General features: G+C 43.4%; 56 protein-coding genes (2 of these 56 cut by a window edge). 29 read left to right on the top strand and 27 right to left on the bottom strand.

The window, feature by feature from the left end; translation table 11 throughout:
* From EXT48_RS21520 to EXT48_RS21490, 6 genes are all read left to right on the top strand, one after another.
* On the top strand, positions 1 to 1,692 hold the 3' portion of the coding sequence (locus EXT48_RS21520) for a glycoside hydrolase family 3 protein (RefSeq protein WP_130127574.1). It extends 105 nt beyond the left edge of the window; only the last 1,692 of its 1,797 coding nucleotides appear in the window; its start codon lies beyond the left edge, outside the window; it ends in the stop codon at positions 1,690 to 1,692.
* Positions 1,693 to 1,704: 12 nt separating this feature from the next.
* Complete coding sequence (locus EXT48_RS21515) at positions 1,705 to 2,505, top strand: DUF1445 domain-containing protein (protein ID WP_039496315.1); 801 nt, start codon at positions 1,705 to 1,707, stop codon at positions 2,503 to 2,505.
* A gap of 9 nt (positions 2,506 to 2,514) precedes the next feature.
* The gene (locus EXT48_RS21510; protein ID WP_130165730.1) at positions 2,515 to 3,243 is read left to right on the top strand and encodes a 5-oxoprolinase subunit PxpA; all 729 of its coding nucleotides are present in this window, start codon (positions 2,515 to 2,517) and stop codon (positions 3,241 to 3,243) included.
* A 62-nt stretch (positions 3,244 to 3,305) separates the two neighbouring features.
* Positions 3,306 to 3,839, top strand: a complete 534-nt coding sequence (locus tag EXT48_RS21505; RefSeq protein ID WP_130165729.1) for a GNAT family N-acetyltransferase — start codon at positions 3,306 to 3,308, stop codon at positions 3,837 to 3,839.
* On the top strand, positions 3,836 to 4,372 hold the full coding sequence (locus tag EXT48_RS21500) for a GNAT family N-acetyltransferase (protein ID WP_130165728.1): 537 nt from the start codon (positions 3,836 to 3,838) through the stop codon (positions 4,370 to 4,372). The genes EXT48_RS21505 and EXT48_RS21500 overlap by 4 nt, the downstream gene beginning before the upstream one ends.
* A gap of 108 nt (positions 4,373 to 4,480) precedes the next feature.
* Positions 4,481 to 7,192: an Ig-like domain-containing protein gene (locus EXT48_RS21490; protein ID WP_165384130.1), complete on the top strand. Its 2,712-nt coding sequence runs from the start codon at positions 4,481 to 4,483 to the stop codon at positions 7,190 to 7,192.
* 43 nt (positions 7,193 to 7,235) lie between these two features.
* On the opposite strand, the gene EXT48_RS21485 is transcribed toward EXT48_RS21490, so the two are convergent.
* Positions 7,236 to 7,649: a VOC family protein gene (locus tag EXT48_RS21485; protein ID WP_130165727.1), complete on the bottom strand. Its 414-nt coding sequence runs from the start codon at positions 7,647 to 7,649 to the stop codon at positions 7,236 to 7,238.
* A 166-nt stretch (positions 7,650 to 7,815) separates the two neighbouring features.
* On the opposite strand from EXT48_RS21485, the gene EXT48_RS21480 reads away from it, so the two are divergent.
* The 3 genes from EXT48_RS21480 to katG all read left to right on the top strand — a co-directional run bounded on the left by EXT48_RS21480 (position 7,816) and on the right by katG (position 13,249).
* Entirely contained in the window at positions 7,816 to 9,834 is a 2,019-nt protein-coding gene (locus EXT48_RS21480; protein ID WP_130165726.1) for a S9 family peptidase, read from the top strand.
* An 88-nt stretch (positions 9,835 to 9,922) separates the two neighbouring features.
* The gene (locus EXT48_RS21475; protein WP_045990738.1) at positions 9,923 to 10,696 is read left to right on the top strand and encodes a class I SAM-dependent methyltransferase; all 774 of its coding nucleotides are present in this window, start codon (positions 9,923 to 9,925) and stop codon (positions 10,694 to 10,696) included.
* A gap of 330 nt (positions 10,697 to 11,026) precedes the next feature.
* Complete coding sequence (gene katG, locus EXT48_RS21470) at positions 11,027 to 13,249, top strand: catalase/peroxidase HPI (protein ID WP_165384129.1); 2,223 nt, start codon at positions 11,027 to 11,029, stop codon at positions 13,247 to 13,249.
* Positions 13,250 to 13,539: 290 nt separating this feature from the next.
* Here katG and EXT48_RS21465 read toward each other — a convergent pair whose 3' ends face one another.
* Positions 13,540 to 14,652 carry a VarG family subclass B1-like metallo-beta-lactamase gene (locus tag EXT48_RS21465; RefSeq protein WP_130165725.1) on the bottom strand — a complete coding sequence of 371 codons (1,113 nt, stop codon included), beginning with the start codon at positions 14,650 to 14,652 and terminating at the stop codon, positions 13,540 to 13,542.
* A gap of 111 nt (positions 14,653 to 14,763) precedes the next feature.
* Between EXT48_RS21465 and EXT48_RS21460 the strand changes: the two genes are divergently transcribed.
* Positions 14,764 to 15,696: a LysR family transcriptional regulator gene (locus EXT48_RS21460; protein WP_130165724.1), complete on the top strand. Its 933-nt coding sequence runs from the start codon at positions 14,764 to 14,766 to the stop codon at positions 15,694 to 15,696.
* Between the two features lie 78 nt (positions 15,697 to 15,774).
* Here the strand turns inward: EXT48_RS21460 and EXT48_RS21455 are convergent, their stop codons facing one another.
* The 5 genes from EXT48_RS21455 to EXT48_RS21435 form a co-directional block, all read right to left on the bottom strand.
* Positions 15,775 to 16,230 carry a hypothetical protein gene (locus EXT48_RS21455; protein ID WP_130165723.1) on the bottom strand — a complete coding sequence of 152 codons (456 nt, stop codon included), beginning with the start codon at positions 16,228 to 16,230 and terminating at the stop codon, positions 15,775 to 15,777.
* 111 nt (positions 16,231 to 16,341) lie between these two features.
* Positions 16,342 to 17,190 carry a lipase secretion chaperone gene (locus EXT48_RS21450; RefSeq protein ID WP_130165722.1) on the bottom strand — a complete coding sequence of 283 codons (849 nt, stop codon included), beginning with the start codon at positions 17,188 to 17,190 and terminating at the stop codon, positions 16,342 to 16,344.
* Positions 17,187 to 18,104 carry a triacylglycerol lipase gene (locus tag EXT48_RS21445; protein ID WP_130165721.1) on the bottom strand — a complete coding sequence of 306 codons (918 nt, stop codon included), beginning with the start codon at positions 18,102 to 18,104 and terminating at the stop codon, positions 17,187 to 17,189. The genes EXT48_RS21450 and EXT48_RS21445 overlap by 4 nt, the downstream gene beginning before the upstream one ends.
* Positions 18,105 to 18,345: 241 nt before the next feature.
* Positions 18,346 to 19,308, bottom strand: a complete 963-nt coding sequence (locus tag EXT48_RS21440; RefSeq protein ID WP_130165720.1) for a phosphatidylinositol transfer protein — start codon at positions 19,306 to 19,308, stop codon at positions 18,346 to 18,348.
* A gap of 157 nt (positions 19,309 to 19,465) precedes the next feature.
* On the bottom strand, positions 19,466 to 20,497 hold the full coding sequence (locus tag EXT48_RS21435) for a nitronate monooxygenase family protein (protein ID WP_130165719.1): 1,032 nt from the start codon (positions 20,495 to 20,497) through the stop codon (positions 19,466 to 19,468).
* Between the two features lie 165 nt (positions 20,498 to 20,662).
* Between EXT48_RS21435 and EXT48_RS21430 the strand changes: the two genes are divergently transcribed.
* The gene (locus EXT48_RS21430) at positions 20,663 to 21,106 is read left to right on the top strand and encodes a GNAT family N-acetyltransferase (RefSeq protein ID WP_130165718.1); all 444 of its coding nucleotides are present in this window, start codon (positions 20,663 to 20,665) and stop codon (positions 21,104 to 21,106) included.
* A gap of 93 nt (positions 21,107 to 21,199) precedes the next feature.
* Positions 21,200 to 21,715 carry a hypothetical protein gene (locus EXT48_RS21425; RefSeq protein ID WP_130165717.1) on the top strand — a complete coding sequence of 172 codons (516 nt, stop codon included), beginning with the start codon at positions 21,200 to 21,202 and terminating at the stop codon, positions 21,713 to 21,715.
* A gap of 104 nt (positions 21,716 to 21,819) precedes the next feature.
* On the opposite strand, the gene EXT48_RS21420 is transcribed toward EXT48_RS21425, so the two are convergent.
* From EXT48_RS21420 to EXT48_RS21375, 10 genes are all read right to left on the bottom strand, one after another.
* Positions 21,820 to 22,026: an EF-hand domain-containing protein gene (locus EXT48_RS21420; RefSeq protein ID WP_010375685.1), complete on the bottom strand. Its 207-nt coding sequence runs from the start codon at positions 22,024 to 22,026 to the stop codon at positions 21,820 to 21,822.
* A gap of 9 nt (positions 22,027 to 22,035) precedes the next feature.
* Complete coding sequence (locus EXT48_RS21415) at positions 22,036 to 22,257, bottom strand: crotonobetainyl-CoA--carnitine CoA-transferase (RefSeq protein ID WP_010375684.1); 222 nt, start codon at positions 22,255 to 22,257, stop codon at positions 22,036 to 22,038.
* 49 nt (positions 22,258 to 22,306) lie between these two features.
* A complete protein-coding gene (locus EXT48_RS21410) occupies positions 22,307 to 22,528 on the bottom strand; it encodes an EF-hand domain-containing protein (protein ID WP_010375683.1) in 222 nt (73 codons plus the stop codon).
* 50 nt (positions 22,529 to 22,578) lie between these two features.
* A complete protein-coding gene (locus tag EXT48_RS21405) occupies positions 22,579 to 22,800 on the bottom strand; it encodes a calmodulin (protein ID WP_017218753.1) in 222 nt (73 codons plus the stop codon).
* 68 nt (positions 22,801 to 22,868) lie between these two features.
* Positions 22,869 to 23,090, bottom strand: a complete 222-nt coding sequence (locus EXT48_RS21400) for an EF-hand domain-containing protein (protein ID WP_017218754.1) — start codon at positions 23,088 to 23,090, stop codon at positions 22,869 to 22,871.
* A gap of 87 nt (positions 23,091 to 23,177) precedes the next feature.
* Positions 23,178 to 23,399, bottom strand: coding sequence for a calmodulin (locus tag EXT48_RS21395; RefSeq protein ID WP_010375680.1), 222 nt, complete (start codon positions 23,397 to 23,399; stop codon positions 23,178 to 23,180).
* 59 nt (positions 23,400 to 23,458) lie between these two features.
* Entirely contained in the window at positions 23,459 to 23,680 is a 222-nt protein-coding gene (locus tag EXT48_RS21390; RefSeq protein WP_010375679.1) for a calmodulin, read from the bottom strand.
* 571 nt (positions 23,681 to 24,251) lie between these two features.
* Complete coding sequence (locus tag EXT48_RS21385; protein WP_069021588.1) at positions 24,252 to 24,623, bottom strand: SH3 domain-containing protein; 372 nt, start codon at positions 24,621 to 24,623, stop codon at positions 24,252 to 24,254.
* Positions 24,613 to 25,074: a GNAT family N-acetyltransferase gene (locus EXT48_RS21380; RefSeq protein WP_130165716.1), complete on the bottom strand. Its 462-nt coding sequence runs from the start codon at positions 25,072 to 25,074 to the stop codon at positions 24,613 to 24,615. The genes EXT48_RS21385 and EXT48_RS21380 overlap by 11 nt, the downstream gene beginning before the upstream one ends.
* Positions 25,075 to 25,206: 132 nt before the next feature.
* The gene (locus EXT48_RS21375) at positions 25,207 to 26,133 is read right to left on the bottom strand and encodes a hypothetical protein (protein WP_130165715.1); all 927 of its coding nucleotides are present in this window, start codon (positions 26,131 to 26,133) and stop codon (positions 25,207 to 25,209) included.
* Positions 26,134 to 26,310: 177 nt separating this feature from the next.
* On the opposite strand from EXT48_RS21375, the gene EXT48_RS21370 reads away from it, so the two are divergent.
* A complete protein-coding gene (locus EXT48_RS21370; RefSeq protein WP_130165714.1) occupies positions 26,311 to 27,123 on the top strand; it encodes a hypothetical protein in 813 nt (270 codons plus the stop codon).
* Positions 27,124 to 27,183: 60 nt separating this feature from the next.
* On the opposite strand, the gene EXT48_RS21365 is transcribed toward EXT48_RS21370, so the two are convergent.
* The gene (locus EXT48_RS21365; RefSeq protein WP_010375669.1) at positions 27,184 to 27,909 is read right to left on the bottom strand and encodes a YebC/PmpR family DNA-binding transcriptional regulator; all 726 of its coding nucleotides are present in this window, start codon (positions 27,907 to 27,909) and stop codon (positions 27,184 to 27,186) included.
* 197 nt (positions 27,910 to 28,106) lie between these two features.
* Here EXT48_RS21365 and EXT48_RS21360 point away from each other — a divergent pair, with 197 nt between their 5' ends.
* The 5 genes from EXT48_RS21360 (at position 28,107) to EXT48_RS21340 (ending at position 33,057) form a co-directional block, all read left to right on the top strand.
* On the top strand, positions 28,107 to 30,851 hold the full coding sequence (locus tag EXT48_RS21360; RefSeq protein ID WP_069021580.1) for a methyl-accepting chemotaxis protein: 2,745 nt from the start codon (positions 28,107 to 28,109) through the stop codon (positions 30,849 to 30,851).
* Positions 30,852 to 31,013: 162 nt separating this feature from the next.
* Entirely contained in the window at positions 31,014 to 31,454 is a 441-nt protein-coding gene (locus tag EXT48_RS21355; RefSeq protein ID WP_130165910.1) for a GNAT family N-acetyltransferase, read from the top strand.
* Positions 31,455 to 31,762: 308 nt separating this feature from the next.
* Positions 31,763 to 32,173 carry a hypothetical protein gene (locus EXT48_RS21350; RefSeq protein WP_130165713.1) on the top strand — a complete coding sequence of 137 codons (411 nt, stop codon included), beginning with the start codon at positions 31,763 to 31,765 and terminating at the stop codon, positions 32,171 to 32,173.
* Positions 32,174 to 32,220: 47 nt separating this feature from the next.
* Positions 32,221 to 32,637, top strand: a complete 417-nt coding sequence (locus EXT48_RS21345; RefSeq protein ID WP_130165712.1) for a hypothetical protein — start codon at positions 32,221 to 32,223, stop codon at positions 32,635 to 32,637.
* A 12-nt stretch (positions 32,638 to 32,649) separates the two neighbouring features.
* A complete protein-coding gene (locus EXT48_RS21340) occupies positions 32,650 to 33,057 on the top strand; it encodes a hypothetical protein (protein WP_130165711.1) in 408 nt (135 codons plus the stop codon).
* Between the two features lie 58 nt (positions 33,058 to 33,115).
* Here EXT48_RS21340 and EXT48_RS21335 read toward each other — a convergent pair whose 3' ends face one another.
* From EXT48_RS21335 to EXT48_RS21325, 3 genes are all read right to left on the bottom strand, one after another.
* Complete coding sequence (locus EXT48_RS21335; protein ID WP_240703431.1) at positions 33,116 to 33,862, bottom strand: phytanoyl-CoA dioxygenase family protein; 747 nt, start codon at positions 33,860 to 33,862, stop codon at positions 33,116 to 33,118.
* A gap of 236 nt (positions 33,863 to 34,098) precedes the next feature.
* A complete protein-coding gene (locus EXT48_RS21330) occupies positions 34,099 to 34,572 on the bottom strand; it encodes a peroxiredoxin (protein ID WP_130165710.1) in 474 nt (157 codons plus the stop codon).
* A 119-nt stretch (positions 34,573 to 34,691) separates the two neighbouring features.
* A complete protein-coding gene (locus EXT48_RS21325; RefSeq protein ID WP_130165709.1) occupies positions 34,692 to 36,761 on the bottom strand; it encodes a winged helix-turn-helix domain-containing protein in 2,070 nt (689 codons plus the stop codon).
* 339 nt (positions 36,762 to 37,100) lie between these two features.
* Here EXT48_RS21325 and EXT48_RS21320 point away from each other — a divergent pair, with 339 nt between their 5' ends.
* A complete protein-coding gene (locus EXT48_RS21320) occupies positions 37,101 to 40,136 on the top strand; it encodes a TonB-dependent receptor (RefSeq protein ID WP_130165708.1) in 3,036 nt (1,011 codons plus the stop codon).
* A gap of 46 nt (positions 40,137 to 40,182) precedes the next feature.
* Here EXT48_RS21320 and EXT48_RS21315 read toward each other — a convergent pair whose 3' ends face one another.
* Entirely contained in the window at positions 40,183 to 41,340 is a 1,158-nt protein-coding gene (locus EXT48_RS21315) for a serine hydrolase (protein WP_130165707.1), read from the bottom strand.
* A gap of 250 nt (positions 41,341 to 41,590) precedes the next feature.
* Here EXT48_RS21315 and EXT48_RS21310 point away from each other — a divergent pair, with 250 nt between their 5' ends.
* Genes EXT48_RS21310 through EXT48_RS21295 form a run of 4 tightly spaced genes read left to right on the top strand, consistent with a single transcriptional unit; the run spans position 41,591 to position 44,718 of the window.
* Positions 41,591 to 42,382 carry a MipA/OmpV family protein gene (locus tag EXT48_RS21310; protein ID WP_130165706.1) on the top strand — a complete coding sequence of 264 codons (792 nt, stop codon included), beginning with the start codon at positions 41,591 to 41,593 and terminating at the stop codon, positions 42,380 to 42,382.
* Positions 42,383 to 42,392: 10 nt separating this feature from the next.
* Positions 42,393 to 42,764 carry a DUF3019 domain-containing protein gene (locus EXT48_RS21305; protein WP_039496252.1) on the top strand — a complete coding sequence of 124 codons (372 nt, stop codon included), beginning with the start codon at positions 42,393 to 42,395 and terminating at the stop codon, positions 42,762 to 42,764.
* Positions 42,765 to 42,772: 8 nt separating this feature from the next.
* Positions 42,773 to 43,465, top strand: coding sequence for a response regulator transcription factor (locus tag EXT48_RS21300; RefSeq protein ID WP_130165705.1), 693 nt, complete (start codon positions 42,773 to 42,775; stop codon positions 43,463 to 43,465).
* On the top strand, positions 43,465 to 44,718 hold the full coding sequence (locus EXT48_RS21295) for a HAMP domain-containing sensor histidine kinase (protein ID WP_130165704.1): 1,254 nt from the start codon (positions 43,465 to 43,467) through the stop codon (positions 44,716 to 44,718). The genes EXT48_RS21300 and EXT48_RS21295 overlap by 1 nt, the downstream gene beginning before the upstream one ends.
* Before the next feature lie 91 nt (positions 44,719 to 44,809).
* On the opposite strand, the gene EXT48_RS21290 is transcribed toward EXT48_RS21295, so the two are convergent.
* Positions 44,810 to 46,813 (bottom strand): beta-propeller domain-containing protein, encoded by a 2,004-nt coding sequence (locus tag EXT48_RS21290; RefSeq protein WP_130165703.1) that lies wholly within the window; start codon positions 46,811 to 46,813, stop codon positions 44,810 to 44,812.
* Between the two features lie 210 nt (positions 46,814 to 47,023).
* Here EXT48_RS21290 and EXT48_RS21285 point away from each other — a divergent pair, with 210 nt between their 5' ends.
* The 6 genes from EXT48_RS21285 to EXT48_RS21260 all read left to right on the top strand — a co-directional run bounded on the left by EXT48_RS21285 (position 47,024) and on the right by EXT48_RS21260 (position 52,482).
* Positions 47,024 to 47,899 carry a MipA/OmpV family protein gene (locus tag EXT48_RS21285; protein ID WP_226899030.1) on the top strand — a complete coding sequence of 292 codons (876 nt, stop codon included), beginning with the start codon at positions 47,024 to 47,026 and terminating at the stop codon, positions 47,897 to 47,899.
* Entirely contained in the window at positions 47,889 to 48,278 is a 390-nt protein-coding gene (locus EXT48_RS21280) for a DUF3019 domain-containing protein (protein ID WP_010375649.1), read from the top strand. Before EXT48_RS21285 ends, EXT48_RS21280 begins: the two co-directional genes overlap by 11 nt.
* A complete protein-coding gene (locus EXT48_RS21275) occupies positions 48,278 to 48,967 on the top strand; it encodes a response regulator (protein WP_010375648.1) in 690 nt (229 codons plus the stop codon). Before EXT48_RS21280 ends, EXT48_RS21275 begins: the two co-directional genes overlap by 1 nt.
* 7 nt (positions 48,968 to 48,974) lie before the next feature.
* Positions 48,975 to 50,210, top strand: coding sequence for an ATP-binding protein (locus tag EXT48_RS21270; RefSeq protein WP_130165702.1), 1,236 nt, complete (start codon positions 48,975 to 48,977; stop codon positions 50,208 to 50,210).
* 119 nt (positions 50,211 to 50,329) lie between these two features.
* Positions 50,330 to 51,289: a DUF3137 domain-containing protein gene (locus tag EXT48_RS21265; RefSeq protein ID WP_130165701.1), complete on the top strand. Its 960-nt coding sequence runs from the start codon at positions 50,330 to 50,332 to the stop codon at positions 51,287 to 51,289.
* A 251-nt stretch (positions 51,290 to 51,540) separates the two neighbouring features.
* Entirely contained in the window at positions 51,541 to 52,482 is a 942-nt protein-coding gene (locus EXT48_RS21260; RefSeq protein ID WP_130165700.1) for a PD40 domain-containing protein, read from the top strand.
* 83 nt (positions 52,483 to 52,565) lie between these two features.
* Here the strand turns inward: EXT48_RS21260 and EXT48_RS21255 are convergent, their stop codons facing one another.
* The 4 genes in view from EXT48_RS21255 to EXT48_RS21240 are tightly spaced (at most 7 nt apart) and all read right to left on the bottom strand, a layout consistent with a single transcriptional unit that may run on beyond the window.
* Positions 52,566 to 53,465: an SMP-30/gluconolactonase/LRE family protein gene (locus EXT48_RS21255; protein ID WP_130165699.1), complete on the bottom strand. Its 900-nt coding sequence runs from the start codon at positions 53,463 to 53,465 to the stop codon at positions 52,566 to 52,568.
* 7 nt (positions 53,466 to 53,472) lie between these two features.
* Positions 53,473 to 55,842: a family 20 glycosylhydrolase gene (locus EXT48_RS21250; protein WP_240703419.1), complete on the bottom strand. Its 2,370-nt coding sequence runs from the start codon at positions 55,840 to 55,842 to the stop codon at positions 53,473 to 53,475.
* 4 nt (positions 55,843 to 55,846) lie between these two features.
* Entirely contained in the window at positions 55,847 to 56,800 is a 954-nt protein-coding gene (locus tag EXT48_RS21245) for a sugar kinase (RefSeq protein ID WP_130165698.1), read from the bottom strand.
* Positions 56,797 to 57,671, bottom strand: partial view of a sodium:solute symporter family protein gene (locus tag EXT48_RS21240; RefSeq protein ID WP_130165697.1) — the 3' portion only. Its footprint extends 556 nt past the window's final position; 875 of the gene's 1,431 nt are visible here — the last part of the coding sequence; the start codon falls outside the window, past its right edge; it ends in the stop codon at positions 56,797 to 56,799. The genes EXT48_RS21245 and EXT48_RS21240 overlap by 4 nt, the downstream gene beginning before the upstream one ends.

Genomic DNA, 57,671 nt, shown 5'->3' with positions numbered 1-57,671 from the left:
GAAAGCAAAAAGCCAAGTGGAGATTGCAGAGCAGCGATGACAACTTTACCGCCTGAGTTGTACGAATTAATAAGCAAATACGACATCGGCGGCGCTATTTTGTTCGCCGAAAATGTGCAAAACACCGCGCAAATCGTCAGCCTAACCAATGCTTTGCAAAGTGCGGCACAACAAAGTAAAAGTCAACTTCCTTTATTTATTGCCATCGATCAAGAAGGTGGCCGTGTTGCGCGAATAAATCGTGAACAAGCAACGTCGTTTACCGGCAATATGAGCATTGGAGCAACCTATCCAAAACAGGATGATACTTACGCAACCAAAGTGGCAAGCGCAATTGGAAAAGAGCTAAATAGCTTAGGGATCAACGTAAACTTCGCCCCAACGGTAGATGTGAACAGCAACCCGAACAATCCGGTGATCAATGTGCGCTCATTCTCGGAAAATCCGGAAGTGGTCGCCAAATTAGGTCTTGCGCAGGTAAAAGCATTTGAGGCCGCAGGCGTTCTCTCTGCGCTAAAGCATTTTCCTGGCCACGGTGATACACATGTTGATAGCCACACAGGACTACCTCGTGTTGATCACGACCGCGACAAAATTAACCAGCAAGATTTATTGCCCTTTGCCGAGATAATCAAAGCATCACCTCCTGGCATGATAATGACAGCCCATATTCAATATCCGGCGCTCGACAACAGTAAAGTCGTCAACTCTCAAGGTGAGAGCATGATAAGGCCCGCGACTATGTCTTATCAGATCATGACACAACTTCTAAGACACGAGTTGGGATACCAAGGCGTGACCGTCACCGATGCGCTAGATATGGCTGGGATCAGCGACTTTTTTAATCCAATCGATGCGACAATTGAAACGTTTAATGCCGGCGTGGATATCGCGCTAATGCCTATTGCAATTCGCAATCGTGCAGACATCAAACGCTTTGAGCAATATATGGCTCAGCTAGCTAAAGCGCTTGATACCAATAAACTAAACCAAGAACAACTTAGCAGTTCTATGGCGCGTATCGCTAAGCTCAAGACAAAGCTGCCGCAATCGAGCGCTTCTTTGGCCATTGCCAATTCAACACTGGGTAATCCAAGCCATCGTCGCTTAGAAGCAGAGCTTGCACTAGCGGCTATCACCGAAGTAAAAAACGATGGTGTATTACCGCTCAGAGGTAACGCTCAAGTTGTTCACCTTATCATGCCTGATAGGCAAAAATGTTTTGCACTCGAGCAAGCATTACAAACATACAGCAAAACCTCGCTCACGCTTTCTTGTACAAGCCTACAAGCCTACGACCCAAACATTGCACATGATGCAATTAAACAGGCCGACGTGATAATCGCCGCACATGCATCACCACCACAAAGTGCGGTAGAGATTGGTGGCATGGACGATGTGAAAAAGTTACGAGAGCATGGGGTGGCGCGTAATGTACAACCTGAAGCGCTGAAAGCATTACTGCAATACGGTCAGGAACTGGGTAAAAAGCAGCTATTTATCAGCCTAAGAGCACCATACGAAATTAGTACCTTTGGCCCGCTTAGTAACGCAGTATTAGCAAGTTATGCTTATAATGTAGACGTAAATCATGATAAAAAAGTAACTGGGCCTGCCTACACGGCGCTGGCCAAAGTGATTTTAGGAATAGCGAAAGCGGAAGGTTCACTGCCTGTAACAGTAAACCACTAATTGGAGGAATCTATGGATCCCAGTGCTTCTTTAAGTGCACCACATGCAATAAGAAAAATGATCAAGGATGGTGATTATACGGGCCCTACTAAAGGGTTCGTGCCTGGGTTCACACAATGTAATGTGATTATTTTGCCGCAAAGCGAAGCATATTCATTCTTTCGCTTTTGTGAGAGTAATCAATCTGTTTGCAAGCTAATTATTCCGCCCAGCGAGCCGGGTAATTTTAACTTTGACACTTTGGGGAAAGATATAGACATTCGCTACCACCTCCCCAAGTATCAGATTTTAAAGCATGGCCAGCTCGCCCAAGAGTGCCATAATATAGAAGAGCACTGGCGCGACGATTTAGTTACCTTTGCTTTTGCCAGTTATCTTTCTTTTGATAACTTACTCGCGCAGTATGGAATAAACCCGCCATCAGCGAATCCAACCACGCCTTTACCACTTTACATCAGTAACTTGCCTTGCAACTCAGTAGATAAGTACGAGGCGAATCAAATATTGGCGATGCGCCCATTAACCAAGCAAAATCTTATTAGTGCCATTCAAGCGGCAACATTGAGCCGACTTCCCTATGCGTTGCCACTTCATTTTGGTGAGCCAAATGAGGTTGGGATCAAAGATCTTAGCAAGCCCAATTTTGGCGAGCCATTGACTTGTAAAGAGGGGCAGCTTCCGGTTTTTTGGGGTTCCAGCCTGACAGCCCAGTTAGCCATAGCAAAAGCGGCACCTGAGTTTTGTATTATGAATAGTCCGCACCATTTATTGGTGACAGATAGACAAGATTTAGAGCTTGCAGTAACGAAGTAGGAAATAAGCATGTTATTAAATTGCGACTTGGGTGAAAGCTTTGGCGCTTGGAAAATGGGGTTAGACGAACACGTAATGCCACATATCGACATGGCCAATGTCGCTTGTGGTTTTCACGCAGGAGATCCTGATGTACTCGCGCAAACACTAAAGCTGGTCAACACGCATCAAGTGACGCTTGGCGCACATCCAAGCTATCCAGACCGCCAAGGGTTTGGCCGCCGCTCAATGCAGCTCTCTGAGCAAGAGATAATCAACGCCTTACATTACCAAATTGCCGCAATTGAAGGGATGGCAAAGGTGCAAGGCTTAACACTAAATTATGTAAAACCACACGGCGCACTTTATAACGATATGATGAAGTCACAAAGGATATTAAGCTGTGTTATCAAGGCCATTTCACACTATCCAAGTGAGCTTAAGTTGATGGTGCTAACCACTGCGCAACAAGCAAGTCACCAACAACTCGCCGACGACTATAATGTATCACTGATTTTTGAAGCCTTTGCCGATAGGCTGTACACCGATGAAGGCTTACTGACTCCCCGCTCTGAAGCGGGTGCAGTGCATGACAAATCAGCGCTACTTGCGCAAGTTAAGCAATTACACCAGCAAGGCAGTGTTACGACTGCAAGCGGGAAGTCACTTTCCTTACGCGCCGATACCTTATGTGTTCACGGTGACAATGAGGCGAGCATTGCCTTAATTGAAGAAATAAGAAACGTGATAAATCAATAATTTGTGATAGTCTGGCCGTATATGTTTAATAAGTGAAAGTTAACTCAGCGAAAGGACTTTACATGCAGCTCACCACAGAAAGACTTACCTTAAGGCCTATACTTAATACAGATTGGCCGCTTTGGTTAGAACTTCATCAACAACCAGATGTCATGCGTTTTGTCGGTGAGATCACCGATGAAGCTACGCTGCGTGAAAAGTTTAACCGTGGTTTAAGCGCCGGACTTGGTCAGTGGCACAAAGAAGATAACACTTGGCTCACCTTAGTGATTGAAGAAACGGCCACAGCGACCCCTATCGGGCTACACGGATTTTTAAGTATGTGGACACCATTTCAACAGGCTGAGTTAGGTTTTATGCTCTCTCCCAAATTTCAAGGAAAGGGTTACGCCCTTGAAGCTTCTAGAGCCGTTATTGATTTTGCCTTGCACGAATGTAATTACCACAAGCTCATCGCCACCGTTACCCAAGGAAATCATGCCTCTCACCATTTACTCAAAAAACTAGGATTTGAGCTTGAAGGCACGCTAAAACATAACTTCCAAATTAACGGCGAGTGGGTAAATGACGAGAAATTTGGGTTATTGAGGATATGATCCGTACAGCAAGAACAAAACTTGTTGCACTCACTTCAGAGTATGCAGAGAAGCTTGCCACTTATCACCTAGAGAACCGTGATTACTTTGCACCATGGGAGCCGTCTCGACCAGAAAGCTACTACTCAATGGAGTATTGGTTGGCACACACAGAGCAAGCCGAATATGCCGCACAATCCGATACCGCTTATCACTTTATTGCGTTATTGCCAGAACGGCCTCAGATAGCTGGGCTATGTAGCTTCACCCAAATTGCACGAGGTCCGTTTCAAGCTTGTTATTTAGGCTACTCCATAGCATCACAATTTGCGGGTCAAGGCTATATGACCGAGATCTTAGAAGCTGCAATCTCACATATGTTCGATCAGCGAAACATGCATAGGATCATGGCAAATTATATGCCCAGCAACGTGGCAAGCGCGCGAGTGTTGCAAAAACTAGGCTTTGAACAAGAAGGCTATGCTAAGCAATATCTACGCATTGCTGGAAAATGGGAAGATCATGTTTTAACAGCCAAGCTGAGAGCAGAATAAACCCCGCGTTGACTATTTTTACATTCATTAACATCAACCTCTGTACTTAAAGACCCTAAAAAGGGTAAGTTTTTAGTAAGTATATTGTAACAATCAGAGAAAATAATAATGAATAAAAAAATATTTCAACTCTCTTTAATCAGCTTAGGATTAGTACACCTAAGTGCTTGTGACCTTTTTGGCGGTGATGATAAGAACACTCCACCAGAAATCGTAACCGCAATCGAAGCAAGCATTGGGGAGCGGAGCTTCCTAAGTGGTGGGGTTACAATTTCAGACAGTGATGGATCAATTTCGTCTCGCACAATAAAACAAACCTCAGGACCAGACGTCATCGATCTTACCTTGGGCGATTCTAGTCTTTCTTTTACTGCACCAGAAGTCACTGAAGATACCAAAGTAGCCTTCTTGATAACTGCTACAGATGATGACGGTGATAAGGCAGAAAAAGAAGTTTCTGTCACCATCAAACAAATAAATAGAGCCCCTCTAATTACAGGGTCAGAACACAGCCTTGAATATAACAACACCTTAGAATTTACTCTGGATGTAAAAGATGAAGATGGCGATGCACTGGAGGTCACTTTCGAGCCGGCACTTTCGGGTGTTGTTGAATTAATTAATGCAACAACGCAGACATACAGCTATACCCCAACTCATAACAACATAACTAAAGAGATTTTGCACTTCGGCGTGAGCGATGGCGACCTCACAAACTCTGCAGAAGTTCAGATAGAAATTATCGATACAACAGCACCACGACTAATGACAAGTTTGCCAGAGTCCTCAGCGACTCGGGTTAGCTTAACAGGTGAGATCCAGCTGCACTTTGACGACAATATGTCCGCGTCTTGGTCAAGTGAAATTGGTACTTCAGAGTGTAATGGCGCAATTCATATAAGAGAATCTGGTAATCAAACTTGCGTAGAATTTTCAGTAGGACAAACACAGCAAGAAGATGGATACGCTTTTTCTTTAACACCAATGGAGCCCCTTAAAGCAGGCACTGAATATGAATTAACCATCTCAGAAACGGTGACCAACTTTTATGGGACTGCCATCGCCCAAGCTGAAAAGCTTACTTTTGTTACTGGACAGAAAGATTTACTTATCACCGAGATTTCATCGTCTAGGTATATCGATGATAACCGCTGGGTAGAAATCTACAACGGTACAGACGAAACTATCGATTTGAGTAATTATCAACTCGTTGCCGAAAGCATCGAGTTGGAAAACTACAATGATGGCGGCACTAAAGTCTTTCCGTTGAAGTCACAGCTACTTGAACCGGGCGAATATATCGTAGTGCAAAATGAACATGGACCTCAAACATGGCAGCGCAGCGTTACAAGCTCTAATCAGTTGATGCTAGTCGGCGATGGACAGTTTGCGCCAGCATGGTATATATCTGGGTATGTAGAATTACAAAACAAGCAAGGTGAAACGGTTGATTTTGTCCGTTTTGGCGAAAGTGATAAAGCACCAGCAACGCCTTCAGAATGGCAAGAAAGTGCCGAGTTATTACCAGTTTCAAATCAACTAGGTCAAAGCCTTGTTAGAACAAACCTATTAACAGATACCAATTCGATTAGCGACTGGCAATCTACCGCCTTTTTTACACCTGGCGGCAATAATGATGTGCTCTGTGATAAAGATGAGGACTTAGATGGAATCCCTGATTGTTCAGAGCAGCCTGGTGGCACATTCGCAGGCTTACCTTTATACGAATGGGGTGCAAGAGCTGGCGTCAGAGATATTTTCATAGAAGTTGACTATATGGAAAGTAATGATGCAGGTATTACGCCTCACAAACCCGCACTAGACAAAGTAAAAGCGGCGTTTGCAGCTCAAGATATAGCAGTGCACTTTGACGTAGGTAACTTGTATCACCAGACAGAAGGCTTATCACCTGAACAACATGATTTGGGTGGCGGCGAACAAATCCCCTTTGTACAAACCACAACCTTTGCAAGTTCAGAGCAAGCGCCGAGTATTCTTGATCACAAAGCCAAGCATTTTGATCTTAAACGCCGGCCAATTTTTCACTATATGCTGATGGCAAACAGTCAAGAAGCAGACGGCAGTGGCGGATCTTCTGGCTTAGCTGAGTTATTTGGCAACGACCTTATTATCTCGCTGGGGAATTGGGGACTGAACTTAGAGTCAGAGCTCATGACCAATGTGACCTACAACTACCAAGCAGGAACGATTATGCACGAATTGGGGCATAATCTCGGTTTGTATCACGGCGGCAATGAAAATACTAACTTTAAGCCAAATCACTTTAGTGTGATGAATTATTTGTATCAACTCAGTGGCTTATCAACCATTGGCAATAACGAAGGCGATCGATACTTACGTCGCTGGTTCCGTAATAACGAAAACTGCTTTCCGGAAGGCACGGCAATTTTAAACGGCCCGACAGATGATATTACGAACTTTGTTATTGACTACTCTCATGGTAAAAACCTGCCATTAGACGAAGCCAAGTTGGACGAATCAAAAGGCCTTAATAATCCCAACTCAGAAGCCATTGATTTCAACTGTAATGGCAGCACTTCTGATATTTTAGTGGACTTTAACCTTAATGATGACAGCGAAAACGCATCCATTTTGACTGACTACGATGAATGGTCAAGTTTAATACTGAATTTTACACACTTCTGGAGTGGTGCGAACAGCGGTCACTCGCATCAAACGACTGAAATGCGTCCTAAACGGTCCATCATGCATACCGACATTCAATTAGTGCATGAGGAAACGGCACCACCGAAAGCGGTATTTGAACAAATTAAACATTGGTCAAACTATCAACAATAGATATAACGCACGAATAGGCCCTAGTTTGGGCCTATTTTTTACATTAATCACTATTACGCTCAGAAGGCAGGTCACTCATATATTCCACAAACTCAATTTCGTATCCGGCTGGATCAATAAAGTAAACGTTTTTTCGGTGTGGATGCTGCGCTCCGACTTTATCGACTACATAACCTGCTTCGGTTAGCCTATTAACGACACGCTCGACACTTTGAACCACATAGGCAAAATGTGCCAAGCCGACTTGGTGACTTTCGAGTGCTCTGTTTTGACCCTCACCGTGATCGCTAAACGCTATATAATGATAGTCATCACCAAAATGCAGCCATGTTCGTGCTTTGCCGTACCACTCGCCTTGCCCTTTGCTTCTAACTTTCCAGTGAGGAAATGCGGCGCGATAGAAGTGAAGCACCTCTTCTAGGTTGCTAACTACCAAATTTACGTGTTCTAAGTACATATCATCCTCTTCATTATAAATTTCGCTAACTGGTAGCAACGATAAAACCGCAAGCTAAGTTGAGGTAAAGCACTTTTTTATAGATTTTTAATTTGTTCACCGCAAAGAGTTGATTAAGCTGCAATATGGCGCATAGTGGAAATGATAATTAGAAACAGGATGAGTCATGAAATACTTTCTAGCAGGCGTCGCGATTGCAAGCTCAGCTTGCGCTGTGCAAGCCGCATCGCTTGAGCCAACCGATATATTTAATCTTGAATATGCTAATCAAATTGACATCACCAATGACGGTGACAAAGTCTTCTTCGTGCGAAACCGCATGGATATCAAAAGTGATAGAAAAGTCGGTAATATTTGGTCTGTAGACCTTGCTACCAATGCAATGCAGCCAGTTACCTCTGGATTGCACATGGATTATTCTCCTGTGCTGTCGCCCAGTAATGATCGCATCGCTTTTGTTTCTACTCGCGACGGTAGCAGCCAAATTTATGTGAAATGGTTAGCAACCGGTGCCATTGCCAAGATCAGCAATTTAGCCCATGGACCATCAGGACTACATTGGTCACCAGATGGTAAAAGCCTGTACTTTAGCCAGTTTGTTCCCAGCCAAAAGGCACCACCGGTATCTGTTGCAGGGAAACCCAAAGGAGCAGAATGGGCAAAACCACCCGTATTTATCGATGAGGTATATTATCGCGCCGACGGTGCTGGTTATACCGAACCGGGCTTTAATCATATTTTTAAAATTGACGCCAACGGTGGCAACGCAAAACAGTTAACCTCTGGCAACTTTGATCATGGCGGCGAACTGAGTTTTGCTGATGACGCAAAGACACTGTATTTTTCGGCTAATCGCCACAAGGATAACCAATTAAACCCAACCAACAGCGAAGTCTATAAGCTAGACCTAAACTCGCTTGAAATCACCGCGGTAACTGACCGAGTTGGCCCAGATAATCACCCAGAGGTGTCACCTAATGGCCGCTATCTGGCTTACCTTGGTTATGATGATAAAAAAACCAATTACGAGAATAGCCTACTCTATGTCAAAGATCTCAAATCAGGCGAAACCAAAACCTATGCAGCCGATTTAGATAGAAGCCTTGCCTCTGTCACTTGGGCCGCCAACAGCCGTGGCGTCTATGTAAGTTACGACAGTGAAGGGAAAACCACACTTGGCTATCAGCCGTTAAAAGGGCGTTTTGAGCTGATAACGGATGCCATTGGTAGTGTTAGTTTTGGTCGCCCCTATTCAGGTGGTGACTATGCCATCAGTGACCGTGGATTAGTGGCTTTTACACTCGCAGATACCCAGCGCCCTGCCGATGTCGCAATTGTAAAACGCGGCGAGCCAAGACCAATTACAAAGCTGAACGAAGATGCCCTTGGCGATAAAACACTGGCAAAAGTTGAAGAAGTTTGGCTAAAGTCGACACATGATCAACTGCCAATTCAAGCTTGGGTCGCCTACCCTCCTGGGTTCGATAAATCTAAAAAGTATCCGCTAGTACTTGAGATCCACGGTGGCCCAGTTGCAAACTATGGCCCACACTTTAGCGCCGAGGTACAGCTTTTTGCTGCCCAAGGCAGCGTAGTGCTTTACATGAATCCACGAGGCAGCGACTCCTACGGCAAAGAGTTTGCTCAAACTATCCACCATAACTACCCAAGTCATGACTTTGATGACCTAATGACAGGTGTAGATCACCTGATTGGCGAAGACTATATAGACAAAGACCGCTTGTTTGTTACAGGCGGTTCAGGTGGTGGCGTACTCACCGCGTGGACGGTAGGTCACACGGATAGATTCGCAGCAGCAGTCGTAGCAAAGCCAGTGATCAACTGGTATAGCTTTGTATTAACTGCAGATTTCTATCCATTCTTTGCGGACTACTGGTTCCCAGGAAAACCATGGGAGCACATGGAACATTATATGAAACGCTCGCCTATTAGCTATGTGGGGAATGTAAAAACCCCAACCATGTTACTGACAGGTGAAGCGGATTATCGTACGCCAATCTCAGAAACTGAGCAGTATTATCAAGCGCTTAAGCTACAGGGTGTAGAAACAGCTATGGTCAGAATTCCAGATGCCTCACACGGAATAACCAAAAGACCATCCAACCTGCTAAACAAAGTAGCTTATATTCAGTGGTGGTTCGACAAACACGATCCGAAAAAATAGACGGGATCCCAACCAAGCCGGGGCAGTCTTGCCTCGGTTTATTTACTCGTTATTGTTAAAGAAAATCCACAAAAATAGGAAATTCAATATGGATTATGTCTCTCTCAATCGTGCGGCATGGGAAGAACGAGCCAAGGCACATTTTGACTCTGAGTTTTATGACGTCAATCGCTTTTTACAAGGCACCTCTTCGCTCAATCCCATTGAATGTGAGCTACTTGGTAATGTATCAGGCAAGAGTCTGCTTCACCTACAATGTCACTTCGGCTTAGATAGCCTATCATTCGCAAGGTTGGGGGCTAAGGTAACTGGTGTCGACTTTTCAACAGAAGCCATTACGCGAGCAAATACGTTGGCTCAACAAACTGGGCTCGATGCCAGTTTTATCTGTCAGGATATCGCGCAATTTGGGCTTGAGAATACCACACAATTCGACATTGTCTTTGCATCCTATGGCACTATTTGCTGGTTACAAGATTTATCTCAGTGGGCTGCCACTATTGCCCGTGCATTAAAGCCCGGCGGTCAGTTTTGTTTCGTGGAGTTTCACCCAAGTATTGACCTTCATTTAGGTTACCCTTACTTCCCACAAACTCAGCCTGATATTAGCGAGGAATCAACCTATACCGAAAACCATCAAGATAGCAAACAAACCATTGCGATTTGGCCGCACTCAATCGCCGAAGTGATGCAGTCATTAATACAAGCTGGTCTTACAATCACTCACTTTGATGAGCACCCTTATAGTCCATATAACTGCTTTGAAGGTTTAGAGGCAGTGTCTGGACAAGGCTTTCAGTTATTGAGTAAAGGGCATCAAGTGCCATTGCTATTTTCAATATTGGCGATTAAAGCGGAGTAGAACTCACTACTCCGCCATATATTTTTTCATCTCCAATACAATCACTAGACTTTTTTGCACTGTTTTCGCGCACCTAGCTAACTACCAAAATAAAATATGATCTTACAAGCTTTCTGTTTAAAGTTAATTATTGCAAAAAACTAAACCAAAGTTTTTCTTCAAAAATTTTCTCGCTATAGGAAGAAGGTGTAATATTTTGATAAATATCGTTTTTTATCGATTTATTTTTCCGAACATACCAATTTGTTTTTCTGGATTTTCTCTTTCCAATTTGTGAACTAAAGTTTAACACGCAGTTTGAGACACACTTTAATTACGAGGGAAAACCCCATGAATAGAAAATCTAGAACAATGTTGTCTGCCGTAGCGCTCGCAGTAACAACAACGCTATCAGCCCCGAGCTTTGCTGCAATGAGCGAAGCGAAAACCAACCAATTTTGGTGGCCAGAACAACTAAACCTAAGCCCATTAAGACAGCACAGCCCAGAATCCAACCCTTATGGCGCAAACTTTGATTATGCCGCTGAATTTAGCAAACTAGATCTTAAGCAAGTCAAAAAAGACATTGAGCAAACACTCACTGATTCACAAGACTGGTGGCCTGCCGACTGGGGACATTATGGTCCATTTATGATCCGCATGGCATGGCATAGCGCTGGGGTTTATCGTGTACACGATGGCCGTGGTGGCTCGGCAGGTGGCCAACAACGTTTTGATCCGCTAAACAGTTGGCCTGATAACGCGAACTTAGACAAAGCAAGACGATTATTATGGCCGATTAAACAAAAGTACGGTCGTAGTCTATCGTGGGCAGACTTAATGGTCTTAGCGGGCAACGTTGCGCTTGAATCAATGGGTTTTAAGACCTTTGGTTTCGCCGGTGGCCGTCAAGACGATTGGGAGCCAGATTTAGTTTATTGGGGTCCAGAAGATGCTTTCTTAAAAGACGAGCGTCGTGACAAAAAGGGCAAACTAAAGGGTCCATTGGCAGCAGTTGAAATGGGACTTATTTATGTCAACCCTGAAGGTCCACACGGTAAACCAGATCCATTACTTGCCGCAAAAGATATTCGCATGTCATTTGGTCGCATGGCCATGAACGACGAAGAAGTGGTCGCACTTATCGCGGGTGGTCACACCTTTGGTAAAGCACATGGCGCGAAAAAGCCATCTGATTGTGTGGGTAAAGAACCAGCCGCTGCAGAGATTGAAGCGCAAGGCCTAGGCTGGAAAAATAAATGCGGCACGGGTAAAGGTGCAGACACCACAACAAGTGGTTTAGAAGGGGCTTGGACGGTCACACCAACTCAATGGTCAACCAATTATCTCGACAACCTAATGAACTTCAATTGGGTAATGACAAAAAGCCCAGCTGGTGCGACCCAATGGATCCCTGACAACAAAGCTGCGGCAAACCTAGTACCAGACGCCCATATTGAAGGTAAACGCCATGCACCGATAATGTTCACCACGGATTTGGCATTAAAATTTGACCCTGAATATCGTAAGGTCATTGAACGCTTCCGCAAAGATCCAAAGCAATATGAGTTGGCGTTCGCGAAGGCTTGGTTCAAATTGACCCACCGTGATATGGGTCCAAGAGCCCGTTATGTGGGTTCAGAAGTACCAAGCGAAGTACTGACTTGGCAAGATCCAATTCCAAAAGCGGATTATAAGATGATTGATAACAAGGACATAAACGCCCTGAAAAAATCAATCTTGAACTCAGGTCTAACAAAGCAAGAACTGATCAGAACGGCATGGTCGGCAGCATCTAGCCACCGCGTTACTGATATGCGTGGTGGTGCAAACGGTGGCCGTTTACGCCTCGAGCCTCAGGTAAGTTGGGAGATAAACAACCCTGACGAAGTAAACAAAGTGCTAGCTACATTGACGGACATTCAAACCCGCTTTAATAAGCGTGCTGGCAAAAAAGCGGTCTCTATAGCCGACTTGATTGTGTTAGGTGGTTCTGCGGCAGTTGAAAAAGCCGCAAACGACGCGGGCTACAAAGTAAATGTAGCGTTTAAACCGGGCCGTACCGATGCCTCACAAGCACAAACAGATGTCTTATCATTTAGCTATCTGGAACCAAAAGCTGACGCGTTCCGTAACTATTACAGTGATGAAGCATTTATGTCACCAACTGAAATGTTAGTAGACAAAGCCAATATGTTGGACCTATCTGTACCTGAAATGACGGTACTATTAGGCGGACTACGTAGCTTAGACGCAAACTACAAAGGCTCAGAGCACGGTGTATTTACTGACAAACCTGGTCAGTTGAGCAACGACTTCTTTGTTAACCTGCTAGATATGTCGACTAAATGGTCAAAAGTAGAGGGGCAAGAAGGCTTATATGAAGGTCGTGACCGTAAAACTGGAGAGATAAAATGGACGGCAACACCGGTTGATTTAATCTTTGGTTCTAACTCTGAACTTCGCGCAATTACCGAAGTCTATGCATCGGACGATGCCAAACAGAAGTTTGTAGACGATTTTATCGCCGCTTGGGTGAAGGTAATGCAACTAGACCGCTTTGACTTAAAATAAACCAATTAAGTAGAGCAAACAGGGCCTGATTTAGGCCCTGTTTTTTTATTCGTGCTGCACACCTACTAAGGTCAAAATATAGCCAATATGGGTTTTCGCACCACTTGCCCGCAGTGTTTTCATAAGACATTTGTAAATTAGTTTCAGGTACTAGAGACCCCTGGGTAGACAAATATGGTTGATAATTTATCTGACTGGCCGTGGGTAGTTGGCTTTATGCAACAGGTAGAGAGCCGATTCTTCAATTTAGTTTATGCACAAAAAATCGGCGCTTAGCGCGCCGAGTGAACTTAATGATCAATCATATCAGCCAAAATGATGGCTGCGTGGGTTTCCACCGCACCTGAATCGAAACCATACATGTGCCCATATTTGTTCGCTAGCTCGGAATGCACATTATTGATGATCTCTTCTTGCCAGCGTTTGAACCAAATGAAGTGGTTGCCGTCACTAAAAATTGGGGTGTAGGGCGCAACTTCTAATTGTTTACCGACTTCAGTTCTAACATCAGCAATGTATTCCAGCAGGTCTTTTACGTCCTTTTTTGAGCCTATATTGCCATGACCGCCATTAATAAAGTTCCAGTGCTTACTGAGCGGTTTCCTCAGAAGATTTTGTAGATCCACTTCGTAACCATGGAAATCTTCCGCTCCCGCGAAATTGTAAAACGGCAGTTGATCAGGGTTAATCATGTCAGCGAAATGCAGCACGCGATCGCTTGGAATTAGAATCATCGTGTTATCCGGTGTGTGACCAGAACCTTCTGGTGCCATCATCTTCAGCCTTATGGAGCCAAATTTGACCGTTCTAGCTCTTTTCAAATCGTACACTTCATTTGGTGCAGGAACTTTAGGGGTTCTCACACCGTTCTCGTTCAATTCAGCGTGAAGGTTGATCTTGTCAGCAACAGTTTGACTAGCGATAACACGGACATGCCCCACTCTTGGGTAATTTTTCTTAATTAAGTCAATAAGTTGATTACCTCCACCTACATGATCTAGGTGATAATGAGAATACATAATAGCAGTGATCGGCTTATTGGTAATGGATTGAATGCCTCGAAACAGCGCATCAATACGACCATCACCAAGAGGGTCAATCAGTAACACCGAGTCTTTAGACACCACAACGGTAGCGTTGTAGTAATTTACTCCGATCCAGTAGGTGTTTTTACCCAATTTTTGTACAGTGAATTTACTGTCATCAAACTGGCGTTCATAAAGGTTATTGATTTTTTGGCCGATTTTCAGTGAGTGCTTTGCTGATGGTTCAACTTCGATTTGAGCCGTTTCACCAGGGAATAAAATCGCGTGTTGGTGATTATGGTCATGGCCTAACGCACTGACATTAAAAGTAAACACTGCAGCAGCAATAGGGGTTAAAGCTAGGGTGGGTAGTTTCATTTTTCTCTCCTCAATAAGATGAAAAAAAGATAAAACAAAAACAAACATATCAAAAATGCATGTTTGTTATAGTATGTAGATCATTTACGCATAATCTTATACGGTGATGCCATGGGTGTACCTGAGTTGAATCTACGCAGTATTGACTTAAATTTGTTAACGATCTTAGAGAAGGTGTTGATCCACAAGCATATTAGTCAAGCCGCTCAAGCATTAAACATGAGCCAGCCAGCAGTGAGCCGAGCCCTGATGCGCTTAAGAAAGCAATTTGCTGATCCATTGTTGGTAAAGGTGAAAAATGAGTATCGTTTAACTGCAAAAGGTGAGCGCCTTCGTAGCGAACTGGAGCTATCACTCACTACAATTCGTCATATGTTGGTGGATGATGAGTTTGACCCCCTGCAATACTCAGGCGTATTCACTATAGGGGCGCTGGATTTCGAAATGATGATGATTGTGCCGAAATTGTTGGCGCGTTTTCAACAGCGTGCTCCAAATTTGAAATTACAAATTGTGTCTTACAACTCGTTTATACCGCTTCATGACTACTTGGAAAAGGTAGCGGATTTATTACTGTACTCCACAGATGAGACACCCACCAACGTATTTAAACAGCGTTTATTTAATGATAATTATGCCATAGTAATGTGTTGTCAGCATAAATGGGCTCATCAGCCTATGACGTTAGCGCGCTATTGCCAGAGCCGACATCTAATCGTTTCTGGTAATGGCTTGTGCAAAACGGATATGGATCATGAGCTAAAAAGGTTGAATGCTCAGCGGGAAGTAGTGGCATCTTTACCCCATTTTTCGATGGTGCCGGAGTTATTGATTAACACGGATCTGATTGCCACTTTACCAAAGCGTCTGGTCACTCATTTAAGTAGACGTTATGACATCACGGTAGCCGATTTACCGTTCCACACTGCCGATTTTCAAGTTGAACAATTTTGGCATCTCATTCATCACAATAGCCCAATCCACCAGTGGGTGAGGCAGGAAATAAAAAGCTTGGTGGATGAAGAAATCGGTGAAACGGCGTGAGGCGACTTGATTGAATCGCCTCTTCACTCGCTCTCTCAACTGAGCATTATCTTTATCGATAGCCCTGTTATTAAACGGCTAAACAGCGCCTCGCGCAGCTAGACATCCAGAGTTATTTTTAGGCAATGCTACAAAGCAAAGCCGAGATGCGAACTTATCCGTCACCACATCGCTTTGTGCTTTATCGCTACTGTTATAGAGGTGCAATTGATTATCTTCGACGAAATAAAATCCCAATTGGTTTAATCGTGCCGCCCACCGAAACCCCGATGCTAAATCACACTTTATATAAGCACTTAACTCTCGATATTGCATTTGCTTATCACCGCCCCACAGCAACTGATAAGGCACATTTGCGCGCTGTAAAGCCCCTTGCCAAAATCGTGATAAGCACTGATTTTTATCTTTACAAAGTACCTTTCCATGTGGATTCCAAAGACTTAAGATAGCGCCCCGTGTAACAAAGCGGATTGGCTGTAATGGTTGAAAATATACTTGTAAATAAAGCTGCCACAGGTTTGGTTCAATTTTCATGTTTTACTGCTTGTTTGATTGTATTTATCCGCTACCAAGATGGGCTCATGGCTGCAGGTTTGGCTGCTCCACGTAATCGGCCTATACATCTTATCAATAACTAAAAAATTATCACTTAACCAATACAGCAACTCGCTTTTGCTCATTCTCGGTAAAGGTTTGTTTGAGTAGTGAATCGACTTTTTCTTTTGCGATTTGGCTATCACCAAGCTCGGCTAGAATATTTTGTTTTTGCAGCATAAAGCTTTGTAGTTTTTGCTGCCAATGCTGTTGTTGCTTCTGGACTTCAAGTATACGCGTTGCGGCTTCATCTCCGTACTCAGCACTTAGTTCATTATAGTGTTTTTGCTGCCAGTTTGCGCTTAGAGTGTGCAACTGGGCTGAGGTTTGAAATAACACTTGTTCGCGCTTTGGAAGCCCACTGATATGCGTTTCAATTAATTGCTGCTTTTGCGATTCAGATATAGATGCGTTTGACAAAATTTGCCAGCGACTCAAAGCTTGCGTATCCCACGCATTATCATCTTCAAACCAAACTGCAATCACTTCATCCATAAAAAATTGCCGCTGCAGTGCGTGTAGCAGCTCAACACGTTCTTGTAGATTAAGATGTGTATCCACATCAATTAAGGCCTGCTTAAATTGCACGTAGAGACCTGCAACTTCGTGAAGGCATTGTGGTAATAATTCCAGGTAAGCTTGCCACTGCTCGACTTGGTTATGGTTTTGTAGCTCAAAAAGCCAATCGTCGATTTGGTGCTTATGCTGTTTATTAATGGTCTCACAATGTGCGCTTACAGATACATTCCTTTTGGGTTGTGGGACCTTATGCGCATCATTTTTCAGCTCAGATAACTCCGCGAACCGGGGAACATGACGCGGCGTCTCTTGCTGTTCACTCTCGATATAAACCAGCGACAGCATAGTCAAAATGATTAGCAAAAGGCCCCACTTTTTCATAGCGCCAGACCTTTTAAGCGGCGAATATGCTGGCGATAAACGGTTAATGGGTCTGTTTCGAACAAGTGATGAATACCAATGGTGTGGTTTACCTGATCTAAATGGTTCATTTTGAATTGGTTGTTGATCACATGACCTAAATTACTAGAACAAGCTGATACTAGGCCGTCGTTGGCCTCATCAAAGACTTGAGAGAACAGTGCAAGTGCGTTGTCAGCGGGGTCAAATACGTTGGTCCATGCTTTGCTGCCACTCCATGAAAAATAATGCACGCCATTGCTCGCTAGACTTTGCGTTTCGCCACAATAATGACTTGGCACACCCTCTGGGTATTTTTGGTTAAATGCTAATGTGCCAGCCGTGGTCAAAGCACCTAGTGCTTCGAGTGCATCTTTTGGTGCGGTTGCTTTACCAGATAACAAATCAATCAACCCCGCAAGGCCGTTAGCAAGCGACGCTAAAAACTGCTCCGAAAATGAGCCACTGTCTACTCCACCGCGAACAACATCAGCAAAACGGCTCCCCCAGTTTACGCCACCAATACTAGTCGCTGAGGCCACCCACTCAGGTTTAACTGAGGCGACATAGCGAATAGTTTGCGCGCCTTGGCTGTGACCAATTAAATTAACTTTGTCTTTACCCGTTAATGCTCGAACCAACGCAACTTGCTCTAGTAGTTGCTCACCACGCAATTCTGAATTATGGGCTGATGATACTTCTGCAACATAAACCTGCCCACCTTCATCATGGATCACTTGTGGTACGCGATAAAAATAATCTACTCCAAGCAGATTATCAAAACCAAATAGACCGTGAACTAATACCACGGGATACTCTAATTCCTCACCGCTGTGGGCGGGAGAGGTAACGACCGATAGCAACCCAAGCAGGGCGCTGAGAATTAACCTTTTCATGTACTTGCTCCAATTATTACAATTTAGTAACAAATAAACTTTAGATTACAATGGTCAGAGGTCAAGCCAGAATAGTGTAAAAAATGAAATTTTAATGAATTTTACGTAAACAAAAGTAAATAATGGGAGTGTGAGTTAGTACCTAGGCCCAGAGGTTAGTACACACAGGATGCCCCAAAAGAAGCCAAAATACGGCTCCTTTTGAGAATTTCTAAAAATTAGGATCAATCGAAGGTAAGGTCTACAAGCAATCAGCGTGAGGATAAGTTGTGAGCTCACCTAAATGCACTTGGTAACTATTGCCGGCAATTGCTGTGGTACCGTAATGTCCGGCATCAGAACCAATAGTAAACGCCTCTGAAGCTGGGATCCCCGCTTTGATAAAGGCTTCAGCATCTGTTTTGGCATTACCATAAGCACGAACGACATCAATGCCCTGCGCCTTTAAGCGATTAATCTCCGCAGCTTTATATTCTGCCGTTTTAAACAAGCTGGTTTCATTACTGAGTGATGTGCGTAAAAAGCCTTGCGGTAGGCCCATCCAGCTTAACCAACCGCGTGTCCCTTTGGCATACCAATATACTCTGGCTGTTAAGAATACGGGTTGATAGCCCAAATCAAGATAGTGGCGAACTAAATCATAGGCGCCATCTTTGGGGTCGGCATGATCTATTCCGGTATAGTCGCCAATTTGCTCGGCATCGGATTCGGTTAATGTACCATCGATGTCAAACAGGACCGCTTGAGTACCTGGCTCAACGACCGTGATATAACCTTGTGCACCGGAGCCGTCAGCTGGTACGCCTGCGTATATACGATACTGACCTGCCGATAATTCAGGCAAGGTGATAAACGCCTTACCATCGCCATTGGTGGTTTGCTCTCCAAGATACTGCCAATTTGTGTCCGACTCAGCACGGTAGTAAAACTCCACCGACTCGAATTCCAAGTCTTTATGAGTGATGCTACCGTAGTCAAATTTAGCGGTGATCTGAGTTGCAGCACCGGCAGCGGTTACTTGATCGTGTACCATATGGTAACTCGGCAGCCAAGATAAGTATTTGTTAAATGAGCTAGAAAAGCTACGCTTGACCATATTAGGTGCTGCATAATGGGTTTCTAATGCGGTAATACTCGGGCAAGTAGGGGTTGCCAGCGAAGAAAAAGAAGCGAATAACGCTGCTGTTAAAATAGAATGTCTCATGCACGACTCCGTGTTTATTATTGTCATAACGAATACGTCACCCAAGCAAATAATCGACTTACGTAGGTAACAAAGAGCAAGGCACAACTGGGTTGGCCTTGTCATAAAACGCTAGAGCATAAACTCGAAATATGTCAAATTTGTTAACTTAAATATTTTATTTAACATTCCATAGATGTTCTACCATCTCTTGTGTACTAACTTCCATGCAACCTTGGCGGTTAACCCCTGCCCAAAGCGGGCTAAAATCGCCACTTCCTTGCTTTTCAGCAGCGGCGCGTAATGGTGTCAAAGCAGCTGATGCATATGGAAAAGTGGGTACATCATCATTAATAAAGCTGAGATCTATCATTAGTCGATTTTCGATCCCACGCGCAGGGCGACCAGAAAACACATTGGTCACGGCGGATGGCTCAGCCAGTGACTTAAGTGCATCACGATGTACCAAAGAGGTGCTAGCTTCATCACATAGTAAGAAGCAAGTGCCGATTTGTGTTCCACATGCCCCCAGTTCATGCATCATAGTGATATCATGATGAGAAGCAATACCACCTGCAGCGACTACAGGAACCGATAGCGCATCAGCGAGGATAGTGACTAATTGACGAGTATGTAGCTGAGACTCAAGCTTTGCCTCGGTGAAGGTTGCTCTATGTCCACCCGCTTCAATCCCTTGTGCTATCACGATGTCTGCACCATTTTCAGCTAACCATATCCCCTCTTCCAAGGTCGTTGCTGAAGATAAAATAATCGTCCCCCACGATTTTACCAACTCGACCAATTCGGCATCTGGAAGACCAAAATGAAAACTGATCACTGGAGGTTTATAAGGGGCAATAGCCTCAACCATTTCCCTATCAAATGGGCGTCTTAAGATCCCCATGTCATCGCTAGGTGTTAACTCCAGCTCATCGTAATATGAAGCCAGCTTTTTCTTCCACTTATCTTGCTGATAAGGGTCAAGTTCCGGCATTTCATGGCAAAAAAAGTTAAGATTATATGGGCCTGAAGCATGTGCTTTAAAATGCTCAATTTCAGCAACGACCTGCTCCTTGCTCAGCATCCCACAAGGGATTGAGCCGAGTATTCCAGCATTTGTCGCTGCGGCCGCTAAGCGCCAATTTTGCACACCCGCCATTGGCGCTTGGATCATAGGAATGGAGATATTGAGTAATGTGGTAAGCTGCATCACAAGGTCCTTGTTTTAGGCAAAACGACATAAAGCCGAAGGTGCTTTCAGTGTGGGGAAGAAGCGCTTAACGGTCAATGATTGTTTGCTTTATAAAGCAAACTTTCTCTTGCCAAAACAACCATGTTTGAAATAGTGTTTCTATAACAATACAAGGACGCCGTGATGAATATCTCTCTAAGAGCCATTGATAAACACAACTACGAAGCCATTTGCGATTTAGATGTCAGCCCTGAGCAGCAAGATTTGGTAGCCTGCAACATGTTTTCCATCGTGGAATCAACATTTAATGATGGCTATACCACACGCGCAATTTATCAAGATGATGAAGCTGTTGGGATGCTAATGTGGGTACAAGAGAGTATAGAGCGCATCTCCATTTGGCGCTTTATGGTTGATCAACAATTTCAGCAACAAGGGATTGGGCGTAAAGCGCTCACCCTCGCACTCGAAGAAATCAAGCAGACACCAAACCTTACCACCATAGAAATCTGTTATGTACCGAGCAACCCCGTTGCAAAATCGTTTTACGCGAGCTTTGGCTTTGAAGAAGTTGGAATCAATGAAGAGGATGGTGAAATGCTAGCGGTGATCAAACTTCCTCTATAACAAGTTGTAATCTTCGGTAATTTGCGCAAATGGAAGCGTAGGTTAAACTTACTGACAATGTAAGTTAAGCTGCTCAAAGGAACCCGAATTAACATGCATGAGCATACAAAGCGCATTTGTGATTTTCTCACCGAAATCCAGCTACCTTTTCGATTTCATGAAGTCGAGGAAAATACGTTTTTACCGGGTCTAAAAACGGTGATGGGCACACTCTATATTGATAATGAGAAATTGCTATATCCAGGTGATATATTGCACGAAGCTGGTCATATTGCCGTATGTGAGCCGATATTCCGCGACCAACTTCATGAAGACGTGTATAAAAATGGCCTAAAAAATGGTCGAGAGAAACAAGCCATGCAAGGCGAAGAAATGGCCGCCATTGCTTGGTCGGTTGCTGCCATTCAATATATCGGCTTGCCTCTAGAGGTCGTAATACATAAGGATGGCTATAAGGGCGCCAGCAATAGCTTCGTAAGTGCTTTTAAGGAAGGGAAAGGGTTCGGCTACCCATTACTCAATGCATGGGATATGACTTGCCCAGAACAAGGCTTTCCTAAAATGCAGAAATGGATCAGGGATCATCGCTGGATTAATGAATTAAGTTAATCCATTCCCTATCTAAACCTTAAGCTCCCTAGCAGCTCGAAATAAAAAAAGCCCGACTACAAAGTCGAGCTTGGGGAGGCGTGGCGCTTTGGATTGCCACTTGCTTACTGATTAAATTCTTTCTCAGACAGTTTGCCATCTCCGTCGCTGTCTAGCTTATCAAAGATTGAAGCAAGAGATTCTGACAGTGATGCTTCGCTTTTAGAGATAAAACCGTCTTTATCTAAATCAAAATCGTTAAATTCTGCTGCCATTGCAGAGCCGGCAAAAAGTACTGTGGCGGCTGTAATTGCTGTTGCTAACTTTTTCATTGTGACCTCCTAGCCTTTAAAGTTAGAGAATTCAGAAGCGCTTAGCTGACCATTTTTGTCTGCATCTAGCTTCTCGAACTGACCAAGTAGTGTTGATGATACTGATGCTTCTTGCTGGCTGATCTGCCCGTCTTTATCCTTGTCTACATCTTGAAATGACAAGGTTGCTGCCAGTGCCATCGTACTCACCAATACACCTATGGTCGTTGCACATACCGTTCTAAGTTTCATAGCCATTCTCCTCACTATGCCCGTCTCTCATTGCGGCTCTAGTCGCAAATTAACCTTTAAAGTTAGAGAACTCAGTTTCGTTTAGTTCTCCGTCAGCGTTTACATCTAAGTCTTTAAACTGCTCGATAAGCGCTGTATTTACTTTTGCTTCACTCATGCTAATAGCACCGTTGCCATCTGTGTCATAGCTTGCGAAATCTTCACCAGCAATAGTATTTGCTGAAGCCAATGTTAGACCTGTGATTGATAGTGCGATAAGTACATTTTTCATCATTCTGCTCCTAAAATTTCCTAAATATGATTTGCTTTTGGACGGCTTGATTAGCCTTGGTAATTTGCGAATTCAGACTCGCTCAACTCACCGTCGGCATTGCTGTCTAGTTGTGTAAATTGCTCTGCAAGCGACTGATTTACTTTTGCCTCAGTCATGCTGATGGTGCCGTTACCGTCAGTATCATATTTAGTGAAATCTTCACCAGCTAATGCAGAAGCTGAAGCGAATGTTAAACCTGCAATTGAAAGTGCTGCTAATACGTTTTTCATGATAGTCCAATCCTTCTGTCGTTTTCGTAATGGTGTTAAAGGCAGTGGGCGCTATGCCCACCTAGCGATTAACCTTCGTAGTTCGCGTACTCAGATTTGCTTAGCTCGCCATCGGCGTTCGCGTCTAAGTCTGCAAACTGCTCAGTTAACGAAGTACTTACGCTTGCTTCAGTAACGCTGATTGAACCGTTGCCATCAGTATCTAGTTTTTCGAAATCACCACCAGCAAATGCTGATGCTGAAACCATTGATAAACCTGCGATTGATAGTGCTGCTAGTACGTTTTTCATAATCTAATCCTTCAATTGTGTCATTTTGTTCTGATGAGCTAGGCATGCGGCCCAGCTCTTTAACTCATTATTAAATCCAGTGCCAAATTAGCCTTCGTAATTTGCGTATTCTGACTTGCTTAGTTCGCCATCGGCATTAGCGTCTAAATCCGCGAACTGCTCGCTCAATGACGCGCTTACGCTCGCTTCTGTTACACTGATTGAACCGTTGCCATCAGTATCCAGTTTTGCGAAGTCATCACCAGCGAGTGCTGACGCTGAAACCATTGATAAACCTGCGATTGATAGTGCTGCTAATACATTTTTCATAATCTTTTCCTTAAATTGGGGTATATTTAAAACTTTGCTATTATGTCGTCGGCTCGTGCTTAGCCTTCAAAGTTATCAAACTCAGACTGGCTTAATTGACCGTCTTGGTCGGCGTCAAGGTCTTTAAACTGCGCCATCAAATTTGGATTTGCTTTTGATTCGCCTAGTGAGATGTAGCCATCTCCATCAACATCGTATTTATCAAACTCAGAGTTTGCGTGAGCACCTACTGATGCGAAAGAAAGTACAGCTGCTGATAGTGCGATTGCTAAAGTTTTCATAATCAGTTCCTCTCATATTTCTAAACTTGTCGTTTCTGCTTCTCTACGTTGGTTTGTGTTGAAGCGAATGTTTTTTGCTTTCGAGATAACTATTCCAACTTTGATGCCAAAGTTTAAAAGTAATTAAGAATCAATAGGTTAAAAATAAAGGTAAATTTTCATTAAGGATGGATTCAGTGATATTGTTGCCATTTAGCAACAGGTGATTTTGAGATAAAATTAAAATTTATTTATTTTCAATAGGTTAAGCTGTCGCATAAAAGCAACACCTTAAAAAATTAGGATGTAAGTGCAGCCCAAGGCGGTTAAGTTTCATGCGACAATCATTCACATTCGGTATTGAGCAGACCCGCCAGAAAAATTTTTATGAAAATATCGAAAATTTTTTCTTATATTTTCTAAAAATCAAAAAATAAATATAACACATTGAAAGTAAACACATTAAAACCAACTTTCATCTTGGGTAAATTGCTATAAAAGTGACTGAGTGGGCGGGAAACTGACGAAAAACACAAGTATTTTAAAAAAGTAGTAAAGAAAAGAGAGGAGTGTTGCTAAAAAGCAACACCCGCTAGATTGGTGTTAGATTACGAAGCGGTACCCAACCTTGCAGCTCTGACTTTTTACTTGAGCACCACACCCAACCATTGAGTTGGTTATGCCCCAATAAGCGTTCACCTTGAACTACCGATAGTTCCTGAGCGGTATAGTCCATTAATGCGATACCTTGTTTGGGATTGACTAAGCGAAACACTTGAGCAGGTACCCAACCAGACACTTGCTCCTCAGTTTCACAGAAAAACCAATTGTCCCACCCCTCTTCGCCCTCATATTCTTCACCAACGGCCAATCTGGCGCCTTGTTTAAACGTGATGGGAGTCGGAAACTCATTGATATGTTCCTTGATTACTTGATATTCGATATCTAACTGCTTATTTTCCAAGTTTCAACTCCATATAGACAGACAGCGGATCCGATCTGTGATCACCAAATTCTTTTCTTTCGATAAAACCAAACTGCGCATATAACCTGAGGGCTTCTGGTTGCTTAACTCCGGTTTCTAACCGTATCAGTGGATATTGACGATTATCTGCAAAAGCGATTAACTCGGACAAGATTGCTTTTGATAAACCAAGACCGCGATGGTTTGGCTTTACATACAGTCTTTTCAACTCACCATAGAGACAATCATGATGCTTTTCGACGATTGCGCCGCAAGCAATGATCTCGTCATGCTGGATAATACCAATAAAATGCGCAGTAGGTGAACATAGCTCTTGCAATGCCGATAGCTGGTTGCTTTCAGCAGGGTATAGCGAATTCATCAGCGCATCGATTTCTGCTATTAATGTATCAAGCGATGGAACACTCGCATCAAGTGCAACGATTTGCATTTATCATTTCCTTGATTTTCGGTATTAATTAACTAGAGCCGGGGATTAAGCTGAACATTCAAGTGCAACTATTAGTAAAAGTACTAAAGTTTGGTAAAGCTCAGCTCCTCACTCAGTTAGCCTTAATATGCGTCAGCCATTAGACTGGCGTTTTAGCTCTTCTAGCATACGCTCATCGCCCATCAAGTTTTTGAGGATGGCTTTAACCTTAGGGTCCGATGCATTTTCGTAGAGAGACAGCAAATCTTGAGCGATCCTTTGTTGCTGCTTTGGATCAGCGCCTGACTGGAAGTACTGTGACATCAATCCTTCTGCTGCGAGACTTTTCACGTAATCATTAGGTTCTTGCTCTAGCATTTTCACGAATGACTGTGACAAACGCTCATCAACGATAGGTGTACGCGACACAAGCTCAAGCGCCTGTAGCCTCAACTTTTCATCACTCATGTTATGCGTCATATTGAGGATAGATTCTACTGCTTGATAATCATATTGCTCTAATTCATTGCGATTTAGCATAAACATGTTCATTTGCAGTTGACTCATTGCGGCTAAGCGCTCCGTAGCCGATAAACTACTATTTAGAATTTTCTGTTTTAACTCATTGCTAACTTGGCTTGCGTACTCAGGATCGGTTTTGATCCGCATTTCGTAGTCTTCGGGTAAGTCTTCATAGAAGCCATAAATCGGGTTTTCTGCTTTCATCTCGTCGATTTTCTGCTGCTCACGCTTTTCTATCAAAGAGAAGATTAAAGACTCAAACTCATCCGGTGCTTGCTCAGAAAGTAAATCAGACTTTTCCATCGACAATGCCTGTAACCTCGTTTCAAGTTTATTGATCCGAGCCATTAACTTAGCAACTTGTTCAGACTCATCAGCTGAAGTCTGAGCATCCTGTGTATACTGAGTTGCATTATAGTGAGGCTGCTGAGTAGAACTCTGATACACGTGCGTTGCCACAGGAGAGGTTGCTAATTTGGTTTGAATGACATTAAACCCAGAAAAAGCCAATGCAAGAACTGAGCATGAAAGCGCTATATTGAGTTTAAGATTAGACATGAAAGAGTTACCCTTATAAAAAGTAGCAATGTAATAGATCTGCAAGACAAATACTGTAAATGATTGTACTGTAAATTGATACAGCAAGAGGCAATTACGCAGATAATTATTACACTTTGCATAAGGTGAAAAACGAGCCTCTAAACAGCTTGCCAAAATTGCCAACAAGGAATGACTGTGAATAATATACTGCAAACCGTCCACTATAAACCTATCACATTGCTTTTACTTGGCGTTGCGACCTTGACGTCTTTGCTTGGCAGCAGCCTACTCTGGCAAAGTCACCAGGCCTTATTTCAATGGATTTTACCATCAGCCTCACTACTTCTTGTGTTGCGATTAGGGTGGCATGTTCGTAAAACAAGCTTGGCTACTAGCCCGAGCAGTTTGCACAAAGATATAAAACTCTGTTGGATTGCTCTGCTCTTGTGTACTTGCGGAGATATCGTCAACTTCAATCTCTTTGAGCTTTATCATCGTCAAGATCAAACCATAAAGCATGACTACTTGATCGACTCCATTTGGTTTTTTGCCCTTGGTTATGGGCTTTTACTTGGACTGCTTATTCGGTTTTTAAGGCGGGAATTTGCATTAACATTAGCAACCGCGACCGTATTGGTTGTGGTGTCTATTACGTTATCGTCGCTTAGCTATCAAACGATGTACCTACCCACGATAAGCCAATACTCCCTGCTGTTGAGCGCAAGTTATAGCTTATTAGTGACCTTGCTCGGCGTATTTGGCTTTTGGCTTATTATTCAAAACGTTAAATTCAACGAAAAAGCCAACTTCGCAGTTGCCAGCGGCTTTATCCTAGCAATGCTAGCGGATGCTATTATCGGTCAATTTTGGCTGTTCGCAAACCAAGGGGATGGCTACTTTCCCATTGCAAGGCACGTTAATTGGGTCATCTATATTGGCTCGCAAACGCTACTATTATTGTTTCCTGTTGCCATGATAAAAACTAATGTTGCGAGGTGTAAAGCATAGGCAATAAAAAGGCCGAACTATGTCGGCCTTAACTATTTGTGCGCTATATCGATAAGCGGCTTATCTTTTGACAATCGCATTGTGGTAAACGTTTTGTACGTCATCCACATCTTCAAGCATATTGATTAGCTTTTCGAATGTCTCGATTGCTTCTGGATCTTCAATTTCTACGTGAGTTTGCGGCACCCAAGTGATTTCGTCTACCTCAAACGTGATCCCCTCAAACGCTTCTGTCAGTGCAGTTTTCGCCTTGAAGTATTCAGTGTGAGGTGCGAAAACAGAAACTTGGCCGTCTTCAACTTCTACGTCAGTAACATCAACATCAGCCATCATTAGCGCTTCCAAAACTGACTCGTCGTCATCACCTGCAAATCCTAAGATTGCAAAGTGGTCAAACATATGCGCCACACAACCTGGGTTACCTAAGTTTGAACCAGTTTTGGTAAACGGTAAGCGAACATCTTTGATAGTACGGTTCATGTTGTCTGTTAAACAGTCAACAATGATCATGCTGTTGCCAGGACCGTAACCCTCGTAACGCGCTGGCGTGTAATCTTCACCTGCACCGCCTGCCGCTTTTTCGATTGCTTTATCAATAACGTGTGCAGGAACTTGATCTTTCTTTGCCTTGTCGATTAAACGACGTAGTGACAAGTTCGTTTCAGGATCTGCGCCGCCATTTTTAGCAACAACGTAAATCTCTTTTCCGTATTTTGAGTTTACTTTTGTTTTTGCCGCCGCCGTTTTTGCCATGGCGTTTTTGCGGACTTCAAATGCTCTGCCCATCTTAATGCTCGTTTTTATAAAAATTGGCGAAGATTTTACCAAGACATTTGAGTTACGGCTATACCCTTATTATCCGTGATGGTAATTTGCTTTACGTCGCACGATTATATGCTTGTTTTGCGGCGATTTTGTGGCGGACCTAAGCAACTTTACTATAGTTAATATTGTTAAAATTTACCGCTACGGGTGGCTTATATATGATCACGTTTGGCTTGGGAAAAGCAAAAAAGCAAGATGGACAAGATACAGCGCTATTTCAACACTTTAAGGCAACTACGCCTTACTTAGAAGTGGATTATCAAACAGATATTTTTCAGGTTAGTCCAGCCTTTACCCGCTTACTCGGATACCCAGTTACCTACGAGCTGAAATCTCTCGCTTTTATATGTCACACCTCAACCGATGCCGCTGCACTTAAGCGTGGGCTCGCTCAACTTGAGCACCAAGCACATGTAAAGATAGCGCTCTCTCTCAATACTGCGAATGACCACAAACCGAAGAAGTTGTTACTAGAGCTATCACGTACTCAAGAAGGCAGAATTTTAGTTATTGCGACTGACATTAGCGATTACCTCACAACCATTGCCAACATGAGTGCAAATTTACAAGCTTTATCAGCGTCCTTTGCGATTATCGAGTTCGACATGCACGGTAAAGTGCTAAGCGCGAATGACAACTTTTTGTCTGTTATGGGTTACAGCCTAGAGGAAATACAAGGCAAGCATCACAGTCTGTTTGTTAAGAATGACTACGCAGCCAGTGAGGAGTATCAAGCATTTTGGCAACGCCTAAACAATGGCGAATTTTTTGAAGGTGAATTCGCAAGGCAAACAAAATCAGGTAAAACGATATGGATCCAAGCCACTTATAATCCAATTTTTGATGAACAGAATAGGCCTATCAAAGTCGTAAAATATGCCTCAGATATCACCGCTCAAAAATCAAATGCTGCGGACTTTCAAGGTCAAGTTAATGCCATCAAACAAACTCAAGCCGTTATTGAGTTTGACCCTTACGGCAATATAAAGACTGCAAACAGGCTATTTTTAAATGCGGTTGGTTACACATTAAGTGAAATACAAGGTCAACATCATCGACTCTTTGTGGCACGAGAAGACGCTGAGAGCAGCGAATATCAAGACTTTTGGCACGCTTTACGACAAGGAAAGCATCAATCAGGTGAGTTTAAACGCCTAACCAAATCAGGAAACACTCTGTGGATCCAAGCAACCTATACTCCCATCTATGACGAAAATGGCCAGTTGGGCAAAATCGTCAAATATGCCTCGGATATTACCCAAGCAAAACTGGCGTCTTTCGACTTTGCTGGACAACTCAAAGCCATCAATCGCTCGCAAGCCGTTATCGAGTTTGATTTGCAAGGTAATATTTTAAAAGCAAATGAAAACTTCCTGTCTGTCATGGGCTACAAGAAAGAAGAAATCATTGGCAAGCATCACAGCATGTTCGTCGACAGCTTTTACGCGCAAAGCAGTGAATACAAAGCATTCTGGCAGCGTTTAAAACAGGGCCAATTTGAATCCGGAGAGTTTCACCGTTTAGGCAAAGGTGGCAAAGCAATCTGGATTAGTGCCACCTACAACCCCATTTTAGACGAGCAAGGCAAGCCGATAAAAGTTGTTAAGTTCGCAACGGACATTACCGAGCAAAAAGCCACTGCTGCTGATTTTGATGGTCAGCTTCAAGCCATTCGTAAATCACAAGCCGTCATTGAGTTTGCAATGGATGGTACTATTTTATGGGCCAATGAGTCATTCCTAGATACGATGGGGTACTCACTTGACGAAATCAAAGGTAAACATCACCGTATTTTTGCTACACACGAACAAGCCACTAGTTCTGAATACCAGCAATTTTGGCAAAAGCTCAACCGAGGTGAGTTCGACTCAGGGCAATACTTAAGATTGGCAAAACAAGGTCGAGAGGTATGGATCCAAGCGTCTTATAACCCTATCCTCGATCAACAAGGCCGTCCCTTTAAAGTCGTTAAATATGCAACAGATATCACAGAACAAAAACAAGCGGTTGAACATATTAAAAATGCTATCTTAGCAATGGAACAAGGTGATTTAAGACATAGGATCACCCACCACTTAGGTGGCGAGTTCTCGGTGCTGCAACAAGCGATGAACGGCTTATTCGATAAATTAAGCGACTTAGTTAACACCATAAACAACGGTGCAGAGCAAGTGTTTGATGTAGCTAAACAAATCGCGAATAACAACGAAGAACTCAATAGCCGCATTGAAAATCAAGCGGCGAGCTTAGAAGAAACCGCCGCCACTATGGAAGAGCTTACCGCTACGGTTAAAAAGAATGCGAGTAGCGCAAGCAATGCCGCAGAGAAAGCGACTATTGTTAGAGAAAAAGCACACTCAGGTAAAGCATCGATTGACGATGCCATTACCGCAGTGGGTAAAATCGAATCTTACAGCACGAAAATCTCTGACATTATCAGTGTCATTGACGAAATCGCTTTCCAAACCAACCTCTTAGCACTCAATGCTTCCGTTGAAGCAGCCCGGGCTGGTGAGGCTGGACGCGGATTTGCCGTGGTTGCCGGAGAGGTGAGAAACCTTGCTCAACGTAGTGCATCAGCGGCACGTGAAATCAAAGCACTGATCAAAAATAGCGTTGATGCTGTGGCGCAAGGCAGCAAACTTGTATACGAGTCTGGCACGACTTTCGATGAGCTAATGCAATCAATTGCCGAGGTGAGCAAAATGGTGGCCGATATAGATAACGCGGGGAAAGAGCAAGCTGAAGGGATAGCTGCGGTTTCCACCACCATCGCGCAAATGGATAATATTACTCAGCAGAACGTTACTCTGGTTGAAACAACATCTCGTTCAGGTAGAAATATGGAAAATCAAGCCAAACTACTTACCGATCAAGTTGCATTTTTTCAACTAGATGAATAGTTAAGGGCGCGCACTATCTATACAACCACATACAAGTAATTTACTGTAATACCCGTTGTACCCTTAATGCATCGGGTATGTTAAGCTCGTCCGGCTGGCCAATCTTCCTTTTGTTTATCGCTTTACCCATTTGGACTGTTTTATTAGACAAAAGGAAAAATGATGATAAGTCCAGTTACACCAAGCGATCACCAAGAACTACTGGCTGTTTGGGAAGACTCTGTGCGAGCCACTCATGATTTTATCACTGAGGCGGATATCGCTTATTTTAAACCTATTATTATTGAACAGGCGTTTCCAAACGTTACGCTGCACTGTGTAAAAAATAGCGATGCGAATATTGTCGGTTTTATTGGTGTACATGACCGAAAGATCGAGATGTTGTTTGTACTGGCGAAATGCAGAGGACAAGGTGTCGGAACTGAGCTGCTTCACTTTGCGCTTGAAACACAAAATGTGCAGTTTGTTGATGTCAATGAGCAAAACCCAGAAGCCGTCGGCTTTTATGAAGCAAAAGGTTTTAAGGTATATGAACGCTCACCAACTGACGATATGGGAAAACCTTTTCCAATCCTGCGAATGCGACTTTGTAAATCCATTTAGCTTACATATGGGCCCGAAGTATGGGCCTATTTTACCTCCTATTGAATCTCAAATTTATTATTAGTTAATGCCTTCAACACTTAGAAGTAGGGATACAAGAAAAAGCCATACCATTTACAATCATTTACTATTTCAAAAAAAAGCACAACAAAAATACTTCCTCTCCAAAAAAAGTATATTTTTCAACCTCAAAATGTTGAATTTTTCAGTACAAAAACACTTTAACAAAAACCTTAAAGTTAAAGTTAAATTGACATTCACACACAAAATAAAATAAATGTAACAAGACAAGGACAAGGAAAGAAAAAATGATAAAACAGTTATTACTTACTTCCGCTCTATTCGGATTAGCGATTTGTTCGACTAATGCACTAGCAGATCAAGTGCTGTGCGATGTAAGCCCTACTAGCACCCCTCAGGAAATGACGCCCGATTTTTGTGGAAGCCAAAGCGTAACGTCCTCGAGACCCTACGTAAGTTTCCAATTTGAACCATCCAAACCTATAGAGCATGTGACTTGGCAATTCAGCACACAATTATCTGGAAGATGGGATTGTGATCCACACCGCACAGAGTGTGTTTTTTATGACGATGGAGAAGATAAACCATCTTTTCGCGATGCTACGGCCTGTGTAAAAAGAGTAATTTACAAAGATGGCACATGGAAAAGTATGAACGAATGCGCAACGGCGATTTATAGCTTAGGTCCTAGATTCTAAAACTCATCAACAAACCAATAATAATTTTAATTATAAGGAATATAAAAATGAAGAAAACAATAATTTCAAGCGCACTACTTGTAATCGCTGCAACCGCATACTCACAACAAGCTGAAGCAGCACACGTCGAGTGTTTAATTGGCGGAACCAGTACACAACAGTTTTTTGAGCCCGACTTCTGCTCTGCGATGACTAATACAGATCGCCCTTCTGTCGCCTTTAGATTTGTAGCAGATAAAGATGTGGCAGATGTCGTTTGGTCATATAGTGCATCAGCTTCAGGGAGCTGGGAATGTAGGAGTGGTTCATACTGTAGCTTTCGTGATGATGGCAGACAAAACCATGATGTATTTTATGATGCATCCGCTTGTGTGACGAGAGTGCTTTACAAAGACGGTACATGGGAAAATACCAAACACTGTGCCACAGGGCATTACTCGAAACAACCTAGCAATCCATTCTAAAGGGTTACGCGTATGAAATTTCCAATATCAGCGTTGGTATTTCTCACGACTTCTGTAGTTTCAGGCCACGCCGTAAGCTCAGAAAGTGTACAATGCGTAATTAGCCCTACGAGTACCCCACAAGAGTGGCAAGATATGTGTGTAACTCATGATGTTATGTCACCAAAGCCTACTGTAAGCTTCCGTTTTCAATCGACAAAACCGATTGAGCAGGTTCGATGGAATTACAGTGCGTCCGCTACAGGCGTTTGGGATTGTGGTACAACACAATACTGTCAGTTTAAAGATAACGGTAGAGACTCGAGTAGTTTCAGAGATGCTAGAGCTTGCGTAACCCGAGTTTTATACAAAGATGGAACTTGGAAAGACACTAACGAATGTGCACAAGCCTTGTATGGAACTGGAAATCGTTCTAGATAGCGTCAGTGGATAAAATGAAGCTTTACATTCATGTAAAGCTTCATTTTTATTTGCCAAACTAAGAAAATAAATTGGGGTAATCAACTTCAGCAAGCTGCATACTATTTGGCAGGCAATTATTTCTCACAAAAGTCGTTAGTTCTGGGCGTTTCTCACATAGCAACACATCCAATGCTAAACGATTTTTTCCATACACACCTCGATGTATCATATTGGCTGAAAATACAAGAAGATCTCCTGCCTTTAGCGCTATGACCTCACTGTTAGGCAAATTGTCATGGTTTCGATACCCTGCCTGTTCTAACCTCACATTTAACTCTTGAACTGTGTCCCAACGCTTGTGGGTACCTGGTATCAATTCTATTCCGGGCTCATCTTCCAGTGCTAACCGAAAATGAACCACTTCGGGTCCCGACAACAACGCTTGTTTTTGCTCTTCGATGGTTAAATGGTATTGCGGATCTCGGTGCCAGTAATTGAGTTGAGTGGTGTTCACTGGGTTAAAAAATAGCTGAGTATTCATAAACCTAAACTCACCCGAAAATATGGATGCGGCTAGAGACACCAGAGGAGTAGAGGCAATGAATTGAAAAAGGACAAGCCTTTGTTGTTCGCCTAGGTACTTTGGTGCAGTAAGATAGGCAGAATTTACTGCTCTGTTTTGATAAAAGTCATTATTATCAGCCCGCCACGCATGATGAAACGCTAAAACGACTTGCTTTATTTTGTTAAGTTCGGCGGACGGTATAAAATTGTGTTTTATAACGTAACCACACTCGTCAAAATCATGGGCAGATTTTACCATCACATATTGACCTCTGACATTGCTGGAAAAATTCCAGTAAATAAATTAACCCCCATGCGGCTTTATAAAAGCTAAGAGGCATTTAGCCCAATCAGAGTGCATATTTATCATCTCTTATCAGTGGCTTAAAAATAGTCGTTCTTTTTCATACCAATTCGCTCAGACAAGCGCACCTTTAGGCCATTCAAAGCGAACTGGTATTATTTACCTGAACTTCAGGTCATTGAATTTTACAGTCATAGAGCATCTAAAATAGCTTCTGCTTTACTAACTTCAAATTGCTTAGGTTGTTCTACATTGAGTGTTGTCACGACGCCGTCTTCAATAATCATAGCGTAACGCTGCGAACGTACACCGCCAAATGAACCGGTATCCATTTCAAGCCCTAGCGCTTTGGTAAAGCTCGCATCGCCGTCTCCAAGCATCATAATTGCTTCTGCATTTTGTGCATCACCCCAAGCTTTCATTACAAAAGCATCGTTTACCGATACACATGCGATGATATCAACACCTTTTTCTGCAAATTTATCTGCATTCACGACAAAACCGGGTAAATGAGACGCAGAGCAAGTTGGTGTGAAGGCACCAGGAACCGCAAAAAGCACTACTTTCTTACCAGCGAACAACGCTGTCACTTCGTGATTAACCATGCCGTCTGAAGTAAGTTCGCTTAACTCGGCTTGTGGTAATTTTTGTCCAGCTTCAATCATTGTTTAAATCCTTCATCTAAGGGCTAATTGCCTTGAGTTTGTTATATAACCTGAGCTTGGGATAGCTAATTTCTTATCCAAACCTGTGGTTATGATAGTCGAGAAATTGTGACTCATGACTACATTTCGATTCGTTTTATATCTACTTGTGGGATTTCGTAACCGGTAAATAGCAGCCACTGTTTTTCTGCTATATATACAAGCCCGCGACTTCGGCTAAAGCTACGTTCTGGAACTCGGATAATATCTTTATGCGCTTTACTGGCAAAGTCAAAATAACTAATGCGGAAGTCTCCACGACGAACATACAAATAGTAAAGTCCCGCATCGGACACTGACCAGCTTGCACTCGAAGCCAAGTGTGCATTTTCAAATAACAGCGTATCGACCCCAGTTGCCAAATCGATACGCCACATTTCTTGTGTCTCGCTTTTATATACGTACAACATCCCTTCATGTTCAAGTGCGGTGGTGCCAGTAGTTAACTTCACTGGAGCGGTTTTTGAATCAAGAAAAATGCGAAATACATTATTGTCATCAGAAATATAAATTGAGCTACCGTCTTGAGACCAACTGGGTTTACCGTGATACTTTAGCCCAGTTTTTAGTTGCGTTACTTGTTTAGTGGCCATATCCAAAAGTTGAAGTTGGCTTCCTTGATGTGACTTTGTGGTAAAAATCACTTTAGTGCCATCAGGTGACCATGCAGGGTGCATTGCTTGTAACCCAAGCTCTGTCAGTTGTATTCGCTGATCACCTTCCAAATTAGACACCCAAACTTCATCAAACCCTGATTGGTTAGACACAAAGAGTAAACGCTCCGACACAGGTGAATAGCTGGGATAACGGAAACTAGTTTGTGATTGTAGTAATGGAAAGGGTGAACTGGTGACCTGCGCGTTAAGGTCAAGTTTCATAATAGAAGTATTAATGTTCCAGTCATGAAAATATAAACGCCCTGATTGACTAAAGCTTGGGTAACTTAACCCATCAAACGGCAATGTCCCCAATACTTTACCTTCAAGTGAAAGTTTATACGCGCGACGTGCGCCATGTTCAATCATTGATACAACCAAATAATCATCATTGGGATGCCAACTCACGCCTCGCAGGTCATCATGTCCACTTAATATTTTAACTTCCTTCCCGGTATCCAGATTTTTCAAATAGAGATTTTCAAGTCCGTTCGGCAAGTTGCGACTAATCGCGATTTGCTTGGCATCGGGAGAAAGCGCAATACTTTCAAGCCCACTCCCGTCACAATCTAGCTCACAGCCTAACTCTGTCGCTGTTTTATCGTTTAAATTTAGCAAGGTTACTTTTGGATGATCCATAGGGCTTTGCTTTGCGATAAATCCAAGGAGGTTTTTTTCAGCTGAATAGCTTAAGGTAGTGGTCGTATCTGCAATACAGCTAGCTATATCTGATTGTGTTTTGGTCACTATATCCAGTGACTTAATCGTACATGCTTCTGAGCGCTTCTCTATATAAAAGAGCGTGCGATTATCTCGCCCCCACACGGATACCGACACATTTCCAGGGCCATCGACTAATACTTCAAGAGGTTCATCCGGACGTTTTAGATTTTTTAAATATAGTCCTGCATGACTGCCAAACTTTCGCCAAGCAAACGCTAGATGCTGCTCATTCGGGGAGACACTAGGAAAAAGCTCACGTCCAGGATAATCCGTCACACTTTCGAGCTGATGGCTTGACTGTTCAACAAAGAAATATATAACAACACTCAGTAGAATGAATAATGTAGCGACTCCCCCTGCCACTTTGAGCTTAAAAGGCAAATTTTGCTCGCCTGGCTTACTGGGAGTAGCCTGGATATCGACGAAGGTTGGCTGTGCTTTTAGTCTATATCCAGACTTTCTTATGGTTTCGATCACCTCAAAATCAGCGGTGCTGCTTTCTTCCTCATTACTTGCAAGTAGGGTTTTAAAAGTTTTGCGAAGATGCCAAATTGCATTAGTTAGCGCTTTCTCTCCAACAAATAGGTTCCCCCCCCAAACCTGCTCAATGATTTCTTCTCGAGTAACCACGCTTGGGTAAGCAAGCGCCAATACTGTCAACACTTCGATAAATTTAGGTTGGACACAACACTCCTGCCCGGCACTGGACAAAATATGCCCAACCGGATCAATATTGACATCTAATAACTGATAAGTCGCACTGTGCTGCATTTTTATAACCATGGGTAAATACGTTGTAAATCATACCTAAATTAGCGACCAAAAGACAAAAGTAACGCGACAAGCATCATGGCAACAATGCAACACCTCAAAAAAATAACACGTAATAGATTGAATTATATGCTTATTTTAGAATAGATATTAAATAGAGTTAAAAACGTCAAAGAATAGATGTCCAATTCGTTGCATGAATCATAGTGACAGTCACAATGGCTAAAATGAGGTGCAGTGCTTTTTTGCTTAGTCAAAACAATGAGGTATGTACTTCTTTCAACAAGCCCTAACTATCTAATAAATAAACAACAATCAGAAATTAAAAGAGGGACTCCCGTGTCACCTAACAATAATATTAAATTACTCGCCCTGTCTATTGCGCTCGCATGTAGCAATACAGCAACTGCAGAAGAGCAACAAATCGACCGTCAACAAGTTGAACAAAGTAGTTCGGTAGTTAAAACGCAAGGTGAAGATAAAGCACTAGAAAAAATCGTCATCACCGGTTCTCGTATCAAGCGTGATAGCTTTTCGGTACCTACTCCTATCGCCACTATGGGGGCTGAGTCTCTCAATGATGCAGGCTTCGGTTCGCTTTCAGATATTCTTTTTGAAGAAATGCCTCAGGTCAGTGAGGGTACAGGCAATGGTAACTCGCAAAGCAGTGTTCAAAATACCGGGCTTTCAACTATCGACTTACGCGAATTAGGCGAAAGCAGAACATTAACTTTGATTGATGGTAGACGAGTAGTTTCTAACAGTTATTCAGGCAACTATGTAAGCCTATCAACCATCCCCAAAGGTATGGTTGAGCGAGTTGAAATCATTACCGGTGGTGCGTCAGCGGCTTATGGCTCCGATGCAGTTGCAGGTGTTGTGAACATCATAACTCAGCAAGATCAAGAAGGGGCTACATTTAGTGCTCGTGGTGGTGAAAGTACCGAAGGCGGCGCTCGTGAATATACGGTAAATGCTGATTACGGTACGACTTACGATAATGGTAAAGGCTACTTATTTGTCAGTGCTACTTACGACGAAGAAAAAGGACTAAGCTACTGGGATAGAAAGCGTGCACAGCAACAAAATAGCTGGGACTACGATACCGACCGTATGTGCAACGTGATGCTCACTGCCAACTACGACCCTGATACAAAAAGTGCCTATCACTGCATGAGAGATATTGATAAATCCCAGTGGACAAGTTTAAGCGATTCAATTCCAGGTGGTGTATTTAACGAATCAAGTAGCTTTAAACCTGATTCTGGCTTTTGGTATGACGGCACAACTTTAAGGGATGATTGGCAAGAAGAGCTTCACGGCATCGACTTTGAGCAATTTACAATGTTAAAGGTGCCTGACAAAGACCTCTCAGCGGCAGTAAAAACAGAGTATGAGTTTGACTCAGGTACAGAAGCTTACTTTCAATTGCAGTACAGCCGCAACACCTCTCGCAATGTAAAGTCGCCTGAAAGCGAAGACGAGTGCGACGCAATTGTGACCTATGACCCAAACAGTAATCAATTTGGCTCAGACTGTATGGGCCGTATTCCTTATGATAATCCATATATGCCAGAACCAATTCGAGCTGAGGCAAGCTCAAAAGGTGTGACCTGGGATCGACTATTCACAGAGGTCGGTAACATAGTGAATAGTAATGAAAGAACAACAATCAGAACATGGGGCGGTCTACGCGGTTATATTTGGGATGACTGGGAGTGGGATGTTTCTGTTGGCTACGGCAAATTTAAGCAAGAACAAACCCGCAGTAACGAAATCTACGTTGCGCGAGTTAAACAGGCGCTAAATGCTGAGCGCCTTGCTGATGGTACGATTCAGTGTAAAGACGAGCAAGCACGTAGCCAAGGCTGTGTACCAATTAATTTATTCGGTGAAGGCTCAATCACACCTGAGGCGGCAGACTATATTCGCGCCAATCCTTCCATTACAACGGATATTGATCAGGTAACGGTATCTGGATTTGTTACTGGTGATTTATTTGAACTCCCAGCAGGCGCCGTTGCTTCAGCTTTTGGTTTTGAATACAGAAAAGATACACAGAGCGTATCGACCAACGTGCCAAATGGTGGCGTCACGTTTAACTATGTGCCCACATTTGAAGGCGATGTAAGTGTTCGTGAAATCTTCGGTGAATTATCGTTACCGCTATTAAAAGACGCGCCAATGGCAAAATCGCTTAGCGCCGAGGTCTCTGCTCGTATCGCAGATTACAGCTGGGCAAATACGGGATTAATCCAAAGTTACAAGGCTGGCTTTATTTATGAGCCAATCGAAGGTTATTCCATTCGTGCAAACTGGGCTCGAGCCATGAGAGCACCGACAATCACCGAACTTATGTCACCACCTCGTGGCGACTATAATAGCTTTGATGATATCTGTGACGGTGTTACTGCAACGTCAACAGGTGCAGGCCACGACAATTGCCGTAAAGATGCGGGAATACAAGCCGCTATTGCCACTGAAGGTACTTTTAAAGACGAAAATAACGGCTACTCACCCAACTCAGGAAATAGCGAGCTGTTTGAGGAAACCGCAGATACCATCACCTTTGGTTTATCTTTAGCGCCTTCCTTTGCGCCGGATTTTAGAATTGCGCTAGATTACTACGATATTCAAATTGATGATGCGGTAAGCTCACTTGCTAACGAAGACATCATTAAGTTCTGTTACGCTTCGTCTATGGAATTCGGTGACAATAACGAGTTTTGTCGTGATATTAAACGCGATGAAGAAGGGCAGATTTATGAAGTCAATCAACGTGTCATCAACACGGATGAGATCCGCACTAAAGGTTACGATATCGCACTAGAGTACGTGTTTGACGCTAGCGATTACGGTAGTTTTAAGGTAAAAGCCGATTGGACGCACGTAATTGAATATTCAATTACCAGTACGGGGCCTGACGGGCAATACGAAGACCTTTATGAAGGCTATTTAAACGAAGATATTTTCGAAGACAAAGGCGCTATTTCACTGACTTGGTATAAGAATGATTGGCGTGTACGCTGGAGCACAAAATATAAAGGCGCAGTGGAAGCCAGCCGTTCGAGATATGAAGACTGGCAAGCTGCAATCGCCAAAAATAACGAACGCTGTACAGCTGGTGAGACAAGCTGTATCGCAGATCCAGAGCCGCTCTGGCAAGGTGCGCTGCCATCAGTTACTACTCATAGTTTAACGGTAAACTACAGCATGGAGCTAGGCGATAACCGCACTCTCTCTGTTTATGGTGGTGTGAATAACCTATTTGATGAAAAAGGTCCGTTTATCGTCGGCGGCTCAGGTAACTTTGATAGTGCCTATGGCTCAGGTGTAGGACGTTTTGCGTTTATTGGAGCAAAATACCAGTTTTAGACTTCAGCATTGACTTGAGGGGCTACCACTGAGTAGCCCCTTATCTTTACAAACCAAAAAGTGTATCGCGTAACTTATCTGAGATTTTATCAATCTCTGCATTGCATTGGTTGTAGCCTTGGCAATTAATAATTGCACTCATAACCATGTTTTCTGACGGCAGATACCAATTTAACGTCGCGTACCCAATCTCAGCACCGTTATGATGATAAACCGGTTTATTTCCGACTTGCTCGCTAAAGATACCTATGCTGTATTGCTGTCCGATGACATCAGTATCCACCCATACAGATTCGCCTAGCAATTGCTCACGCACCTTAGCGGGAATATCTGGGCTCGTTATTATGATTTTAAATAAGTCACCAAGGTCCTTAGCCGTCGATACAATCGGTGCATCAGCCACACCAATATTGGCATAGTAAGGCTGCGTATTAATTTCATTGCCCTCATCATCAACAAAGTACCCTGATGCAATTTCACCAAACGCCTTTTCGATTCCTCCATAACTCATACTACTTAAGCCAAATGGTTCAAAGATATACTCACGCATCGCCTTTGAGTGATGCTCCCCCAAAACTTTATCCATAATTAGGCCCGCCAATAAATACCCGGTATTAGAATATTTCCACGCAGCTCCGGGTTTGAAATTGGCGTCTTGATTAAGGGCAAACTGCAGTGCAAAACTGTCCGTTTTTATTAAGTCTGGCTGTTGTAATACTGCAGCAAAAAATTCACCGTTAGCATCATTGAGATAATCATATAATCCAGCCGTATGATTGAGTAACTGCCGAACATACATTTCGTCACTATTTTCTATCTGTTGTAAAAGTTCGTCAGACAAATAATCACTTATCGGTGCATCTAGATCTAATAACTGTTGTTCATGCAACATCGCCATTAAGAGCGCTGTTACTTTTTTCCCCGCACTGCCATTTGGGATCCTAGCGTCCGTGGTCATGGGTATCGTGTTTTCTTTATCTGCTAAACCGGCCGCACCATAAAATTGAAGCGTAGGCGAGTCAATATAAAGCACAATACCAGGGATACCCGCTTCAACACTTTGTTCGAGCATCGCTTGAAAATCAACTTCGGCTACGGGAGGAGAGACAGAGCTCGGTTTAGGGTTAGACGTCGATGGGCCATCATTACAACCAAATAACGACAGACCACCACACAATAATGTGACCAGTTTTAGTGTTCTCATGAGAAATACCTCGTTTCGTTTAAGTGATAAAACAATAACTAAGGTATGCACGCCATGCTGTCTCTGACTTTTTCAAAATGTATCAAACAGTAACGACTTCCTTTATTTTCATGCATAATGTCAGACCATTAATTATGGAAGGCCAGAACAAGCTGGATACAATTCGATACAACTTGCAGAAAGTCGATACAGCTATACTCGCTTACACTCACTACAGTAACTAGCAAATTAATAACTAATAGAAATTGCTATGAAAACACATTTATTGATTGCAGCCGTGCTTATGGCCGCAAGTGCAGCGCAGGCCAAAAGCACTAACGCAAAAAAAGAGGGTCACGGCTATTTGGCCATTGGTTATGGGATAAATTACAACAGCGATATTTACAATAATGCCGAGACCTCGTTTTCGCCCACTGTACATGGCGCCTACTATTTTAGTAATGGTCTATTTGTCGAGTTTCCGGGCCGCGCTGAGAAGTTTGACCCAGCACTTGCACTCGGTTATCAGTTTTATGAAACAGAAAATTGGGAATTTGATGCCCTACTCTCAACCGCTCATGGGCGAATAAATTACCGTTTTGGCGGGACTCGCTATGAGCTAAACACTTCGTCTTATCTTGGGGTAAGAGCTACAGGGGATGTATTTGGCTTACAAATTAGAGCTATTGTTGCACCAAAAGTGATTAACTCAGATTATTCAGATGGTCGCTACGCTTCATTATGGATCTCTAAACCCTGGCAATACAAAAACTGGCACTTTTATACCGCAGTCGGTGCACAATACCGAAACTCGGCCATGTTAGATTATTACTACGGTGGCGCACCATTTAAAGGTTACGATGCCAAAGGCGGGGCTAATCTTGGGGTAAAGCTCGGGTTTTCACGCGCTTTAACAGAAAATTGGATAGTCGATGGCCACGTCAGCTACACCAAATATGCATCAGGTATTATGGATAGTCCTATCACCAAAGCAATTGTCAGTTTTAACGATAGAATTGAGCATGGTGAAAGCATTGGCTTGTCACTTAGCTACGTTTTTTGAGGAGCTAAATATGAAAAAACGACTATTTGGCTTAGCCCTACTCGCAATGCAAACTCAAGCGAAAGAAGAAATTAACGTCCCCGTATGGACCGTAAAACCAGGGCAATGTGTTGCGCTCGAACAAGGTCAGCAATGTTTTATCGACCTCTCAGTGACCTGGCAAACCTCTGTGGCCGGTAACTTTTGTCTCCATGCCGATGAAAAAGAGCTGGTTTGTTGGCAGCAGCAAAAAACCGCGAGTTGGCAAGGCGAGATTTTAGTTGAGAAAGATTTGCTTATTACCTTAGAAGATAACAAGGATATTCTCGCAAGCTATGCGCTGCAATATGCTTGGGTGTTTAAACAACAAAAAAGTAACGCCGTGCGTTGGCGACTTTTCTAGGAGTAGTTGTGGTAGCCGAGTTAGTCCTAATAGAAGACGATAAAGAATTGGCCCAGTGGCTGAGTGATTACCTCTCTACCAAGGGATTTTCAGTGGGGCTATATCATGATGGTCAAGACGGGCTGGAGCACGTTTTAGCCTGTCCTCCCGATTTGGTGATTTTAGACGGTATGCTGCCAAGTTTAGATGGCTTTGAAGTCTGCAAGCAACTTCGTCAGTCGCTAAGCATCCCAATATTAATGCTAACAGCAAGGGATGAGGAAATTGATGAAATTATCGGTTTAGAGATGGGTGCTGACGACTATCTCAAAAAGCCAGTAAGAGGCCGGTTATTAGAAACTCGCATAAAAGCGCTATTAAGGCGCCATCATCCTCAAGATACCTTTCCCAAACAAACACTTGAGTTTGGCGCTCTCTATATCAATAAAGAAGACAGAAGTGTTACTCTTGCTGGGCAGCCCGTTAACTTATCCAGCAATGAGTTTGATGCGCTTTGTGTACTTGCCAGTAAAGCCGGAAAAATTGTTACCCGAGATGAGCTTACTAAAGCACTCAGAGGATTTGATTATGATGGGTTTGACCGCTCTATAGATTTGCGTGTTTCGCGACTGAGAAAGAAGCTAGGTGATGATGGCCAAAACCCATTTAAAATAAAGACGGTATGGGGTAAAGGATATCAGTTGGCGAAGGACGTGTGGTAATGTGGCGCTTCGTGTTTGCTTTGCTTACCATCTTAACGCTCGCAAGCGTTATCACAGGTCTGATATTTGACACGCTTATCGCCTCATCCTCAGAGAATAATGAAGCCCACTACGATCCACTTAGCACAACCGCACCAATTATTGCCGCAATGGCTAAAGACAACATACCTGAATCACAAATTATTGCGATCCCACTGCACCAAACACTAACCGCTCAACTTGTACCAAGAGCCGACTATCCACTCCCTGTGAGCTTAAGCCGCAAACTCTCTCAACAGCGATTTATTTATCTCGAAAGCGAATCCTCAGTAAGTGCTTGCATACTTATAAGCCAAGAAAATGTCTATATTTTAACAATGCAGAAGCAATTGCAGACTAAATATGGTCTGCTCATGACCTTGTTATTTTACGCTATCGTTATCGTTGTTGTCGTCGCCTTTTTAACCCCATTTATTGCTAGGCTGTTAAAGCTCAAAAATGCCGCACATCAGCTGGGTAAGGGCGAACTCAACGCCCGCGTGCAAGTCGGTGCGGTATGGTACTTAAAGGATATTGAGCAAGCGTTTAATCAAATGGCACGACAAATAGCCGGGTTAATGACTGACATGAAGCTATTAAGCAGCGGACTTTCTCATGAATTACGTACGCCACTTGCAAGGGTAAGAATGGGGCTAGACACACTGGTTGAAACTCATGATGATGAGCTGCGGGCACAGTACGAAAATAGGATTAACCAAAACCTTGATGAAATGGAGCAAGTAATTGATGCTATTTTAGATTACGCAAGATTGCAGCACCGCCTTGACGACGTGGAACTTCAGCCTGTTGACTTGAATGCTATGGTTCGCCAGTTAGCCAATAACGCCCACCATCATGACTTAACACTAAAACTGTCGTCAAAACCTTGCTGGATAATCGGTGAAGGTCAGTACTTACGCATGCTAATCAATAACTTATTATCTAACGCGATAAAATATGCCAACGCTAAAATATCACTAGAAACCCGAGTCGATAATGACAAGGTTAAGCTTATTATTGAAGACGACGGGATAGGTATAAGTAACGAGGTTCGAGACAAAGTGCTACTACCGTTTTATCGCGACGATTCTCAATCGCAATCAGGGTATGGCATTGGCTTGGCCTTTGTGCAACGTATAGTCACTCGTTTTGGCGGTACCATTGTAATTCAAAAAAGCCCCGCGCTGGGCGGGGCCAAAATCACTGTTTCGCTGATACAGACTCAGCAAAAGTAACGTTAACTCTGAAGCTGTGGTAAGCAGTGCTACAGTTCACCGCTTGGCAACGAAACAGTGTACAACAACCTAATATTCAAAGGGAGTTAGGTTAATGTGGTCCACTGTTGTCAGCTGGCGTTTGCCAATTACTCTGCCACACGTAGTTGCCATGGATATAAAGCAGTTTATCAGCCTGAATAAGCCCCCTATCTGCTTCGGTATACCCGAGTGCTTTGTCACTCGCTATGGGCGTTGCTACCTCGGCACGGCTACTCCCGCGATAAGTGAGTGTTGAGTCCACGCCGTGGATAATTTCAAATGCGGCGAGATCGTTTTGGCTATACCAGTTATAACTACTTTCATTCACTTGCTCTGTATTCCAGTAAACAATCGGCAAAGTGAACCGGGTTACTGAGGCATTGTCTTTTAGCATGGCCAAAGCGCGATAATCATATTCCAGCGGTGTAAATCCCCCTGCAAACGTATGATCTTTTAATAGCTTGGGTTCAGCAGGATTTGCAACATCAAACAAGCTCACTTTGGTGCCGGGCTGCACGTTTCCATCAGGGTCTCCAAGGTGCTGACCTACCCCAAGAAGCAAACCGTCACCAACAGGGTGCAGGTAAGAAGAGAAACCGGGGATCTCTAAACTTCCCGCGATTTTAGGCTGTGATGCGTCAGATAAATCCAGAACGTAGAGAGGGTCTATTTGTCTAAAGGTCACGATATAGGCGGTATCGTTAAAATATCTAACCGCATAAATGTCTTCATCCACAAGCCCCGTATCCGGATTAATTTTGCCAATAGGAGTTGGATTTTGGCTATTTGGTAGCGTCGCCACGGTGTTGAGTTCATTCCCTTGTGGTTTGAGCATATACAACTTATGACTATTACCGATATCTGTATCATACTGACTCGTTACTACGCGCAGAACGCCATCTTTTTCATCAAATCGAGTCGCAGCCATCGTATCGCTGACACGAGCAAGTTGACCTTCCACCTCACCAGTTGCTTGGTATGTCACCCCTTCATCCGTTAACAATAACTTATGTAATACTATGCCTGATGGATCCCAGATTGATGTGTTGACATCACCATCACTGTCATTAAAGGAGTAATTGTAAAGATACACTGCTGTTGCAGACATATAAAAGCCAAAGGTGCGCGTACTGACGCAAGTTGTTTTCACCTCATCAGGATTGCGAATGTCAATCTCAGTCACTGTTGTTAAGCCATTATATCCATCTTGCGCAGTAGCATCGGCAGGCAAATAACAGCCATCTGCGGCAACCAGTGGCGCTACACTTCCTTGCTTTAAACTTCTAAATTGAGGTAATAAATCGTTAATGTTAGTGTCCATTAAGCGATTGTAGCTTGCTACTTTGTCAGCGCTATTAAAACCACTGTAGCGTATAGTATGGTCGGCGATAACATAGAGTTTGTCACCGATTAATCTGCTGCCAACTAGTGAACCATCAATTTGAAAGCGTTTTTCGACCTCAGCCTGTGCGGGTAGGGATACGTTACTAAAAGCAAGCTCAATCACGCCTTGATAATTGACCTCAGGTTGCACCTCTAGCGATGACATATCATCAGCAAAATCATACTCATAGTCCATTAATACACTGATGAGTTGATTGTTTTTAAGGTAAAGATTTTGGCTTGCAAACTCTGAATCTGATACCGCTAATTCATTAACTTGTGTAGGGACATCCGTAGCTTCTGTATCTAAGATCCTAACGAAGGTTTTGCTGTCAGTATCCGCATATGCAACGCTGGTCGAGCCACCGATGAATAAGTAACGGCCATCGAATTTAATCCGGTCGCTTTCTGATACCCCTTCAACCAGTTGATTGGTGCCTGAGTAAGGTGCACTATCTGTGGTTGCTGATGGATTTTCCAAATCATCGCCATTATTCAACCCACCGCTGGCAACGAAAATACCGTTTTTGATAAACTGACTAAACTGAGCTGATGAAGCTGACTTCAACGGCGCTGAGCTATTATTAAGCGCGTTAAGTTCTGGTAATTTATCTTCATCATTGTCGCTACTACCACCACATGCGCAAAGGCTAGCGGCAAGCGGAAGACTGAGCCAAATTTTGCATCTCATGATATGTTTCCTTGTAAGTTAAGTGCCAACGTAAGCCTAAACTTTCACACTAAAATTTCTGTTACCTTCGCTACTTGTTTTGTTATTTAATGTTAACCTTTCTGGTAATTTGTACAGCGACTGGTAAATTACACTGGTAGTAATAATGCGCTTTGATTGACACCTCTAAAAAGCCAGTGCAAAGCCCAAATTCAGAACTGGAGTTCCAAGTTGAATAAGTTATTAATGGCCTTAACCTTGCTGATTACCACTCAGGTAAATGCCACGGCGGTGCCATGTGACGCCAATGACAGCGAGTGTACGCCAGTCGATGAATGGCGATTTGGCATTGCGCTTGGCGGCGGCGTGATCTCCAACCCACTCCATGACGGTGAAAATATTCCCTTGGTTGTTGTGCCCTATATTAGTTATTACGGTGAACACCTCTTTCTTGATAATGGGACTTTGGGCTATACCTTTCACTACACTGATAAATTTGATCTTAGCTTGATCGGCACATTTAATACCGAGCAGGCCTATTTCGAGAAATTTCACCCAAGTAATATATTCGTGCAAAAAATGGGGTTTGATGCCAGCAATGAGCTGCCTGGCGGTGAATTTGCCGCAGAGCAAACCGCTATCTCCTTAGACGATATTGAGTCGAGAAAATGGGCCATAGATGGCGGCGTTTTAGCCCACTGGATAATGAGTGATAGCGTAAAAATCAGCGCATCCTGGCTCACCGATATCACCAACACTTATCAAGGTTACAATGCTGATGTTGGAGTTAGCTATCGTTTTAGATTCGATAATTCACCTAACACTTATGTGTTTATTAAAGCGGGGCTAAAATGGAAAAGTCGACAACTGGTGGACTATTACTACGGCATAGACAAAGCGGATACACCGAATAGTGAGCTATGGTATAAAGGCAGCTCAAGCTTCCAACCCTATGTTAGCTTTGCCTACTCTTATCCCGTGAGTGAGTCTTGGACCTTTAAATTTAACGCCAAATATCAGCAACTTGATAGCACAATGACAGATAGCCCGATAGTCGAGGATAGCTATACCGCGACGGTTTTTGTCGGGGGAAAATATGAATTTTAGGTTGTACTTAATCATAATTATAATTTTCAGCGCACCAAGTAGAGCTTTAACCAAACCCAACAATGGCATTAATTTAGAAATAAAACCGATTACATGTATGGTGAAACAAGCAGGGCAACGCTGTGAAATGACGGCAAAAATTGCTTGGCAATCGCCCTCTAAAATGAACCTATGTTTATTTCAGGAAAAACAAAAATTACAATGCTGGGAGCAGGCCAAGGAGGCAAAATCAACACAAATTATCCAACTCTCAAAGTCCATGCTCTTTACCCTAAAAGATGCTAAAAATAACGTTGTTGCAAAACAAAATATTGAAGTACACACAAGCGTCAACCAACAATATAGACGCAAACTCAGAAGCGATTGGAGTGTGTTTTAATGGCCAAGGTATTACTTGTCGAAGATGATGTAAAACTAGCGGAGTTAACCGCAAAGTTCTTAATCCATAACGGCTTTGAAGTCGTTCAATTACACAATGGTATTAACGCCATTAAAGCGATTGAAGCAGAAAAACCCGACATTCTCATTTTAGATATTATGCTACCGGGACTTGATGGTTTTTCTATTTGCAAAGCTGCGCGCGGTGAGTTTAAAGGGCCGGTTTTATTTCTTACCGCCAAAGACAGCGACTTCGACCATGTAAAAGGGCTTGAGATCGGTGCTGATGATTACATTATCAAGCCTGTTGAGCCATACGTACTACTTGCCCGTTTGAATGCGCTATTAAGACGTACACAAAATGATGAAGTTCAGTCTGATTCCATTACCTTAGGCGAATTACAAATAGATAAATCGGACCGTAAGGTCTATTTGGCTGGAGATGAAGTTGAGCTCACAAGCTATGAATTTGATTTACTAAAGACATTGGCAGGCCATGCGGGCGAAACGCTGAGTCGAGACTATATCTATAAACATGTTGTTGGCCGCGAATATGACGGATTAGATAGAAGCGTTGACGTACGTATTAGCCGTTTGCGTAAAAAGCTTGGCGACAATCTAGAGCAACCCGCGAGGCTTATTACCGTGTGGGGTAAGGGCTACCTCTGCTCTAAGTCTGCTTGGGGCTAGTGTATTTGTGCTAAAACTATTACTCAGCCTCTATTTGGCTGTGTTTACCAGTATTGTCGTCATCAACCAAGTGAGCGAAGCTATTTGGTCTCATTGGGTGCACTCCGCGCCCGATGAGTTGCGACACGCAAAAGCGGTTGCCAACACACTGAAATCCACGATTTCCTCAGTTCAGCTACCCCAAGAGTCAGAAACGCTCAAAATACTCAACATGGACGATGTCGCTTGGCTGCCTGAGCAAGCCAGCACTTTAGTTCAAGGTGGTATTTTAACGAGTTTTGATGATGAAGGCCGCGCTTGGCTGACTTTCAAAGTACCCGATTCAACATTGCTGCTGCAATTAGGGCCATTAGCACCGGCGGCTTCTGCCGCCAATAAACAATGGATCATCAAGTTGCTTTCTTATGCCGTGCTCGCGTTTTTACTTATGCTGTGGATAAGACCCTTGTGGCTTGATTTATTGCAACTGAGATATATCACCGAAAATCTCACTCAAGGTCAACTGCCCAAAGCGACCCGACATTCCCGGTTTTCTGCCATTTCAAATTTAACCGAGCAGATCCGCGACTTAGCGTCTCAAGTTGCAAGGCTAATTGAAAACCAAAAACTACTCGTTAATGCGGTTTCTCATGACCTGCGCACCCCACTTGCCAGACTTAAGTTTGCTTTAGCTATGCTGCCAGAGCAAAGCCGTGAGCAAGCAAGTGATATGGCGGACGATGTGGTCGAAATGGAGGCGATGATTGATGAAATGCTAGCTTACGCACGGCTTGAATTTGAAGTAGAGAAACTTGAGATAACGCCAATTGACCTTTGTGAACTTGTCAGCGATCAGATAAGCAAACTCAATAAGCTTACCGATAAAAAAATAACGTTCAAGAAAATGAGTAATACAGTCATCATCTCTGGCAACCTACATTATCTTTCTCGGGCTTTGCAAAATATCGTACAAAACGCTGATAAATATGGTCGCTCAACCATAGCGATTAATATTGAGTGTGACAAAAGCAACGCTTATCTTCATATTGAGGATGACGGTGATGGAATTCCTAAATCTCAGTGGGAGTCGGTTTTTATTCCCTTCTCGCGCTTAGATGAAAGTCGCAGCAAAGATAACGGTGGCTATGGCCTTGGACTGGCTATCGTACGCAAAATCGCCACTTGGCATCGCGGCAGTTGCCATGTTGGGTTCTCCGAACTTGGTGGTGCTAAGTTTACTCTGACTTTGCCACTGGCAAACTAATTTGCCTAGGGATAGGTATAGCGGTGAATACCGCATAAAACAAAAATTTTACCTTAACCATCTTATTTGGGTAGAATTTTATACCAATTGTATTTAAACATGACTTACAAGGAAAGTTTATGGCTTTATTAGAACAGAGGTCTCTCCATCATATCGATCCGCGTCTAGCTGGCGTTGAGATGCAGTTAAAAGAGGCCTATTACAATTTAGATAAAACCACATCCAGCTTTGATAGCGATCTTGACAATAAATTGAAGCCGCTTAAACGCTATAAGTGGTGGGCAATTGGTATTGCAATCCCGTTACTATTTCTTGCGCCTTTTCTCTTAATCTCAATAATTCCTATCTACTTTTTGTTAAAACACTCTCTTAAGTCTTTCACTAAGGGAGTGTTAACTCGAGCTTATATGATGGCGCCAATTGCTTCGGCGCTTAACTTAGAATATTCAGTCGGCGGTAATTTACTTATCTGCGAGGAAGCTATCAGTGCAGGTATATTAACCAAAGGAGGACGAGCAGTAGCTGAAGATGGATTTAACGGCGAAGTAAATGGCATTCATTTTTACTTTACCGAAGTGCATATACGCACGCTTCATCAGAATAATGACAGTAAACGTTTGTTTAATGGTGCAGTTATAAAACTGAGTATGCCTGAACCTGTAGATACCCCAATCGTGGTATTACAAGATGCGGGACTTTGGAACATGCTGATAAGTCGACGTCAATCTCTAAAAGGATTACAGCGAGTTAAACTTGAACAAAAAGACTTTGAAAAAGAGTATCAAGTCTATGCTAAAGATGAACAAACCTGCCGCGAAGTACTCACGCCAGAATATATGGCAAAATTGTCGCAAGTCAAAACGTTCTTTTCATCCGGTAACCTACCAAAAGGGTTAAAAATCCCCGAAGTAAAAGCCCAAATGTTTATAGAAGGTAGCGATATACTGATCACTCTTGATTATGGTGCCAATTTATTTAGCCCAAAAAAACTGCAAAATGAATATGATCCCAGCTGGGCTGAAGATATCGCAAAACAATTTTTACTGATTGAAAATTTAGCAAAAAGCCTGGTGCGCTAGCAGCCGGCTTTTTTTTGTAGTTGAAAATACGATAACCCAGCGCTGAATACAGCGGTATTTAATACAGGTAATAACAACCGCTGTAGCAATCTTAACAATCAAGGAACGAAACTATTTAGTGATTGTTTTACATTAGTTTACACGTGGCTTTACGCCATAGCTGATACAGTGTTCTCTGTTCAAAAGAATAATGTAAATCGCTTACCCCCTGTTACTGTAAGCAGGTTTATCTAGCGCTTAAGGAGAGCAGCATGAATATTATAAAACCCACCCCCCCCTTACTTTTTGCAGCCGTCATGCTCACCAATCATGTCCATGCTAACGAAGCCTTTCCAACGTTAGAAGGACCTTGGCTTGGCCAGACACCGCCGGGGTTAACCGCGCAGCTTTTTGCCCCCGATATCATCTCGATTAATGGTCGTTATGAATTCGGTGTGTCGTTCTCTCCCGACCTTACAGAAGTGTATTTTACCGCCTTCGAAGAGCAAGAAAATGTGGATTCAAGCCCACGGATCATGTATTCAAAAATAGAAAATGCACAGTGGACTCAACCTCAAGCCGCAAATTTTACTGGTGGAAGAATGAGTTATGAACTGGTCCCTCATGTAAGTTTGAACGGCAATCGGATTTACTTTACCGCGCGTTCAGATGATCCCAAAGCGTCCGGAATTTGGTACGTTACCCGCGGCAAAGATGGCTGGAGTGAGGCTAAAAGGTTCGATTCGGCAATAAATACGGGTAAGTTTTCAGACTTCAACCAAAGCGCAAATGGCGACACTGTTTTTTCCAATATGTCAGAACGCAAAATGTATACCGCAGAAAATAAAAACGGCGCGCTTACAACTCCCAAAGCCATTGATATTGAGTTTGGATTTCATGGTTTTATTTCGCCCGCTAACGATTACCTATTGGTTAATAGTCGTCACAGAGGCGATAAAAGTCGAAAAGATAACGACCTATATGTCTATTTTAAGGAGCAGGATGGCACTTGGTCTAGCCCTATAAATTTAGGTGAAGGGGTCAATACCCCTTATTCAGAAACCGTCCCAAGAATTACACCCGATGGTAAATACCTGTTTTTTGGTAGATATAATGAACCCGGTGATGTATCAAACATTTATTGGGTAAGCACCGAGGTCATTACCCGGCTAAAAGAAACTTATTTTGCCGGAAAGTCGACTAAGCAGATTTAGCAGCGTATTCGATATGGCAGCTCAACTTCGAGCTGCCAGTTACCTCTCTTTAATTGCTGATGGCTAATTTACACTGAGCCGAACTATTTATCTCGTCCTGCAAACTCTACCTCAACCATCTCGATAGCGCCGCGTTTTTGCATGGTAATAAATAAGCGTTTCCCCTCCTCGCCACCAAAAGCCACATTGGTCGGATGCTTGCCTTTCAGTTTAATTTCTTTCATTAGCTTGCCCTGAGGTGAAACCACAGCGACCACACCAGCGCCATAACGGGCGATATAAAGATTGCCTTGGTTGTCCGTACGCATACCATCTAAGCCAAAATCGGTAAACGAGATAAATAATTGTTTGTTACTAATATTGCCTTGTTCATCTAACTCATAGCGCCATACTTTACGCTGCACGCTTTCATTCACATAAAGTGTTTTATTGTCAGGGCTAACTTCAATGCCATTGGTGGTGCCCATATCCGCTTCCAATAAGGTTACTGCTCCGTTTGTATTTATACGCCAAAGCTTACCGCTACTGGCTTGCCAATTAGGATCGCTGGCGAAAAGAATTCCGTTGTCCATGATCGCAAGGTCATTAGGTTGATCCATGCGATTATCGTGAGCAAATACCGTCACGAATTGTGACAAGTCACCACCTTGTGCAAGTGCCGCTTTGGTGACTTTAAGCACGTTATGATTGACGTAATCGGCTATATACATATTGCCTTGCTTATCAAAGCGAATACCGTTACCAATAGAGCCATTTTTTAACGTCAGCAGGGTTTCCGCTCTGCCTTGCGCAGTCACTTTACCAATGGTGCCTTGCTGTTGATGATTAACCGCATACAACACGCCGGTATCATCCACCGCAGGTCCCTCAATACCTTGCGTGAAAACACCATCCGTTATCCAATCTTGTGTATCTACAACCATGTTGGCAGCTACATAACCACTGCTCTGTAGCAAAAATAAACTGAGTATGACCTTTCTCATGACTTTCCTATTTACAATGAAGGTAAAGCGCTCGAACTGGATATATTCCAGTTATGACCACTTCATCCGTTAAATTTTGCAGCGCTAACAGCTTGCTATCTAGGTGCGGAGCCTGTAAAGCCCCTTTACAAACCTCAAGCACTTGCTGACTCAATGTAATAAACTGCGTCACCGTTAACGCCGTTGAGTGTGCTTCTGTAAGTTTGGGACTTTGCTGTAACAGTGTTAACGCCTCAAGCCCCGCTTGCCAACGTTGCAATATCGCGCCAATGTGCGCTAACGCAGTGTTATCACCAGCGATATAGCTTGCGACTCGCTCCTCAAGTAGCCTCACCTGACGGCTTTCAACCGCAACATAGTCGACAAATTTATCAAGTGCTGCAAACTGGTGATACTCGTCGTTTAAGAACTTAATATGGTGACGCGTGTAATAGTGACTTGGCTCTACAAGCTCTGCAAGATGAGTGAGTAATGCAAGCGTAGCCTTGCGCTTTGGCTCATCCAAGGTTGTGCTGATAAGCCTATTAAAACCCGCTTGTTGCTGCGTTTTATGACCTAAGCCAATGACGTTATGTGCAACATCGCTTATATGATCCAATCGCGCGTACATCTGCTTGCTATCCGTAAGCGTTTTAGCAGACCATAAACGCTCGGCAATCACAAAAAGTCGCGGCCATATTCTGACATCAAGATTATGTTCGCTGACCATTTCGCTCCAAATGGTCGCCTCGCCACCTAAAATACGAGCACCATTTTCTTGGCTTAACGGTGTTGAAACCTTGACTGGTTGTGGTTTTTCAAGCGCCTCAAGTGTGAGCGGATAACGGCTATTACCAATCATTACCGTGCCTTGTTGCTGCGCTGTATTAAACTCAAACTGTAACGGTCCCATCCAACTATCCATGGTAGCGATAAATTGCTGAGTCTTGCTAGTAATTGGCTTATCTGTTTGTGCTAGCTGATGGCGGTTGTTATTAAGCTTTATAAGCACTTGTTCGCCCAACACCACAAGCTCGCCTTTGACTGCGCTGCCTTTTAGGCGTGGGATCGTAAAGGCTAAGCTTAATACTCGCGGTTGAGTGAGATCCACTGTCGGTAGCACCGGATGTGGGTCGTTACGGTAATGAAATGATGAATACTGCGGCTGATCAATATAAAACCCGGTTGATAAAATACCTTGATAACCTGCTTCTGCAATTGCAGTTAATGAATCATGACCACGCCAAGACTGCACGACAGTATCCGTAGGCAACGCCGGATGAAAAATTTCATCCCATCCCATCATCACACGTTGGTGCTTAGCAATAAGCTTTTGTACGCGAATATTAAAGTAATTTTGCAGGTCGTGACCGTCTTTCAACGCATGTTTTGCCATTAACTCCTGTATTTCAGGGCTTTCCAACCAATGCTCAGGTTCTACCTCGTCACCCCCAATATGCAGGTAGCCGTCTGGAAATAGACTCGTCATCTCAGCCAGTAAATCGTCGATAAAGGCGTACACATCAGGACTTGCGATATTGAGCAGTGGCTTAAATACTCCCCAATGACGCTCCATCTCATAAGGTTGCGCTTTAGTCATCAGCTCTGGGTAAGCGACGGCAATCGCGCTTGCATGCCCCGGCATACCAAATTCAGGCACCACGCGGATCCCTAAAAGGCTTGCATACTCAATCACTTCTTTCACTTCTGATTGACGATAATACAATCCGTCTGAGGCCAGTTGAGTCAGCTTAGGAAACACCTTACTTTCCATTCGCCAGCCTTGGTCATCAGTTAAGTGCCAATGCAAAACGTTTAGCTTTGCCGCAGCCATACCATCGAGTTGGCGCTTTATTGTCGCAATTGGCATAAAGTGGCGAACACTATCAATAAGTAGCCCACGCCAAGGGAAGCGGGGACTATCGCTGATCGTTGTATAGGGGAGTATGAATTGACTCGATGTATTACTCTGGGCCAATTGTAATAGGCTAGCAAGACCGTGCTGCGCGCCGAAAACGGAGGTTGCGCTAAGCACTATTCCACCCTTTTCAATATGAAGCTGGTAGTCTTCTGGCATATTCAGCTGAGGAAACTGTAACTCGGTTTCGATATTTTCTACGCGAATGGTTAAGTCCGCTTTGCCACGCTTTACTACCCGTATCGGAATAGGTTTTCCAGTAATGCGCTCAATGTATTGCTGCATTCTGGCGAGCAAAAATGCCTGCCTCTGCGCACTAAAGCCGTGTATCGCAACCTTGATTTCGTTATCAAATACTAGCGAGCCTTCGGTCATACTCACTTGTTGCGGCATGGGCATAAGCGACAGTGGTGTTGCCTTTGCAGTTAAAATCGGCAACAACACGGTGAATAAAAAAAGACTAAAATACATTCTCATCATTACACTATTCCTGAGTAACAAGCTTTGGCAGAAAGTCGGCAGATATCAGCGCGCCGTGATGCTGGATCACCTCGGCGGCAACTTGGTGTGCAAAGCACGCAGCCGTTTGCAAATCGCGACCTTTCAGCCAATGCGCTAGAAACCCCGCCGCAAACGCATCGCCCGCACCACAGGTATCTAAGATAAGCTGCGGCGCTATGTTTTGCGCCGCGATATAAATAGGTGAAGAATTATTAGGTGGCGCGATCACGCATGGCTGAGCACCTTGGCGAATAACTAAGAGTTGTGAGCTTTGCTTTTGATGCTCTGCGATTATTTCGTCCACATTTGCGGTGCCATACACTGCATATTCGTCCTCGTCGGTTAAAAATGCGATGTCTGCCAGCGCCATTACAGCCTGATAACTCAATTTTGGGTTATCACTACGCCAAAGGGTTTGGCGATAGTTGTTATCAAAAAAGATGAGCCCACCTCGGTTTTTAAACGCGGCTAACGCCTCAAATAAGTGCTTTCTCTGTGACTCATCTAGGATAGCAAGGCTTATTCCAGAGAGATAAATTGCATCAATATCCTTGTTGTGAAGCGCCTGAGTTAAGGTCTCATCACGCTTAAAATACTGCCTTACGGGGCTGTGTTCACGGGCAAAGGTAAAGCGTCGTTCCCCTTTCTCATCGAGCGTAATCCAGTACTCGCCAACCGCGCTATGTGGTTCAAGCACAATATAGTCTTGTCTGATGTTGGTGTTTGACAACATATCAAGCAAGTTTGTACTGGCCTTGTCCGTACCAATGGCGCTGGCAAAACTGACTGCGATGTGGTTATCGTTGCTTTGCTTGAGTAACTGAGCCAAATACCAAGCCGTGTTAAAGGAATCACCGCCAAACGAGCTAGTCCCGTCTGCTCTATGCTCCACCATACATTCACCAAAGCACAGCAACTGTTTTATTGCGCTTTTCATGATGCCACTTCCGTTTTTTCGGGCGATGCGGTAACACTGGGTTTTGTCACCACACTCGTCAATACACCAAACATCAAAGCACTGAGCAGCGCAGGAATAATCGGGTTACCAAAATAAGCCAGCCAACCGTCGTTCATACCAACGAGCAGGGCAGCCACTGAACCTGCCATCAAGGTGACTAAACTGCCTTGCCAAGTATAACCTTGCCAAAAGCGCCCCAATAACCCCATCACACAAAGCCCCGCTAATACAACGGAAATCATTTTGGTGATATAGCTAATAATGTCGCTCGACAACACCGCCATAAATAATGCCAGCGATACGGTAGTCAGCATGGCAATACGAGAGACCAAAAGCGGATTGTGTGGCGCAATATTTCCCTTACACCAAGTCAGATAAATATCAGCAACCAACACACTGACTCCAGCAATGGCGTCGGAGCTGGCACTAGAAAGCGTTGCAGAAATACCCGCCAATAAAATAAAGCCGCCAATCAATACCGGCATCGCCGTTAACGCCAAATAGGGGAAAGCAAATGAAGGGTTGTCTAAACTCGAGTTAACTGCATAAGCACCAATACCAATCACCGCAGGAATACATGAAAACCCTAAATAAAGTAATCCCGAGATAATAAACGACATACGAATACTGCCTATGCTTTTGGCGGAATAGATCCGCTGCCTAAACGATGGGGTTGCCAATACGCCCACCAGCACCGCCAGCGCCATTGAAATAGCAGGCAACAAACCAATATTTTGATATGAAAAGAGCCCAGCTCCCGCTGCAACCGAAGCACTGGTTAGCGTTTGCCAACCACCGACCACCTCGACTACAAAGTAGGTCATCAACAAAAAGCCCGAAAACAAAATAA

It is taken from the genome of Pseudoalteromonas sp. CO348, from assembly GCF_004208845.1.
In the GTDB taxonomy this organism is placed as follows: domain Bacteria; phylum Pseudomonadota; class Gammaproteobacteria; order Enterobacterales; family Alteromonadaceae; genus Pseudoalteromonas; species Pseudoalteromonas maricaloris.
The sequence above is the reverse complement of the archived record's forward strand: the minus strand, read 5'-3'. Positions and strand labels throughout refer to the sequence as shown.

Coding starts and splice junctions, on each gene's coding strand:
- EXT48_RS21515 (WP_039496315.1), top strand. CDS start 1,705: ATGGATCCCAGTGCTTCTTTAAGTGCACCACATGCAATAAGAAAAATG.
- EXT48_RS21510 (WP_130165730.1), top strand. CDS start 2,515: ATGTTATTAAATTGCGACTTGGGTGAAAGCTTTGGCGCTTGGAAAATG.
- EXT48_RS21505 (WP_130165729.1), top strand. CDS start 3,306: ATGCAGCTCACCACAGAAAGACTTACCTTAAGGCCTATACTTAATACA.
- EXT48_RS21500 (WP_130165728.1), top strand. CDS start 3,836: ATGATCCGTACAGCAAGAACAAAACTTGTTGCACTCACTTCAGAGTAT.
- EXT48_RS21490 (WP_165384130.1), top strand. CDS start 4,481: ATGAATAAAAAAATATTTCAACTCTCTTTAATCAGCTTAGGATTAGTA.
- EXT48_RS21485 (WP_130165727.1), bottom strand. CDS start 7,649: ATGTACTTAGAACACGTAAATTTGGTAGTTAGCAACCTAGAAGAGGTG.
- EXT48_RS21480 (WP_130165726.1), top strand. CDS start 7,816: ATGAAATACTTTCTAGCAGGCGTCGCGATTGCAAGCTCAGCTTGCGCT.
- EXT48_RS21475 (WP_045990738.1), top strand. CDS start 9,923: ATGGATTATGTCTCTCTCAATCGTGCGGCATGGGAAGAACGAGCCAAG.
- katG (WP_165384129.1), top strand. CDS start 11,027: ATGAATAGAAAATCTAGAACAATGTTGTCTGCCGTAGCGCTCGCAGTA.
- EXT48_RS21465 (WP_130165725.1), bottom strand. CDS start 14,652: ATGAAACTACCCACCCTAGCTTTAACCCCTATTGCTGCTGCAGTGTTT.
- EXT48_RS21460 (WP_130165724.1), top strand. CDS start 14,764: ATGGGTGTACCTGAGTTGAATCTACGCAGTATTGACTTAAATTTGTTA.
- EXT48_RS21455 (WP_130165723.1), bottom strand. CDS start 16,230: ATGAAAATTGAACCAAACCTGTGGCAGCTTTATTTACAAGTATATTTT.
- EXT48_RS21450 (WP_130165722.1), bottom strand. CDS start 17,190: ATGAAAAAGTGGGGCCTTTTGCTAATCATTTTGACTATGCTGTCGCTG.
- EXT48_RS21445 (WP_130165721.1), bottom strand. CDS start 18,104: ATGAAAAGGTTAATTCTCAGCGCCCTGCTTGGGTTGCTATCGGTCGTT.
- EXT48_RS21440 (WP_130165720.1), bottom strand. CDS start 19,308: ATGAGACATTCTATTTTAACAGCAGCGTTATTCGCTTCTTTTTCTTCG.
- EXT48_RS21435 (WP_130165719.1), bottom strand. CDS start 20,497: ATGCAGCTTACCACATTACTCAATATCTCCATTCCTATGATCCAAGCG.
- EXT48_RS21430 (WP_130165718.1), top strand. CDS start 20,663: ATGAATATCTCTCTAAGAGCCATTGATAAACACAACTACGAAGCCATT.
- EXT48_RS21425 (WP_130165717.1), top strand. CDS start 21,200: ATGCATGAGCATACAAAGCGCATTTGTGATTTTCTCACCGAAATCCAG.
- EXT48_RS21420 (WP_010375685.1), bottom strand. CDS start 22,026: ATGAAAAAGTTAGCAACAGCAATTACAGCCGCCACAGTACTTTTTGCC.
- EXT48_RS21415 (WP_010375684.1), bottom strand. CDS start 22,257: ATGAAACTTAGAACGGTATGTGCAACGACCATAGGTGTATTGGTGAGT.
- EXT48_RS21410 (WP_010375683.1), bottom strand. CDS start 22,528: ATGAAAAATGTACTTATCGCACTATCAATCACAGGTCTAACATTGGCT.
- EXT48_RS21405 (WP_017218753.1), bottom strand. CDS start 22,800: ATGAAAAACGTATTAGCAGCACTTTCAATTGCAGGTTTAACATTCGCT.
- EXT48_RS21400 (WP_017218754.1), bottom strand. CDS start 23,090: ATGAAAAACGTACTAGCAGCACTATCAATCGCAGGTTTATCAATGGTT.
- EXT48_RS21395 (WP_010375680.1), bottom strand. CDS start 23,399: ATGAAAAATGTATTAGCAGCACTATCAATCGCAGGTTTATCAATGGTT.
- EXT48_RS21390 (WP_010375679.1), bottom strand. CDS start 23,680: ATGAAAACTTTAGCAATCGCACTATCAGCAGCTGTACTTTCTTTCGCA.
- EXT48_RS21380 (WP_130165716.1), bottom strand. CDS start 25,074: ATGCAAATCGTTGCACTTGATGCGAGTGTTCCATCGCTTGATACATTA.
- EXT48_RS21375 (WP_130165715.1), bottom strand. CDS start 26,133: ATGTCTAATCTTAAACTCAATATAGCGCTTTCATGCTCAGTTCTTGCA.
- EXT48_RS21365 (WP_010375669.1), bottom strand. CDS start 27,909: ATGGGCAGAGCATTTGAAGTCCGCAAAAACGCCATGGCAAAAACGGCG.
- EXT48_RS21360 (WP_069021580.1), top strand. CDS start 28,107: ATGATCACGTTTGGCTTGGGAAAAGCAAAAAAGCAAGATGGACAAGAT.
- EXT48_RS21355 (WP_130165910.1), top strand. CDS start 31,014: ATGATAAGTCCAGTTACACCAAGCGATCACCAAGAACTACTGGCTGTT.
- EXT48_RS21350 (WP_130165713.1), top strand. CDS start 31,763: ATGATAAAACAGTTATTACTTACTTCCGCTCTATTCGGATTAGCGATT.
- EXT48_RS21345 (WP_130165712.1), top strand. CDS start 32,221: ATGAAGAAAACAATAATTTCAAGCGCACTACTTGTAATCGCTGCAACC.
- EXT48_RS21340 (WP_130165711.1), top strand. CDS start 32,650: ATGAAATTTCCAATATCAGCGTTGGTATTTCTCACGACTTCTGTAGTT.
- EXT48_RS21335 (WP_240703431.1), bottom strand. CDS start 33,862: ATGGTAAAATCTGCCCATGATTTTGACGAGTGTGGTTACGTTATAAAA.
- EXT48_RS21330 (WP_130165710.1), bottom strand. CDS start 34,572: ATGATTGAAGCTGGACAAAAATTACCACAAGCCGAGTTAAGCGAACTT.
- EXT48_RS21325 (WP_130165709.1), bottom strand. CDS start 36,761: ATGCAGCACAGTGCGACTTATCAGTTATTAGATGTCAATATTGATCCG.
- EXT48_RS21315 (WP_130165707.1), bottom strand. CDS start 41,340: ATGAGAACACTAAAACTGGTCACATTATTGTGTGGTGGTCTGTCGTTA.
- EXT48_RS21310 (WP_130165706.1), top strand. CDS start 41,591: ATGAAAACACATTTATTGATTGCAGCCGTGCTTATGGCCGCAAGTGCA.
- EXT48_RS21305 (WP_039496252.1), top strand. CDS start 42,393: ATGAAAAAACGACTATTTGGCTTAGCCCTACTCGCAATGCAAACTCAA.
- EXT48_RS21295 (WP_130165704.1), top strand. CDS start 43,465: ATGTGGCGCTTCGTGTTTGCTTTGCTTACCATCTTAACGCTCGCAAGC.
- EXT48_RS21290 (WP_130165703.1), bottom strand. CDS start 46,813: ATGAGATGCAAAATTTGGCTCAGTCTTCCGCTTGCCGCTAGCCTTTGC.
- EXT48_RS21280 (WP_010375649.1), top strand. CDS start 47,889: ATGAATTTTAGGTTGTACTTAATCATAATTATAATTTTCAGCGCACCA.
- EXT48_RS21275 (WP_010375648.1), top strand. CDS start 48,278: ATGGCCAAGGTATTACTTGTCGAAGATGATGTAAAACTAGCGGAGTTA.
- EXT48_RS21265 (WP_130165701.1), top strand. CDS start 50,330: ATGGCTTTATTAGAACAGAGGTCTCTCCATCATATCGATCCGCGTCTA.
- EXT48_RS21260 (WP_130165700.1), top strand. CDS start 51,541: ATGAATATTATAAAACCCACCCCCCCCTTACTTTTTGCAGCCGTCATG.
- EXT48_RS21255 (WP_130165699.1), bottom strand. CDS start 53,465: ATGAGAAAGGTCATACTCAGTTTATTTTTGCTACAGAGCAGTGGTTAT.
- EXT48_RS21250 (WP_240703419.1), bottom strand. CDS start 55,842: ATGATGAGAATGTATTTTAGTCTTTTTTTATTCACCGTGTTGTTGCCG.
- EXT48_RS21245 (WP_130165698.1), bottom strand. CDS start 56,800: ATGAAAAGCGCAATAAAACAGTTGCTGTGCTTTGGTGAATGTATGGTG.